Below are 57,671 nucleotides of genomic sequence, written 5' to 3'. Positions count from 1 at the left end.
AAGAATATTCTGCTCTGTAACTTTATCGGACCAGTCTCTAACTTGAATACCTATCGATGCAAAAAACTTTAATGAGTCCTCAGGCAAAGCCTCGCCTACCAGTAAAGGGACACGCGTGCGGCTAAAACCCATGACATCGCGCAATGGCCGGATCACTAGCCAATAAGCAATGGCTTTGCGTACAGGTGATGAATTGATATCGGTAGTCAGTGACCAGTTGACGAAAGTTCGCCGAGCCGTGCCCACTAAAGGCAACCTTGATTTAACAAGATTTTCTAACCGTTGATAGGTCTGACTTGTGCCGGCCACCAACGTCGGCCCCAGTTCACGCCGGTCGATGTCCCGCGTGTCGCTGTTTTCAGGAAAATTAAGTTTAAATCCAGCTAATAACCACGGAGCCAGTAAATACCTCATGTGTCCGCTAGCCGCAAAGTTTCTGGCGGCTAAAGCTTCTTCTTTATTAGTCAGTGTTTCCTGATTGATCAATTGGCGTCCATGACTTAACATTTCGGAATGCGTCAATTTTTGCACCTCGACCTGATCGTTTTCATCCAATCGGTAAAAAACAAACGCATCATGGCTAGGTTTTGCGCTTGACGGCGCATTCAGGCCGTCAAGCGTATTGCTTTTTAAATCCGAATAATTCCGCAAAATTTCATGGTCGTAACGGGATAAGCCACGGGCATCGGCATAAACCACTAATCTCTGCTTAGTATTGATTTTTAGCAGCAGGTCAATCTGCATTTGCCCTTCTGCAAAGACGAAAACAGGTTGCAGTTCGCGTAATAAACCCAGAATTTTTACGTCATCGCAGTGAGGATCTAACGGCGCCGATACACCGCCCAGCCAATGCGCGGCAATTGAAACCAGTAAGGCTTCAGGACGTGGATTAGTTAAGAGAAAAAGCGTATCGCCTTGGGTAAACCCTTTTTCCCCCAACAAGTGCACTAATCGTAAAACTTCACGGTACAGTTCGCCCCATTGTTTTTCTTGCCAGATACCCAACCGCTTATGGCGTATTGCTACATCAATATGACGTTCGGTTGCTTGAAAGCTTAACCAACTTGGCAATGTGTTCACGGTCATGATCCGGTTATTTTGCTTATCGATTATCAGGCCGCCGCCGCTACTTTTTTTTGCGCTTCAAGTTCCCGCACCAACGGCAACACTTTTTCGCCGAAGTAAGCGACTTCTTCCTGGAAATGCAAAAAGCCGGATAGAATAAGGTCTACGCCAACAGCCTTTAATTCAACAATGCGTTCGGCAATTTGTTGAGGCGTACCAATCAAGTTGGTTTTGAAGCCGTCGTTATATTGGACGAGGTCTTCAAAAGTTGATTTTGCCCAGTTCCCTTCAAGCTCAGGACTGGAAGCGCCCGCTTGTTTTGCTTCGTTCCCAAAAGCATGCACTGCTTCAACGTTAGCTTTAGCAATAATTTCATCCAATACCGCTTTGGCTTCCTCTTCAGTATCGCGGGCAATAATAAACGCATTCACCCCTATCTTTATCTTGTGGTTATTAGCCGCAGCTTTGGCCCTAATGTCATCAACCTGCGCCTTAATACCTTCCACCGTGTTGCCGTTAGTGAAATACCAATCGGAGACTTTAGACGCCATGTCCCTCGCAGCGCGCGAACTGCCGCCTTGAAATATTTCCGGATGAGGCTGCTGTACCGGCTTGGGTTTTAAAGAGTAATTGTGGAATTGGTAAAAATCACCTTGGTAAGTAAAATCGTCTGTTGTCCAGATGCCTTTCAGGGCTTCAATGAACTCCTGGGAGCGGCGATAGCGTTCATCATGCTCCAGCCATGGCTGCCCGATTGCTAAAAACTCCCCTTTAAACCAGCCGGAAACAATATTGATCGCAATACGGCCGCCAGTCAGGATATCAATTGTCGATAGCTGCTTCGCTGCCAAAATCGGATTCCATGGACCGGGTAAAATAGCGGCAATCACCTTGAGCTTGGTCGTTGCAGCCAGTAGAGCATGCGAAAAAGAGACCGACTCATGCTGGAATTCGGCACCATAGCCGGCAGTAAACCGAATTTGGCTCAGCGCATACTCAAAGCCGCTTTGTTCTGCAATTTGCGCCAGTTTACGATTGTAATCAATATCCCAGCTTGTACGCTGCTCTATATCACTGACGACTAGACCGCCGCTAACATTGGGTACCCAATAGGCGAATTTAATTTGTTTTGAACTCATGTTTTTCTCCTGAATGACTCAATTTAAAATTTAGGCAACTGCCAAGTCGCGATGCTTGATGAACGGCAACGCTCTCTCTACAGCCAAATCGAGGCGAGCTGTCAGCGCATCACTGGCTACTTTGTAATTAACAAACTCAGACTCAGTGGCATAAACGCCGATCGGCAGCGTCAATGCCTGGAAGAAACCGAATAAGGGGCGTAATTGATGTTCGATAATCAGGGCGTGACGGTCGCTGCCACCCGTTGCGGTCAATAACACCGGAACATTAATCAACGCTTCGTGATGAGCCAAATCAAACAAATGCTTGAATAATCCAGTATAAGAACCACGATAGACAGGCGTCCCAACTATCAGCAAATCAGCGGTTTCAATCGCCTCAATATCCTTTTGAATAGGCTCAGGCAACGCTTCGCGAGTACCTGCCGCCCCCAGCAGGCTACTTATTTGCCCTAACTCAATAAGATGGAGCTCAATGGGAATTTGTTCGGCGAGACGTCGGGTTATCTCTTCAATGATAGTTAATGTTCTTGACGGGCGGCCCGCGCCTCCAGAAACAGCAGTTATTTTTAGCTTGTGGCTCATATTGATCTCCAGTTGAATATTTTCTAACTCATCGATTTCACCAGAGTGAACGCGAATAAATTAAATGACATATTGATAAAAGCAGGAACTGTGCCATCGTTTTTACTAAATATAATCAATAAGTTATTAACATAAAGCTGTTTTTATTTGTTGATTATCATGCTGATTTGCTGATGCCGCGCTGCTATAGCAGCATTTTTCATACCCCCGTCTCCGCTATGTAATCAGCTGATATTTTTTAGCCATATCCCTTCTTTGCTGCTGCAGCATAAGCACCCGATCAGCAAAAAACCGGTGTTTCAGCAATCAACTTCAGCCGGAAAATCAATAAATACTTATAAATCAGTGTCCTGATTAGTGGCATATTAAGTGCTCAATAGATATCAAGCGTTCCTGCGATGTACAGACGCTCACTCGTTTTTAACCCAGCGACACTTTTTACAAGGAGCATTTATGCCATCTCTATCAACCGTTCTTACAGAAGCCCCTCTGGAAATCGTTCCCAGACCCAAGGCGCATATCATTAAATCGGATACAGAGGCGATTGAAATCGCTAAAAAATTAGCGGTAGAACTTGGCAAAGAAGCCGCCCTTCGTGACCGGGAACGAATCTTGCCCCGCAAAGAACTTGATCTTTTCTCGCAAAGCGGCTTGTGGGGGATTACGATCCCTAAAGAATACGGCGGAGCGTTCGTATCAAATAAAACCCTAGCCGAGGTGGTGACTATCATTTCCGAAGCGGATCCATGCATCGGCCAAATACCGCAAAATCATCTCTACATGATAGAAGCCATACGTCTTGATGGCACCGAGTTTCAAAAAAAGTATTTCTTCGATTTGGCACTTAAAGGTTTGCGATTCGGTAACGCTTTTTCCGAGATTGGAACCAAACAGGTCACGGATATACAAACCCGTCTCACACCTACCAAAGACGGTTATTTACTGTCGGGCAAGAAATTCTATTCTTCGGGAGCCTTGCTTGCTGACTGGGTTCCTGTCGTAGCAAAAGATGAAAATGACAACACCGTGGTTGCTTTCGTGAAGAAAGGTTCTGATGGCCTAACGGTTATCGACGACTGGTCAAGTTTCGGCCAGCGCACCACAGCCAGCGGCACGACTCTGCTGGAAAATATTTTCGTTCCCTCCGACTATGTATTGCCGCACTATCTTGCCTTTGAAAACCCGACAACCATGGGGCCCATCGCGCAAATTATCCAGGCCGCTGTCGACACGGGTATTGCTCGCGCCGCGCTGAAAGATACGCTGTATTTTGTACGCAACCATACTCGCCCCTGGATAGATACGGATCTGGAGCATGGCTATGAAGACCCGCTGACACTGAAAGATATCGGCAATCTTCAAATTCAGTTACATGCAACCGAGGCTTTGTTAAGCCGGGCCGGTGAATTAATCGATCATGCCCAACTAAAACCCAATGAGAATACAGTCGCGGCCGCATCAATTGCTGTGGCGGAAGCAAAAATATTGAGTACGGAAACCGCTTTGCTGGCGGGCAGCAAACTGTTTGAATTAGCCGGCACCCGCTCAACATTGGGAGAATATAATCTTGACCGTCATTGGCGCAATGCGCGGACTCACACGCTGCATGATCCGGTACGCTGGAAATACTATGCGGTAGGTAATTACGTATTAAACGGGATTAATCCACCTCGCCATCCCTGGTTTTAACTTACAGGGTTTATATCGAAAAAAAGCCCATAGACATGGGCTTTTTGTTGCGTGAGGGTTTAATCCGTCTCTAATGCCTGAATGGCACTTGCCTTCTAAACCTTAACCTTTAAAAGTTGCTCGGCATTCCGGTAAAAAACTTTATCCAGAATATTTTCGTTGAAACCAAGCCCGGCAAAATCGTCAACCGTTTGTTTCAGGTCACGAAACGGGTAAGAGGAACCGAACAGAAGTTGCTCACCTAAATAAGCATTGGCCGCTTCGACATAGAGTTTTGAACCCGGTTGAAAAATATACATGTCAGGGACAAGATAAATATTTGTATAGCGAAAGGCTGCGGCAATAATTTCATTTACAAAAGGATAATAGCCATGAAAACAAATAATATTGAGCAATGGGTATCTTCTAGCCAGCCTGGCTACTGCATTAGGATGGGCATAATCGAAATCAGGCGTTGTCGGGCCGCTCATCAGGCAAACAGGAACGCCAAGATGAATACACGTTTCATACACCGGAAACAGCGAAGGATCGTCAACAGACAAAGCGGGTACAGCAAATCCCGGCTCTATATTGATTGCCCTGAAGTCTAATTGCCTGACCGCTCTTTCAATCTCATCGACCGCATTTTGCTCGCCTCTGGTTTGTATATCCACAGAACCGAGCCCAACCAACTTTGGGCTTTGCGCAACTAACGCTGCAATCTCGTCGTTGCTTATTGTCAGGCTAGGCGTTTCTCTCCCTACCACTACCGCTTTATCCACGCCTGCATGATCAATTTCGGCAAGGTAACCTTCTAACGTATAAGAGCGCCTGAAATGTTCAGTATCTTTTGAGCCCACCCTTTGATTAAGCCATTTAGCCGTCTCAAAAGAGGGGGTATTAGGCGTAGCTCCAAAAAAGTCATGCAAGTAAGCAGGACGGTTTCGCATATCAATAATTTTTTGCATAATTTTTTTATGAGTAAAAGCTGTGGGAAGGATAAGTTCCGTTTAGCGCCCAATCACCCAGATCTTTTAACTTGTAGTCCACGGGGTCATGTAAGGTATAGACGCGCAAATTTCTCCAGAATCGATCCAGCTTGAGATTATTCGTTGTCGCCCTGGCGCCCGCTACTTCAAAGATGCGGGATGTTATATCCAGCCCGGCCTTGCTGATATTGACTTTCGCCGAGAAAACAGCAAGAGCGACTTGACCCCGCTCTTCCACAGTTAGGCTTAAATCTTTTTCCCAGGCATTATCTAAGAGTCTTGCTGCATGATCCGCCAATACCCTTGAACCTTCGAGGCTGGACCAAAACTCGCCATAATGCAAAAGAGTATAAGGATCTTGCTGGATACTTTGGGCTAGAGATCCTGACCAGACACGCGAATTTGTCCGAGTGTATTTCACAGCCTCGGACAATGCCCCTTCGGTAATCCCCAGATAAATATTTGTAAAAATCAATTGTGCAATCAAAGATCTCAGACTGGAAAACGGCGAACTAAAAGGCCCCGGGTTAATCAATAATTCATGTTCCTCTACCCTAAGCTCTTTGAATTCGACACTACCGCTATCGGTTTGACGCTGGCCCATATTATCCCAGTCATGCTTCAGATAAATGCCGGAACGTTGAGTCGGAACAGCGGCCACAATAAACTTTTCGGTCCCCTCTTCAATCGCGGAAATAATCAGGCGATCCGAATCGATTGCGCCGGTACAAAAGCTTTTTTGACCATTGAATACCAGATGATTACCTTGACGCGTTGCGATAGTTCTATTATCCAAGGGATTGAGTGCATTACCCCACCATAAGTTTTTTTCTGCGGTTTCTTTAAATAACTTTTGCCACTGATCTGTTGTTCCATAAAGTCGAATGGTGGCGAGCATAAGAAACTGGAAGGCAAACACTTGAGCCAGGGAGCTATCGGCTTTAGCGATAGTTCTGACAGTTTTATAAATATCCGGCCAATTAGCGCCCAATCCGCCCAATTCCTCTGAAATAAAGAGCTTAAGCAATCCGCTTTCGCGAATGGCTTTCCTTTGCTCCAATGGCGTTCCTCCTATAGCATCGCGTTCGGCAGCTGTTTCGTAAAAATACTGGCCGAGTTGTTCGGCTACTTCATGAATCTGCCCGGTAAATCTCGGACTCAAAAGATCGTCCTGATTGACTAATTTCATTATTTTTAACCTTATGATGTGGATACGAGTTCTTGATGTTGACTAAGGGCTTCACCGAAGGGCCCAGTGAGATTGGTTTTAATGCCAATTTCATGGCTTGGATTGAAATCGACCGGTAGCAATGGAAACAAAAGTTCTGCAACCCGGTATGATTCTTCCAAATGCGGATAGCCGGAAAAAATAAAGTAATCGATCCCCAAGGCGGCATATTCCTTAATCCGGCTGGCCACCTCTTCAGGATTGCCGACTAACGCAGTACCGGCTCCGCCCCTGACCAATCCGACACCCGCCCATAGATTCGGGGAAACGACGAGATTATCCCGACTGCCTTTATGTAAGTCGGTCATCTTTTTTTGTCCTACCGAGTCAAATTTAGCCACTGCGGCCTGTGCGCCGGCGATAGTCTCATCGGTAACATGCGACAGCAGCTCTTCCGCTGCTTTCCAGGCTTCACTGCTGGTTTCTCTGACAATGACATGCAGGCGGATGCCGAATTTTAGCGTTCTACCTAATTTGGCAGCCTCGTTACGCACTTTATTTATTTTTTCGGCGACGGCCTTGGGCGGCTCCCCCCATGTTAAAAACACATCAATGTGCTCTGCACTAAGATCTATAGCGGCATCGGATGAGCCACCGATGAATAAGGGGGGATACGGTTTCTGAATCGAACCGGAAGGAATGCTTGCGCCTTTGATTTTGATGTAATCCCCATCAAAACTCATTGTTTCACCTGAAAGCACAGCTTTCCAGATGGTTAAAAATTCGCCGGCCTCCAAATAGCGTTCATCATGTTTTAAAAAGCTGCCGTCAGCCTGCAACTCAACCGGGTCACCGCCGGCGACAACATTGATCAATAGCCTGCCCCCGGATATGCGGTCCAATGTTGAAGCCATGCGTGCCGATACTGTAGGCGAGGTAAATCCCGGACGGACTGCAACCAAAAATTTGAGATTTTTGGTTTTGTTGATCAATGACGAGGCAATCACCCAAGGGTCTTCGCATGCCCGTCCCGATGGCACCAGTACGCCTTCAAAACCCAAGTTATCAGCTGCTTGTGCGATTTGTTTCAGGTAAGAATAAGTGACGGGCCTGGCGCCGTATTCGGCGCCCAGATAACGGTTATCCCCATGTGTAGGAAGGAACCAGAATATTTTCATTTTAATTTTCCTTTAGAAAGAACTCCCAGTACTTATAGCGATTATCGTGCCATAAAAATTTCGACTCAAATTCATCAAGTTAGACATGGCGCAATATTTTTTGCTGCTTTTTTGCTGCTATAGAAGCAGTCCAGCATTACACGTGCTGATATAGCAGCATGTTTTTGGAAAAATAATGATTGTCCGTATTGTACTAAGCGCAGTTCATTGCATCTGCGCTTAACCTAAGCTATTGACGCTGCTGCTTAAACGGCAAATGCTGCCGGAACAGCAGTTTTATTTTTACAATTGGCACGGTCTCTGCTTCTAGTTTCACAACATCACGCCAATAAATTTAATGGATATGACTTTGAATACAAATACATTTAAGGCTAATAAAAACCGATTGAATGAAAATCTAGAGAGCCCGTTAGAGATTGCGCGACGATTATCTAAACAATTTGCTCTAACTGCGGCTGAGAGAGATTATCAGGGTGGAACGCCCAAGCTGGAAAGAGACCAAATCCGTGAAAGCGGATTGCTTTCTTTGATAATTCCCAAGGAGTATGGCGGACTAGGGGCCAGCTGGTCTGAAGCTATGCTGGTAATCAGGGAGATTGCCAAGGCCGATAGCTCCCTTGCCCATTTATTCGGATTTCAACATTTGATGTTGGCAACGATTTACCTGTTCTCAAAACCGGAACAATGGGAACGATGGTTTGAGCAAACGGCACAGCTCAACTGGTTCTGGGGTAATGCCCTTAATCCGCTCGATGAGCGATTAATTGCCAAGGTATTTCCCAGCTGGTATGAATTTTCGGGTAAAAAAAGCTTTTGCTCCGGTGCGATAGATTCTGAAATGCTCATTATTTCAGCTAAAGAAAAAGTAAATGGCACTCTACTTATTGCTGCAATTCCAACAGGCAGAAGCGGCGTCTCACTGATACAAGACTGGGACAACATAGGCCAACGCCAGACTGATAGCGGCAGTGTCACTTTCGAAAAAGTGCGTGTTGAAGAACATGAAGTTCTCAAAGATCCCGGCCCTTTATCGACACCGTTTTCATGCCTGCGGCCATTAGTCGCTCAATTGATATTAACCAATATTTATTTAGGTATCGCCGAGGGCGCTTTTGAAGACGCCAAGCAATACAGCCTTCATGAAGCAAGGCCATGGCATACCTCAAACATAGCCGCCGTTAATCATGACCCTTATATTCTTAACCATTACGGAGATTTTTGGGTTGGCATTGAAAGCACTAAAGCACTGACTGATCTCGCTGCCATAAGGTTAGATAATGCTTGGCAAAAAAAAACCAAGCTTTCTGAAGATGAACGCGGGGAATTAGCAATCCATGTTAGTTCAGCAAAAGTTTTAGCCACAAGAACGGGTCTGGATATTACGAGTAAGATGTTCGAAGTCATGGGGTCTCGATCCACGCATGCCGGATTAAGACTGGATCGTCACTGGCGAAATCTGAGAACGCACACCCTGCATGATCCATTAGACTATAAACTTAAGGAGCTTGGCGAGTGGGCACTGAACAACGTTTACCCCAAGCCAACGTTTTACTCATGAATACAGTGAATACTCAATTTTTTGATCCCGCTCTAAAAAAAATGTTTGAGATCACGGATATTGACAAGGAAACCCAACAAGCCAATTTGCTGGTTCTACCTAATTCACAAGAGCTGACAAAATCCATCAGAGCCACCGCACAGGTATTTGAAGACCCGAAATCTATTGCGCTACTGGCCCGCATCAAATTAATCGCACCCAGCGACGCCAATGTTCTGATTATAGGTGAAACCGGCACAGGCAAGGAATTGATTGCACGTCATGTCCACAAACTAAGCAACCGAAAAGATAAACCTTTTGTTGCGGTTAATTGCGGAGCTTTTTCAGATACTCTTGTGGAAAGCGAACTATTCGGCCACGAAAAAGGCGCTTTCACGGGCGCATTTACGGCCAAAGCCGGTTGGTTTGAAGCAGCGAATACCGGCACGCTTTTTCTTGATGAAATCGGCGACCTGCCGCTCAGCATTCAAGTAAAACTGCTGCGGGTTCTCCAAGAACGTGAAGTTGTCAGGCTGGGCTCAAGATCGCCCACCACTATTGACGTCAGACTGATAGCAGCGACCAATGTAAGACTGGAAGAAGCGGTTCTGGCCGGTCATTTTCGGGAAGATTTATATTATCGTCTGAGGGTTGCCCATATTGAACTGCCGACACTGCGAAACCGTCCGGGAGATATACTGCCGTTAGCTAAATATTTTATCTCTGAATATACGCGTCGACTGAAATACGGCGATATCAAACTGGACGAACAGGCCAAGAAAAAAATATTGCAACACCCTTGGCCCGGCAATATCAGAGAACTGGAGAATGTTATTCACCATGCCCTGCTTATTTGCAAGAATAATATTGTTAGCGGTGAGGACCTGCAACTTTCTTGCATTCAGCTTCACAAACGAAATGAAGATAGTAAGCCGAACCATGGTTTTGAACAAAACCGGTTAAATGAAGCGCTGCACCAATTATTCGAATCCAATACAGAAAATCTTTATGACCATCTTGAAGATACCATCGTTAGAGCGGCTTATAACTATTGCCACAACAACGCGGTTCAAACAGCAAAATTACTGGGGATTAGCCGAAATATCGTAAGAGCAAGATTGATTAAAATGGGTGCAATTAATGCCATCCGATAAAGGGTTCATTAAATTGATTACTAAAAACCCTTTAAAGGGATTCGTCCATGCTGGCGTTTTAAAACTGTCATTATGCTTAGCGCTCAAGAAAATCTTCACTATTGAATAGCGATATATCATGAAAAATCTGGTTAAAATTTCCTCATCCAATTTACCCACGGAATTTGGCGATTATGTGATTCATGCATACAAAGACATCAGGACTTCCGTTGAACATGTGGCATTGATCATGGGCATAGTGCATTTAAAAGAGAATGTGCTCACGAGAATTCATTCAGAATGCCTTACCGGAGATATTTTTTCTTCAAACCGTTGTGATTGCGGAAAACAATTAAAGCTGGCCCAGCAATTGATTGCGGAAGAAAATACCGGAATCATTATTTATCTTCGTGATCATGAAGGCAGAGGTATAGGTCTTGGCAATAAGATTCGCGCTTACGCGCTTCAAGATCGAGGCCTTGATACCGTCGAAGCCAATATTGCTTTAGGTCTTCCTGTAGATGGACGCTCCTTTGAAATTGCGTCGGAGATCCTTGAAAACATCAATGTCGGTTCGATTAGACTGATGAGCAATAACCCTGACAAATTCAATGCCATTAAAAAGCTTGGTATTTCTATTAATGGTTTAGTTCCGTTAGCAATTGCACCCAATAAAAGCAATTTTCACTACCTGCAAACTAAACGGTTGAAATTAGGGCATCTGTTAAAGAATGCGTATGAAGCAAGTTGAGTAGTTTGGCTGATCTCCTTAAACTGTCCAGGAATGGTAGTACCATGAATAGAGAAGTTTGTCCGAGTTGCGGTTTTGGTCGCCATAAAAAATGGTCATTTACGGAACGGCAAACAGAATGACTATTGTAAGGATTGTAATCGATAGTTTGTGGCCGACTGTGAGTTTAAGACTATTGGGAAGGAAACCCGGAAATTAATTAAAACAGCTCTGTTAGAGCGTAACTTGCTGCGGGGGATTCGCCAGATTCGGAGTCAGCCTGAGCTGGCTGCCGGGCTTCATTACGGCCCTGTGGTAGCTTGCCACCGACCCAGCAAACCGGCCTTCTCAAAAAAGATGGCTAATCATATCGGCTGCCACTATAACCAAACTGGAAAGTCTGTAGCATTACATGTATAGCACCACCGAATGCCAGTTCTCGCTGATGCTCGAACCGGCGTATTCCGGCCTAATTTCGTGGTAACTGAAGCAGCGAGCGAGCGCCTAATCTTCTAATTGCTGAATGCCATCCAGATACCATTTGGGCTGGATGCTGACTTTCGGTTTAATAAAATGCCAGACTTCCCGGACTTGAGCCGCTTGAGCATTGCTGTCTTCGCGCATGATGGAATCAAACAGCACCACGGCTTCAAGTTCCGAACCGACTTCCCTGACTTCCAGCAGTTCCGCTTCCAGTTTTAGTATCTCGGTGCGGTTTTCAGTATTGGATGCTCTAAGCTGATCCTGAATTTCGGCAAATACTTTATCTGTAGTTAAGCCCCTGATTTCGGCAAGATCGCGATCATCCCAGGCTTTTTGCAGGTTGGAAAAAGCTGTTTTAGCGCCGCTAAGGAAAGCCTGTTGATCGAAGTCTTTGGGAATAACCGCATTAACGAATCCGGCATCCTGTTGGACAGGTTGAGCATAAGCTCCGGCATTTTTATCTTTATCGAACAGGATGTCGGTATTAAAACCTGCCGGTTCATCATGAGCTGCCTGATGGGGATGATAGTTTGCAGCGCCATCCTGATAGCTTTGATCGGCAGTACGGTCGTAGGCAGGCCGTTGAGCAGTTCCCGCTTTTTTAGCAATAAACAATTTGTAAAGTAAAAAAGCAATCCCGCCGAAAACGAGTATGTCCATAAAATTAATGCCGTGAAAACCGCCGCCGGCAAACAGCGAGCCTAATAATCCACCCAATGCCAAACCGCCCAATATGCCCATTAAGCCACCACGGTTGGCCCAGCCCGGTTTGGGAGCCTGGTTCGGCGTAGCCGCTTGCTGTGGGTTTTGGTTAGCCGGGCGTGACGGTGGCGTTGCAGAGCGTTGATAGGGCGTGCTGTAGGAGGGTCTGCTGCCAAAAGAACTGCCGCCGCCGAAGCGTTTGGCATTGGCGTCCGACATCCCGCCTAAAGATAAGGAAAGAGCGATCAATACGGTAACAATAATTCCGGTATATTTGTTCATACACTCACAAAGATAAATTAAGTTAAGTTTCTACACATCATTGGGGCGAATACTTAAACAACAAGTTATTTCGTCTTTAATAGCATAGCATTGGGCGTATGCTTTCAGCACTACGCAAATTCTCTTGTTATCTTTTCACTGCAACAGCAATGGGTTGCTCCGTTGGTTTTAGACAGGCCGGAAAAACTGGCTTAGGAGCGGCGTATGATTTTAAACCTCATCCAATTCCAGCTCTTCCGCGCTGGGCGGTTCTATTTTGGGTTCAAATAATCGATAAAGAACCGGGATTAATAAAATTGTCATTACCGTCGCGCTAAATAAGCCCCAAACAATGACTGTCGCCAACGGACGCTGTACGTCCGAACCTAACCCGGTAGCCAGCGATGCAGGAACCAGGCCGAGAATAGCGACCAATGAAGCGATTAAAATGGGCCGTATACAGCGAACAGAACCCTGGATGATGGCGGGTTCCAACGCGGTTCCTGCCAGTCGTAATTCGGTGATGGTACGCACCATCAGCACACCGTTCATAATAGACACGCCGAAAACCGCGGCAAAGCCCACACCTGAAGAAACATTGAGGTTCATCTCGCGAAAATACAGGGCGGCCGCCCCGCCGACAAATGCAAAAGGAATGGCCAGCAGTAAAGTGAGTGAGGCGCGTAATGAACCGAAAGTAACCACTAACAGTAAGAAAATCACCCCAATACTGGCAGGCACCAATATTTTAAAATGTTGTCCGGCACGCTCCAGGTTTTCAAACATTCCCAGCCATGCAACACGGTAGCCGCCAGGCACCTCAATTTCCTGCTTAAAAAGGCGCTGCGCCTCTGCGACAAAACTGCCCTGGTCACGGCCGATAATGTCGGTGCGAACCGTCAACCGTCGCCGACCGTCATCCCGTGCAATCAACGTCTGGCCGTCGATAATGTCAATATGAGCCACCTGCGCCAACGGGATAGGAATACCTTCGGAATTATAGACAGGCAACCGGCCGATCGCGGCAGGTGAGCGTAAATATTCACGGGCAAAGCGTGCGGCAATGTCGATGCGGCGCTCGCCTTCGAACAGATTACCGATAGGCGAGCCCCCGATCGCAGTATCGATTAAGCGGGTGACGTCTTCTACGCTGACGTTGTAGCGCGCGCAAAGAGAGCGATCCGGTTTTATCACCAGTTGCGGTTGCGGCCCTTCCTGTTCAATGCTGACGTCCATTGAGCCGGGTACCTTTTTCAATAAATCCAGAGTCTTTCGCGCCAGGCTCAGCAAAACAGTGGAATCGGCGCCTGAAAACTCAACGGCAAGATTCGCAGAGGTACCGTTAGCGTCTTCAGTGACACTATCGATAATAGGCTGGGTGAAATTAAAACGGGTCGTAGGAAACTCCGTCCGGAAGCGAGTCCCCAACGCGGCGACTAATTCCTGCTTGCGGGTGAATTTCACCCATTGATCTTTCGGTTTAGGGCCAATCAGCATTTCTATCCGGCTGGGCGGATAAGGATCCGTACCGCTATCGCTTCGGCCTGCCTGGACGACAATAAAATCGACATCAGGAAATTCCAGCGCAATTTCACGTAAACGTTGGCCGAATTTGGAGGTTTGCTGTAACGCAGTCCCTTCGGGGAAGTTGGCGCGCACCCAAACAACGCCTTCGTCCATATAGGGTAAAAATTCCGTGCCCAACCGAGGTAAAATTATTGTCAGGCTGCCTGCCAGAATCGCCACGGCTAAAACGATAGTGCGCCAGCGGAAGCGTAACAGCGTTTCCAGCAATGCGGAATAACGAGGATAAAGCCACGTTAAAAGCGGATTTTCCCAGTCCCGATAGCCGTTCCGGAATAAAATACTGGCTAAAGCAGGCACCACAAAAATAGCGAATAACATCGCGCCAAACAACGCAAACAAAATCGTTAACGCCATCGGTCGAAACAGCAGGCCTTCAATATGGGTAAGCGTTAACAGCGGTAAGAACGCGCCGACAATCATCAGGATTGAAAAAAATACCGGGCGTTCCACTTCCAAAGAAGCGGTTAATACGGTTTTAGCAACGCCGCTATGGCTTTCTTTACGGCTTGCTTCATGTAAACGGTGGGCAATGTTTTCCGCCATGATCACGGAACCATCGACGATAATGCCGAAGTCGATAGCGCCAATGGATAAGAGCCCAATCGGAATGCCGAAAGCATTCATTAAAACTAATGCAAATAACAGCGAAAAAGGAATTGTTAATGCCACCAGCAAAGCCAGGGAAGGCCGGCCCAGGAAAAACAACAGTACTAGCGTGACCAGCGATATCCCCAGCAAGACGCTGTGGCCCACAGTATGCCGGGTACTCTCAACCAGTACCGAACGGTCGTAAAAAGGAACAATACTGACGCCTTGGGGCAAGTCGACCTGGTTTAATTCCCCGATAACGGTTTTAACATTACCGAGAACATCAGAGGTATTTTCCCCTCTTCGCATCAACACGATGCCTTCAATGGTTTCGTTGTTATGATCTTTGCTTAAGATGCCGGAAGGCACTTTAGCGTCAATTTCAACATCGGCGACATCATGGACATAGATCGGCGTTCCTCCGAAGGATTTGATAAAGATGTCGCCGATTTCCGAAACATCTTGTAGCGCGCCCCGGCCGCGAATCACAAAGGACATGCTGCCCCTTGACAGTACGCTGCCGCCGGCGCTTTCGTTATTGCTCTGAATGGCATCGACCACATCGGTCAGGGACAGCCCAAAGCGTTGCAATTGGGCCGGGTTCATCAGCACCGCGTACTGCTTTTCAAAACCGCCAAAGTTAGTGACATCGGCGACTCCTGAAGCACGTAATAAATGCGGAATCACTATCCAGTCATGGATTGAACGAAGTTCGGTTAGATCGTAACGACCGTCCGAGACTAATTCATAGCGTAAAATTTCACCATAAGCCGTTGCCAACGGGCCTAATTCCGCCGAGGCCCCCGAGGGCAAATCCAGGCCGGTTAATTTTTCCTGTATGCGTTGCCTGGCCCAGTAAGCGTCAACGCCTTCTTCGAAGATCAGTTGAACGACAGATAAGCCGAAAATGGTGCGCGAGCGAATGGTATCTACCTTTGGTACATTACGCATTTGAATTTCTATCGGTACTGTGACCTGGCGTTCGACCTCTTCGGGGGCTCGTCCCGGATAAACGGTGATCACTTGCACCATCTGCGCGGAAATATCAGGATAAGCGTCGATCTGCATCCGGGAAAAAGACCATAAGCCCAAAATAATAATCGCAACCGTAGCGCCTAAAACCGTCAGGCGATAATGCATCGCCTTTTTAAGCAATTGCGGAATCATGGTTTAACGCCTTCAGGTTGCATGGCTTTGTTGGCATCTTCATTGAGCAAAGCTTGAACCAGCATGGGTTTTAACAATATTGCGCCATTGCCGATAATTTTCTCTCCGCCCTGTAAGCCGCTAAGAATTTCAACCCGGTCGCCAATGCTTTCGCCTACCTGGACTTCGGTAATCCGCCATAAGCCGGGGCCATCGGCAATAAACACAAAATCCGCATTTTGACTGTGCAGAACGCCATCGGTAGGCACCAATATCGCCGCGCGCGGATCGGTTCCCAAGCCGATTTCCGCATACATGCCCGGTTTAAATTGATTGTTGGCATCCTGTAATTCAAAAAATACCCGTAAGGTATGGCGTTGAGCCGATAACGTCGGCGCCAGGCTTTTTACTTTACCGATAAAAGTCTGATCGGGCAGACCGTAAAACTTGGCGACACAAGCTTGTCCAACGGATACCCAGCTGATTCTTAACTCCGGCACATCGGCCATGATTAACGAAGTGCCTGGGGTGGCATTTTCCAATAACAGCGGATCGACGCCTTCCTGCAGTAATGTTCTTTCCAGCGCAGCGCGGCTGCGGGCTGCCATCGTTAACGCGGTTTCCGCCTCATATACCGACTTTTGGCCTTCCAGTTGCACTTGCAGCAAATTGGCTTCGGCGGCGGTTAAATCCCTGATGGCTTCGGTTCCGGTGGCCACGAGTTTTCGCAGCCGGTCAACCGCCAGTTTTTGCGAATTGTATTGCGCCGCTGTGAGTTCGCGAATTTTGACCAAGCGCTTGGTGTTGAATTCCTTTTCAGCCCGCGCCCGTTGCCAGTCTGCATAAACTCCGGAAAGTTCAATGCTGTTAAATTGCCAACGGTCTTCCATAGGACTGGAGCCGGCCGGTAAACGCGCGACTACGGCACCGGTAACCAGCAGTAACGGCGTGGTTATTTGGTCCTTTTGCACATCCGAAATATTAAATTTTTGTTCCAGCAAGCTTCCCGGTTGCACCGCAATGGTCCGAGGCCCGACAAGCTGTACAACCGCTGAATTATCAACAGGTTTTTGCTCGGCTTCAGTCTGTTGCCACAGTCCGGGCGTCAGCAGGGCAATGGATAATAAAGATATTAATAAGGCTGTTAAGTAGACTTTTGATCGAACAAAGCTGCGCGGCAGGTTGAATTTAACACGGAATGAAGAACTCATAATTTATCGCAATATTTCTTTACCGATAACGGCGTTGAGTTGATATAAAGAATGCCAGTAACTGGACCGACCGTTGATGTGCATACGATAGGTTTCAAGATATATTCGTTGTGCGTCCAGTACCTCTATCAGCGTTTTACCGCCCAGTGCATAGGCTTGGTTGATTTTATCGCGGACATTTTTAGCGGCTTCCAATTGACCGGGATCATCATTGATTAAAATCTGATAGGCTGAGGCAAAAGTGTTTACGGCCTGGTCGATTTCACTGCGTAAATTGACATACTGCAATTGCAGATTAAATTGCGACTGGGATAAAACGGATTTTGCTTTGGCAATATTGCCCTGATTCCGGTCGAAAAGAGGAACAATAACATCAACGCCTGCGCCCCAGGAATTTGCATCGGGAAAACCAATGGCCTGCTGCTGAAATTGCCGGGTAAGACCAATTTTGGGGGTAACTTGCGGGTAGGCTTTGCTTTCCTGCAAGGCGATATCGGCACCGGCTTTATCCAATTGCCTTTGCATGGAAACCAGGTCCGGGCGGTTTTCTTCGGCCAATTTAAAAGCCGTATCGATTGACAGCGGTTTTACCGGCGACTCAACTTCCAGGGTTCCTTTAACCGTAATTGGAATATCATCGGCAATGCCCAATAAAGAGCGCAATTGATTTAATGCCGCAATTAATTCAAGTTCCCGTGCATGAATGTCGCGGTGGCTGCTGAAAATGGACAGTCGTATACGGTCCGCCTCAATAGTGCCCACCCCGCCAAGCGATACCCGGTTAAGAATAATCTGCTCCATTTTAAGCAGGTTGTCCTGGTTTTCCTGCGCCAGTTCCAGCATTGCCTGCGCTTCAAGAACAGAATAAAACGCGGAAATCGTTCCGGCTATTCTAAGGCGAAGGGTATTGGCAAAATCGGCTGAAGCAATATCCACCCCAAGCCGCCCGGAGACTATCGCTGCGGTACGCTTGCCGAATAAAAACCAGTCGATAGGCATCGCAATCCCAATATCAATTTGCGGCGGGCCGCCTTGCCGATCAACGGTAAATCTTTTATCCAGGGGTATTAACGAGCCACCGGCGGAAAAGTCGGGATTCGGCAGCAATCCGGCGGTAATTAAATCCGCTTCCGCCTGATTAATGCTTTCAAAAGCGGCCAAAATAACCGGGTCGGCTTTTAGCGCGGTTTGAACGGCCTGATTTAAATTAAATTCCTGGGGTTGGATTTTTTTAGGGATCGGGTTTGGCTTTTGTTCCGGCAAAGCCTGTTTTTCTTCAGGAAAGGATTTAACGCCGGGTAGCTTGGCTTCCTGCGTATAAATGGGTAATGGGACGGGTTTATATTCTTGCATGCCGCATGCATTTAAAAACACCAGGCTGAATAAGCCTATCAAATTCCGTTTGGGTTTAATGATTCTATTCATTGTCTTAAGGCGGCATTGGCGACTGGTTGAGATTTCGGATTTAAATGCATCATGCCTAGCTTGAAAGCGCCAATAAATGAAGCGATGAGTCGTTGAACAAATTGCGCGATAGTATATCCCATAACGAGTCATCGACTATCCATGTAAGTTGTTCAAAATTAGGTGAAGAGGAAATATTATTGTTCGTGATATGCCGATTTGAAATGGTGCGGCTGTGGATAGTGTATAATTTTTCTTTTGCATCTTTATGACAGATAAAAATTAACAGCAACGCCTAAATTAGATGTTTTTTTTAATACCATAGTCCGAATGCTCATAACACTTCGCAAATTTACCGTCATTTTTCTCGCAGTACTGCAACTGATTGCACCGTTGGTGCATGCGCATGTCGGAGAAAAAGTCGGCTCATTGCCAAATCCCGGCTTGGGAGTATTACATGTTCCAGGCCTTGAAATGTATAGTGTTGATTATGATGAATCGGCTTCCCCGGTAAAAGCGTTTCACGGTAACGTTTTTACGCATGATTTCAGTGCCGACGGGATGCTTATCGGCATTGATACAGGCATTAAATTTAGGCCGTTCAATGCGGCTGCGGATTTGGACAATAGTTACTATCTGCATCAACAGACGACACTATTTAAAACGGCATTATCAGCCACGGATACTAATTTTTCCCCGCAACCGCAGCAATTCGTCTATCGCTTGCTTATCCCTTCGCTTTCCCCTCGCGCTCCTCCTGCTCAATAAATTTCCACTGATATTTTAGTTCTTGCACGACTTCAAAAGCAGAACTTGTTGATTTTATTTGTAAAGCGGCATTAGCTCCGCATTGAGCTTGATCTATGTTTTCCCTGAACCTTTTTAGCCGGTGTTTGCCTGTTTATTTACTGACAGCAGCGCTGAGTTTTGCCGATTCGGCGCCTGTTGTTGAGCATCATGACCCGATTGAAATCGATGCGGCTTTGAGTCTATCCAAAGTCGTCGATTTAACGCTGGAAAAATACCCCGATGTCACCTGGCTTAAATCGCTGGAAGAAGAAGCGGCGGCGATAGGTCGGCGCGGCGACAGCTGGACCGCCGGTGCGCTGCAAGCGGGGCTTCGTTATCAGGAAGCGACCAGCGGCACCTTGCATTATATCGACGGCGATGTGCAAGTGCCGTTATGGAATTTAGGCCAGCGCGATGCAGAACAGAGAGTCGCAAAGCTGTCGGAAAGCAATGCAATGTCGCAATCGGATGCGGTTAAATTACGGGTAGCCGGATTGGTCAGGGGTGCCTTATGGAATATTGCTCTGGCAAACTTAAGTTACGAACAGGCGAAAATCGAGCTTTCGATTACCGATCGGTTATTAGCTAAAGTGCAGCGGCGCGTTGAGTTGGGCGATTTGCCCAGAGCCGATTTCCTGTTAGCCCAAACAGAGCTGCTGCAAAAGCGCTCAATGGCGACTCAAGCTGAAGCGGAATTAATGCATGCCCGTAAACGGTATGCCAGCATCACGCAAATGACAAAAATCCCCAAGGATTATCAGGAGAAGCTGGTCGACATACTGAAAATCCAGCAAAGTCATCCGGTCTTAACAGCGATTAATAGCCAAATAGAACGCAAGCAGGCTGAAATCAATGCGATTAAGTTAATAGGGTCCGGTCAGACCAATGTGGCGGTCGGCATCAACAGCGATCAGTTCACTAATGACGAACGCAGTAACCATACTGCAAGTTTCAATATCGGCGTTGTCGTCCCGTTTGGCGGCAGTGCGCATCTGGCACCGCATGTTGCGGCTATTAATGTCGAATTGAATAGGCTGATTGCAGAACGCGAACAATTGTCCCGCGATTTGGAACAGGCGCATCACGAGGCTGAACATAATTTGGAAGTCAATCAGGTCGAACTGGGTATTGCCAATGAATTGAAACAGGTTGCTGAAGAACATTTAAAAATGACCGACTTAAGCTTTTCGGTAGGGGAAATTAATCTGATGGATTTGTTAAGAATCCAGTCCAGAACCCAGCAAGCGGTGTTAAATGCCAAACAACGCTCAATCATGCTACAGCGCGATATAGCACTTTATAACCAGGCTGTAGGAGTTATGCCATGAGAATGTTTTTTGCCCGTCCCGCCATGTTGGTGCTATTGAGTTTGGCCGGTTCCGGCAGCCATGCAGCTGAAAATATCATTCAAATTTCACAGCAGAATTTTGAAAACCTTGGTGTAAAACTGGGCAAGCCGGAAACGGTCAGCCAATTTCCGGTGTTATCCGCCCCGGCTAATGTGGTGATTCCTCCGGCGCAGGAATACATGGTCAGCGCAGCTCAGGCCGGAGTCATCCATAAACTGAATGTGGCGATAGGCGATAAAGTTGTAAAAGGACAGGTTTTAGCCCAGCTCAACAGCCCGGACTTGTTGACGCTACAGAAAGAATATCTTAAAGCCGACAACACACTGCAATTGGTATCGGCGATTTATCAACGGGACAAAAAACTGCTGGCGGAAGGCGTGATTCCGGACCGGCGCTGGCAGGAAACCGGCAGCCAGTATCATGTTGCCGTTTCCGAGACGGATGCGCAAAAGCAATTGTTGGAAATCGCAGGAATGACGGCCGGAGAGGTTGATCAACTGGGTAAAAATCACCGCTTAACGCGTCAACTCAATGTTCGTGCACCCATTGCCGGGGTTGTGATGGAGCGTTTAGCCGTTGCGGGAACACGTATCGATATGTTGGTGCCGATATACCGCATCGCCAATCTGGATGAGCTTTGGCTGGAAATCGCCATTCCGCAGGAACGCATGGGCGATATTAAAATCGGTGACCGGGTAGCGGTTGAAAACTCGGATGCCAGCGCAAAAATCACCTTGCTGGGGCAAAGTGTTACTCCGGAAAACCAGACCATTCTGGCGAGAGCGGTTTTAGACATTCCTCGATCTCAAACCAAGGTATCGCTACGCCCCGGACAAAGGCTCAATATCCAGGTGATTCAATCCAGCAACAAACCGGCGTTTAAAATCCCTAATACAGCCATTGCCCAGAGTGAGGGTAAAGCTTTTATTTTTATTCATAATCCGCAAGGATTTGCGGTTACTCCGATCACCGTAGTCGGTAAACAGGATGATGAATCGATTATTAACGGCGAACTCACCGGTAATGAAGAAATAGCGGTCAAAGGCGCTGCTGCATTGAAAGCAAATTGGCTGGGATTGGGAGAGGGCGAATAATGGCTAATTTGATTCGCTTTGCGCTGAGCCAGCGCTTACTGATGATGCTGCTGGTCGTGCTGCTGACCGGCGGAGGCTATTATGCGTTTAAAAATATTCCGATTGACGCTTTTCCCGAAGTATCGCCGACCCAGGTAAAGGTTATCGTTAAAGCCCCCGGCATGACTCCGGAAGAAGTTGAAGCGAGAATCACCGCGCCGGTCGAAGTCGAGCTGTTGGGAATTCCGCATCAAACCATGTTGCGATCCATCGCTAAATACGCACTGACCGATATTACCGTTGATTTTAAAGAAGGCACCGATATTTACTGGGCGCGCCAGCAGATCGCCGAACGCTTGAATACGATGTGGGGGAGTTTGCCTGCGGGTGTCGAGGGCGGTATTGCGCCGATGACCACGCCGTTAGGCGAAATGTTTATGTTTACCGTCGAAGGCGGCGGCTTAAGTTTAATGGAGCGGCGCAGTTTGTTGGATTGGGTGATACGTCCGGCCTTGCGCACGGTAGCGGGCGTTGCCGATGTCAACTCACTGGGCGGTCTGGTCAGGAGTTTTGAGGTCGTGCCCGATAACATCCGGCTATCGGCCAGGGGCATCAGCATCGATCAACTGTCAGCTGCATTGGAAAAAAATAACCGCAATGACGGCGCAGGCCGCATAACCGACGGTGAAGAAGCCCTCATCGTCCGTGCCGAAGGCCGCATTAAAACTTTGGATGATGTCAGCGTTATTGTCGTGGCTAACAAAGGCGGCATTCCGATCACCGTCGGCGATGTTGCCGACATCAAAATCGGCGCACTGACCCGTTATGGCGCAGTCAGCAAAAATGGCGAAGGAGAAGCCGTCACCGGGCTGGTGTTGAGTTTGCGCGGAGCTAACGCCAGACAGACCATTGCCGGGATCGAGAAAAAGCTGGCCGAAATCAGCCCCGGTTTTCCTAAAGGTGTTGAAGCCAATGTTTTTTACAATCGCGGCAATCTGGTGGATCATGCGGTAGACACGGTTTTACATGCGCTGCTTGAAGCCATCGCGCTGGTTATCGTCCTGCTGATTTTATTTCTCGGTAATTTGCGCGCCGCGTTGGTTGTCGCATTGGCCTTGCCGCTGGCAGCCCTGTTCACTTTTATTTTGATGAACTACATGGGCATGTCGGCCAACCTGATGAGCCTGGGCGGTCTTGCGATTGCGATCGGCATGCTGGTGGATGCCGCCGTGGTGGTGGTTGAAAATCTGATCACTCATCTGGCGCATGTCGAAAAAGCCCGGCGCCTGCCGCGTTTGCATGTGATTTACCGGGCCACCCGAGAAGTCGCAAGCCCGGTGGTATCCGGTATTTTGATTATTATTATCGTGTTTTTACCGCTACTGACCTTGCAAGGGCTGGAAGGCAAATTATTCACTCCGGTGGCCTTGACCATTGTATTTGCGCTCAGCGGTTCGCTGGTATTGTCGCTGACGGTGATTCCGGTAATCGCTTCCTATCTCTTGAAAGAGGTGTCGCATGAAGAACCCTGGCTGCCCAGGCAATTGCAAAAAATTTACCAACCGGCTCTAGTCTGGTGTCTTGCCAACAGCAAAAAGGTCTTTATTGCGACAGGCTCTCTATTAGCTTTAACCGTGCTGGTATTTACCCAAATCGGCAGCATCTTTATGCCGACCATGGACGAAGGCGACATCATTTTACAACTGGAGAAATTGCCGTCGATTACCTTGTCGCAATCTGTGGAACTGGATCTCCAGGTGCAAAAAAACCTGCGTAAAAACATTCCCGAAATCATCGAAATCGTCGCCCGCGTCGGCTCCGACGAGTTGGGACTTGATCCTATGAGCCTTAATGACACCGATACCTTTTTGATACTCAAGCCAAAAAAGCAATGGCGGATGGACAGCAAAGAGCAATTGCAGGATGAGATTCGCAAAGTCATGGCGCAAACGCCGGGCATTGCCTTTCAGTTTACCCAACCGATCGAAATGCGCGTCTCGGAAATGCTGACCGGGACGCGAGGCGATGTGGCCGTTAAATTATTCGGTACCGATCTGGTCGTGTTAAATGAAAAAGCGCAACAAATAGCCGAGGTGTTGAAGAGCATCAACGGCTCCAGCGATGTGTTCGCCAAACAAAATGCCGGCATGCAGTTTTTACAACTAACCATCGATAAATCGGCAGCCGGGCGTTTAGGTCTGGACAGCGACAGCATTGAAACTTTGCTGCGGGCGCAGATTGAAGGTTTGAAGCGGGGCGTGGTTCAGGAAGGCATTAAACGCACGCCGTTAATTTTGCGCGGCGACAGCAACATCGCTAATTTCGACAACCTGCAAATCGCCTTGCCGGATGGCGCGCATGTGCCGGTCACGGCAATTGCCAAAATAGAAAAAGTGGAAGGCGTGGTATCGGTGAGCCGGGAACACGGCCAGCGCTTTGTGGTCATTACCAGCAATGTTCTGAACCGGGACTTGGTCAGTTTTGTCGACGAAGCGCGTAGAACCGTTGCCGAAAAAGTCGACTTGCCGACAGGCTACACGGTTGAATTCGGCGGTCAATTCGAAAACCAGCAACGCGCTGCGGCGACCTTATCGCTGGTGGTTCCGGTGTCGCTCGGCTTGATTTTTTTGCTGCTGTTTTCAACGTTCGGTTCAGTACGGCAAGCCGTCTTGGTGCTATCCAATATTCCGCTGGCGATGGTCGGCGGTGTTTTCGCGTTGTGGTTATCCGGCGAATATTTATCGGTACCGGCATCGGTCGGCTTTATCGCGTTGCTGGGGATTGCGGTGCTTAACGGCGTGGTCATGGTCAGCTATTTTAATCAGCTGATCGCAACCGGCATGGATTTAGCTAAAGTAGTGCTGGTCGGCTCATCCAGGCGTTTGCGGCCGGTGCTGATGACAGCCAACATCGCGGCATTTGGTTTGATCCCGTTGCTGTTTGCAACCGGGCCGGGATCTGAAATTCAGCGTCCTCTGGCTATCGTGGTTATCGGCGGCTTGGTGTCATCGACCTTTTTGACCTTATTCTTATTGCCGATTTTATTTAAATTATTTGGCTTGCAGCCGGAGGCCAGGCAATGAACAGCAAGGAATATTTAGTCACACTCAACGTACCGCTTAGTATCGAAGAAGAAATTGTCGACTGTCTGTTGATGCTGGAATCGGAACACGGCTTTAGCAGTTTCCCGGTCAACTCCCACGACCATAGAAATGAAGGCTTGTCGCTGGCTGAGCAGGTTACCGGGCGGCAGAAAAAAATCCGTTTTCAAATGTATGTGCCGGAGCAGGAATTGGCCCAATTATTGGATCAACTGAGAGCGGATTTTTCCGGTTCGGGGATTAAATACTGGGTGCTGCCGGTGGTTGAGGACGGGGTTATTTGAGGACGTTTTTTCACCACGAAGGCACGAAGTTTTTTTATCGTTCCCAGGCCGGAAGCGTGGGAACGATGAGATTTACGAAAGCAGAGAGGCTAATAAAGGCCGCAGATTATGCTTTTGGCGCTGCCGGGTTAACCGGTTGGCGATAATGATGCTCTTTAATTCAGTCAGCGCCAGCGCAAAGTCATCATTAACCACCAGATAATCGAACTCGTCATGATGGCGAATTTCGGTAACCGCATCGCGCATTCGGCGGGCAATAATTTCTTCTCCATCTTGGCCCCGGTTTCTAAGGCGCTGCAACAGCACTTCGGTCGATGGCGGCAGGATAAAAATCGATAGGCTTTCGGGCAGTAGTTGTCTTATCTGTTCTGCGCCTTGCCAGTCGATCTCGAGAATGACATCCAGCCCTTTTTTTAAATTTTCTTCCACGGTCTGTTGTGCAGTGCCGTAAAAATTATCAAATACCTGGGCATGTTCAAGAAATGCCTGTTGTTCCTGCATGGCTTGAAAGTCTGCGACACTGACAAAGTAATAATCCCGGCCATGCGTCTCACCGGGCCGCATCTGGCGAGTGGTATGGGAGACCGATACGGTCAAGCCATCCAAATCGGCAACCAGTTGTTTAACCAGGCTGGTTTTACCGGCGCCGGACGGAGCTGAAATAATATAAAGTTTGCCGAGGTTCATAAAGTTTAAGATCAAAGCTCAAGATCGAAGCGGAATAGATAGGTTTTTTTTGATTTGTGTACACAATTCAAAAATCCGCATGATACAGGATGCTACAGCTAGGGCAAAGTAACGGATAGGGCTGAGGTATGTTTTGCCGGGTCCTGAATTTCAATCGTGGAGTTGTACTTGCCGTTTATATCGGCTTATCGTTAGCCGTAGGAGCGGGCCGCGCCCGCGAACGAATTGCGGCTGGGGATAAATCGCGGGCACGGCCCGCTCCTACGAAAAGGTATTTGCAATGTCATATTTGTCGGGTGTAATTAGCTCATGGTGGGAGAAGCAATGACTCAGGTAGGTGTAAACAAATTAATTGTAGGAGCGGGCCATGCCCGCGAATGGATTGGGGCCGGAAATAATCGCTGGCATGGCCCGCTCCTACGACCGAAAAATCGGCCAGGACATCAGGCTTTGCGTAAGGGACGCGTGTCGTTGCCTAATCACGCTTATTTGATAACCGCCACAACGCTAAATCGGCAATGTTTTTTTGCCGAATTTAACGCCGGTTGCGCCGCGTCTCGGTGTTTTGAAAACGACAAGATTTTGGGTGATGCCCGGATGCTTGCTTGGGTTCTGATGCCGGATCATGCGCACTGGCTGGTTAATCTAGGTGACCAAGATGGCTTGAGCATGGTTGTCAACCGGTTGAAATCATCCAGTTCAAGGTTGGCAAATCTCAAGCTTGATCGGCGCGGGATGCTCTGGGAACCGGGGTACCATGATCATGCCTTGCGCGCCGAGGAGGATTTACTCACTATTGCCCGGTACATTATTGCTAATCCTTTGCGGGCGGGGTTGGCTCAACGGAGAGGAGACTATCCGTTTTGGAATGCGATTTGGGTTTAATGTTTGGGTTGACGGTTTTCGCGGGCACGGCCCGTTCCTACACAAAATATGATTGTTACAACGTTCGGACTACTCGCCGTTTTCTGGCTTAAACGCATCGCTATCAATATAAATATCGATAGGATTCTCCGGTTTAATCATCGCAACCGGTAAATCCTCGCCGGAACGCCACAAATTAACCGCTTCCTGCTTGTTCGTGCCGGTGATCAAAAAGATTAGTTCACGCGTGTTGCTTAAAGCCTTGGCGCTGATCGAAACGCGCTCCGGCGGCGGCTTGGGCGAGTTGTAAACGGCATGCACCAGCTCATCCTGTTGATGTTGATGGCCCGGAAACAGGCTGGCGGTATGGCCATCTTCGCCCATGCCCAGCAATACCATATCAAACATACCGGCCTTGGTGACCGCAAGCTTATAGCGATCGGCCGCTACTTCCGGCCCCAGTTCGGCGGGCATGGTATATATCTGCTGCGCAGGAATAGCGACTTTATCCAGAAAAACCCGGCTAGCCATTAAGCTGTTTCTGTCCTGGTGATCGGCAGGCAGACAGCGTTCGTCGCCGTAATATATAAACCAGTTAGCCCAGTTAGCCCAGTTAGCATTCGATTCGGCCAGCAGTCGATAAACTTTTTCCGGAGTGCTGCCTCCGGCTAAAACCAGCTTGAATTTGCCGCGTTCCGAAATAGCCGATGTTGCGGCGTTAAGAATTTGCTGGCAGGCAGCATCTGCAACCTGTTCTGCGGTTTCCAGATAATGCCAGCGGCTGTTTTTTTGCATTTACGTACACTCCGGGGTTAATGAGCTGCGCCAGGATTGGCTTTCTTTGTCGAATAAGCGGCGGCTGTCTTCAGGGCCCCAGGAACCTGCGGGATAAGTGACAATATAATCACGCTCAATCGCCCAGGTTTGCAGGATAGGGTCGACAATACGCCATGCATATTCTACTTCATCAAAACGCAGAAATAACGAGCGATCGCCTTTTAATACATCCAGCAATAAGTCTTCATAGGCATCGATGGCTTTTTCGTTCTCCTGGCGGAAACTGGCGTCCAGGCTGCTGGAGCGGGTGCGCATTTCCAGGCCGGGTTCTTTGACAGTCATTTCTATACGGATGAACTCTTCAGGCTGTATGCCCAGCAATACCCAATTAGGGTTCATGCACTGCACTTCGGTGCCGCGAAAAAACTGTAACGGCGGATGGCGAAAACAAATCGAAATAACCGATTGCGCCTTGGCCATGCGTTTGCCGGTACGCAAGTAAAACGGCACGCCGCGCCAGCGCCAGTTGTCGATATACAGCTTTATTGCGGCATAGGTTTCGGTCATGCTGTCGGGGGGGATGCCGTCTTCCTGTAAATAGCTGTTGACCTGCTCACCGTTGATGCGGCCTTTGGCATATTGAGCGCGGAAGGCATGGCCATGTACCGCTTCTCTGGGGATAGGACGGATAGATTTTAGTACTTTGACTTTTTCGTCGCGCAGGGACTCGGCTTCCATCGAAACCGGCGGTTCCATCGTGACCAGCGTCAGCAATTGCAATAGATGGCTTTGCAACATATCGCGCATGGCTCCGGCTTTGTCATAGTAGTCGGCGCGGCTGCCGATGCCGATGTCTTCTGAATGGGTGATCTGGATATGGTCGATATAATTGCGGTTCCATAACGGCTCCAGCATCACATTGGCAAAGCGGAATACCAGTACGTTTTGCACCATGCCTTTACCCAGGTAATGGTCGATGCGGTAAATCTGCTCTTCGGTTAAATACCGGCTGATGCGTTTTTGTAATGCCTGGGCACTGTCCAGGTCATAGCCGAAAGGCTTTTCGATAATGACCCGTCGCCAACCGTATTCTTCATCGAAGAAGCGGTTATTGCTTAACATTTCCATGACTGTGCCAAAGTCCGAGGGACTGATAGAAAGATAGAACGCGGTGTTTTTAGGGAACTGGTTTTCCTGGTTCAGCGTATCGGCCAGCTCGGTATAACACTGAGCTTGTTCTATGTCGCCTCGATGATAATGCATTCGGGCGCTGAAACGCTGAAAAACAGTCTCGTCAAAGTCGCCTGGAATCTTGTCTTCAAGCATCTGCCTGACTTCCGCCAGCCATCTTGCCTGATCCCATGGCCGTCGGCCTATTGCCACAATACGGGTGCCTTCAGGCAGGCGATTTGCCGCATCAAGATGATACAGCGCGGGCATTAATTTAATCCGGGACAGATTTCCGGTGGCGCCAAAAATTGCGTATGTGCAGGGCTCGGCTTTCATCGGTTGTACCTCGCTGTTAGTAGGGGGAGATCAAACCATTGCTGGCAATATTTGAAGAGCATACCGGGAGTTTGGAAACCGGCGCAAGCAATTATATCGTCCAGTCTTCGAGCTCTAATTCAGCACTCTTGCCTGTCCCGATTAAAAGTATCGGTATGATCTTCCAAATCAAACGCCTTTGATTCAATACGTTGCACCATTTTCTCCCATCTGGAAGCGGCCTTTTGGGATTGTTGGGCTTCTTGTTTTAAGCGCTCTTCAAGTTATTTAATGCGCTGTTGAACAAGGGCTTTGGGTAAAGTATCGGGAACGTTGATTAGCATTTGCATGGTGTTTTAACCGCTGGGTAGGTGGTTATCGATTTTGTTGGCGTTGAATTCACTGGCGCGTAATTCTTTCTGTTAATCCGGCCTGTTTCTTGGTCGGCACTTGGCAATAACGCAAATAACATATTCCATTAAAGCGCTGTTGATTGACAGCAATACCCAATGTATATACAGTTTGTGCATACTATGAAATGAGGACACCATCATGACTTACGCTCGCGTGTTTCAGTCCGGCAACAGCCAGGCCATTAGACTGCCCAAGGAATTCCGTTTGGAAGTCGATAGGGTAGAAATTTTTCGGCGCGGAGACGAAATCGTGCTGCGTGAACATCCGGCGAACGCTGCCGCTATCTTTGATGCACTGGCCGGCTTTCCGGACGATTTTATGGCGGACGGCCGTGAGGATACTCTGCCTCAAGAAAGGGAAGCGCTTTGATGGCGGAGCGCTACCTGCTGGACACCAACATCTGCATCTATATTGCCAAGCATAATCCGCCGGCCGTGCGCGAACGCTTCGCTCGGCACGCGGCCTCCGAGCTGGCTATGTCAGTCATCACGTTGGGCGAGCTTCGTTTCGGCGCTGAAAAAAGCCAGTCCCGTGAGCGTGCGTTGGCTTCTATCAACCAACTTGAAGCGCTGATCCAGGTTGCTCCGCTCTCTGAGGCCGCCGGAGAACACTACGGCCAAATCCGCGCAGCCCTGCAAAGTAGCGGGCAGATCATCGGCAACAACGACCTTTGGCTGGCAGCTCATGCTCGCGCCGAAGGCTGGATTTTGGTTACTAACAACGAACGGGAATTTGTTCGTGTTGATGGGGTGCAGGTTGAAAATTGGGTAGAAGCAGACAGGCCATAGTCTTTCATATTGTCCAGTCTACCAATTCTAATTCAAGGTTAAGAAAGTGAATGTCTTTATAGACTTTGTCCGCGCTGACTAAAACGGCTTTATGATTTAATGCGCTGGCGGCAATCATTAAATCGATAGTATGTTTTTTCAGATTTTCCGGGTTTATTTTTCGTAACTCTTTAAACAGCTTTTTTAAATCGCCGAAAATTTCCGCCGCCGTTGGCGAGAGAGGTAAAACGATGAGGTCTTGTTGGATTTGTTGAATAGTGGCTTTTATTTCGGCTTTTTTATGCGCTGTGGAATTCGCAAACGCATACTCAAATTCGTAAAGCGTTAATACGGAAATAAAAATATCATCGCCTTCTTCCAGTGCCAGTAATTTTTCAATAACGCTGTTATGGTTACCGGATGAGGGATTATAAATATCGGAAACCGTATTGGAGTCGAGTAGATATTTCATTCCGGCTTGTCTTTGAAATTAAAAGATTCCCTGAACTCTAGCCTGTCCCGATTGAAAGTATCGGTGTGATCTTCCAAATCGAACGCCTTTGATTCAATGCGTTGCACCATTTTCTGCCATCTGGAAGCGGCCATTTGCGATTGCTGCGCTTCTTGTTCTAAGCGTTCTTCAAGTTCCTTGATGCGCTGTTGAACAAGGGCTTTGGGTAAAGTGTCGGGAACGTTGATTAGCATTTGCATGGTGTTTTAACCGCCGTGTGAGTGGTTTTCGGTTGGGGCAGGGTTAAATTCGCTGCCGCGTAATTGTTTCCACTTTTCATCGTCTTTCATTAAATCATCCAAGAAAGCGATGAATTCTTGATATTTTTGTCTGATTTGTTCTTCGGTTACTTTTTCGTCAGCGCGATTTTTATAGACAAAATCGACTAATTTATCTAAATCGCCGACTGTGATTTTTCCACTAATTTTTGCTAATGGAAATAACATACGCGGACTAATTCCATCTAATTTAAACGTTGATTTTTGTTTATAAGGCTCAACTTTTAAAGCTAATTTGTTGTAGTTAGATAAACATGGAATAGTTTCTCTTTTTCTCCATGAAAAAAGGCTAACTTCTTTTTTTAGAAATGTCTCTATACAGTACCATTGGATACTTTTGCTTGAAATAGATTGTTTCTCTTCTTTATTTAATAGTAGTGCTTCTATATTTTCCGATTCAAAGATAGAGTATTCAGAGGTAAATCCTTTACCTGCTAAGAATTTATTTACCAATGGAAAAACAGAATTTATTCTATTTATTTCTATTTTATATTTCGTAGTATTGTTAGATTCTGATTTAAACAATCTGGATAGTGTTTTTAAATAGTCACTTTGTGATTTTTTCTCAAAAAATGGCTTAATATTAGAATATAAAATTATTGCTTCGGCTTCTTCAAGCTGCTTTATACGCATGCCTACTTTTTGGCCATCTATTAAGGTCCATGATAAAAATTCATCCCAATTGATATTAAAGTAATCAGGAGTTTTCCAGTTCATAAGCTCGTATTCTGCCGCTACTATAGCCTGTTCAATACAATCTAGGTTGTCGTAATATAATTTACCTCTAGGAGTTTTAAAAAAGCTCTGAACCGCATTGCTGATACGCTCAAATAATATTTTTCGAGTATCTTTTTTAAACTTATTTCTATTAATTGTAACAATCTCATCAGCTTTTTCATCTAATAAATTAACAGCAACTTTTAGAAAATTAAAAGATAAGTCAGAATGTTCATCTAAGTGTTGTCCTCTATAATAATAGTTTAAATTACTATCATACGAGAAAGTTAGCTCTATTAATTCCAGCTTATCGGAGGCTGAGTAATAAATATCTTCTGCTTGTTCAGTTAACGTAGGAATAAATTTTTCGTTTATAGAATATTCAGAGAAATCAAGAGTTCCATTTAAAAAACTAATATAGAAAAAATCTTTTACTCCTTCACAAATATTTAGAATGTTAAAGTCTTGTTCTATATCTACTAACTCATCGTATCTCTTTAAGGCTTCACTTGAATAACCATCTGTCCATCTTACAGAGCCTGTGTTTTTATCACTTTTATAAATAAATTCTAGCTTGGTGCCATAATCGCTAAAATTCCATGTTTCGCTTGTTCTAAAATAAATGTTTCCTTTTTCTTTGCCTGTCGGGTTTGTGAGTTTTATTTCTAGAGTTTCTCCTGTGTCAATGCTGCGGGTATTAATAATAACTTCATCGGTTAATAAAAAAGCACTTTGTAGCCCGATGCCGAAGATTCCAGATGGACGCATCCAAACAGGCATTTTTTCAATAATTTCTCTTCGTGCAATATTTTTTACCGAGCCACCAATTTGAGATATATAAAATAAGTCCTTTCTTGAAATACCTGTGCCTTTATCAATGATGGTAATACGCCAATAATTAAACTCTTCCTCACAATGATCTTTTTCTATAGTTACTTCAATCGGAAACTTTTTAAAAATGTTTCGTACATTTTCAGAACGTGGTTCATCGGTTTCTTTTATAACAATAGAGCCTTTTTTATAAGTTTCGTTGTATTCTCTCCAAATTCTTATTAGAGTTGCATCTACGGCATTTTGTAACAACTCGCGCATAGCTTGTTCTTTACTTTCATATAATCCGGCTCCCTGTAATAACCCGATAACTTTTTCTCGATCAAGCTCAAAATGCGGACGCTGATTTTCGCTGAATACTTGCCAATCTTTTAAATGGGCTTTTAAATCGCCCACCGACGGCAATAGGCCGAAACTACGCTCCGGCACAATATCAAACCAGCGGCTCATTTGATTTTTTACCTCGTCGCGCAGCCAACCGAACCATTTTGTGGTCTCGATATAGCTTTCGTAGTCAGGGCATTCCGCTTCAATTTCGATATGGTCAGGGTCGGCGCGGAAATGGCGAATCGCTAAATGCTTTTGACGGTGGGATTCGCTCAATTCCGGCAATTTTCCGGCCACTTTCATCATGACCGGGCAGAAACGGTTATCGTCCAAATCCAATAAATCGCCTAAACGTAATGAACACGCGATAAAACGGGGATGGCAATCGTCCGTGCCAATGCCGACTTGCTGTTTAGGCAATTCCATAACCTTATCAAAGCTGTCGCCGTGATATGCACAGATTCTGCCTAATAAACTAAAGAAACGGGCCGGCAATAATTCGTTGCGCGGCGAATTCAAACCGATTTCGTCAAAAGGATTCGGAATGATTTTATCGGCTCGGTCCGGGTGTTGAGCGCGATAAAAATCGGCAATGATTTCCCGTAACAGTTTAATGGCTTGAAAAGGCGAAATATCGACGCTTGCGAAAATTGAACTGGCGGTTTTTTCTTTGCTGGCAAGCAGCGCATTCATAACAGTTAATACATCGCCGTTTGCGGAATATTTGGCTTTTTCAACGTGTTTTTTAATAGCGTCATAATCTTCCTTAAGCTGTTCGTCGGAAATAATCATGCCTATATCGTGCAAATAAACCGCTTCCAATAACAGCCAAGTATCGGTCGGGCTTAATTTCGCTATATTGTCCGGGCCTAGTAAGCGTTCAATGTGGACGAGTATTTGCCGTGAATGCGATTCATCATGACGGCTGTAATGCGGAAAATAAACGCCGACGTTTTGCAACGCTTTTGCAATTAAGCGCTCATCGAATGTCCATTGCGATTCCAGCGGTTTATAAATCGCATCCTTTTCGGCCCAGTCTTTTAGGTGTTTGATTAATTGAGTCGCCATGATTAATATAATTTTTTGGATTTGTTAAAAACTGAAAGAGAACCGTATTAATCAGTTCAATATCGCAATATTCAAAATCTCTTTCATTTTCTCGTTCTTACACGGTGCATCACTGCTATTAAGTTAAGCTCATCGATACTCCGTAGGAGCGGGCCGCGCCCGCGATATTTACACAGCCATTGCAGAGTTGTGCTGCCATTATCGCGGGCGCGACCCGCTCCTACAACGCTTAACTTAATGGTAGTGCGCGGTGCATGAGTATGAGAAAACTTGTGTGTAGTAGAGCAAGTGCTACTCCACGAAGGGATGGCTAATACTTAGCCGATCTTCGATGAACTGACCATTTTGCATGTCTTCACTGATTAGCTTTGTGCAGCCATGTTCCAGCGCGGAAGCAATGATCAAAGAGTCCCCGTAGCTGTACCGATAACGGTTTCTGATCAGATAGGAGTTTTTTTGATTTGGTATCGACGAAAACCTTATCGGTCATGCCATTCATCTCTGCTGAAAACGGTCAGGTTTTCTACTTTTTTGCTTTGTTTTAAAAACCGGTCAAAAGCAAGCTCATCTTTTTTATCGCCGACTTCATCGACCATAACGATGATTTTAGCTTTATTGCTGTTTTGTAATTCTTTATAGCGGACAGGGATATGGACGATGCCGTTGTGTCGATATGGGTTTCAAATTCTACTGCATACATGGCTTTCACCGTAGGGATTGGAGATGGCTGGATTCTAACACCGAATGTTGTAACTCGGTAAGACGGATCTGTAGGGCGGCAATAGCGTAGCGTATTGCGCCGTATGAAAGCATGATAAAGCCCAGCTCCTGAATGAAGCTTGGGAAATTCAGGTTTTTTAGCTTTGATAAAACCGTATTGCGTAAGCGACATACGGAATACAAAGTTGTGAATAACTGATATTACGCAGACACATGATAAAAAGCGTCGTCCACGAAAGGCACAAAAAGCACGAAAAGAAACGGTTCCGAGGACGCCCCGCCGGTTCAGAACATTGCCGGTTAGACCTTCCAGGTTTTAAAAACCTGGAAGGTCTGCCGATCAGCTTGTCTATGGATGGATGTAATCTGGAATAAATTTATTTCAACAACCTCGAAAGGGATGTAAAGAATGACGCTGTCAGCGACAAATCCAGGGCTGAACTTTTCGTGCCTTTCGTGTTTTTCGTGGACAGTGTGTAACATCATGAATAGTTAGAAGCTACAGAGATAAACCAAAAAAGATGGGTTAGGCTGCTTGCCTATGCGGACGACGCTCTGGTGAACCATGCAGAGGCGAAGTAGCGTAACTAAATGTTTTATTTAAGCAGTGTAAGATGTCGACGCAGTTTTACCGCCATGTCCGGTCCAATCGGTATGAAAAAACTGGCCTCTGGGTTGATCAACTCGTTCATAAGTATGCGCACCGAAATAATCCCTTTGCGCCTGCAATAAATTAGCCGGTAATTTTTCAGTGCGATAGCCGTCGTAATACGCCAGGGCGGAAGAGAATGCAGGTGTCGGAATGCTTAATTCAATACCTAATATCACCGATTTCCGCCAGCCTTCATCGGCTTCTTTCATCGCATCGGCAAAAAAATCGGCGAACAGCAGGTTTTCCAGATCAGGATCGACATCATAGGCTTGCTTGATGTCGTTTAAAAACCGGCTGCGGATAACGCAGCCGCCGCGCCACATCAGAGCGATATCGCCATAATTGAGCGACAGGTTATATTCTTTCGAGGCTTCACGCATCAAACGAAAACCTTGTGTGTAAGAAATAATTTTGGCCGCGTACAAGGCATCGCCAATAGCCGCAATCATGGCTTTCTTGTTGCCGATGAATTTCAGTGTCCGTCTGGGCAAGATGGATGCCGCCTTGAGCCGTTCCTCTTTTTGGGCGGACAAGCAGCGGGAAAATACCGACTCGCCGATCAAGGTTAAAGGAATGCCAAGGTTCAACGCATCAATGACGGTCCATTTACCGGTGCCTTTCTGCCCGGCTGTGTCGAGGATTTTTTTCAGCAGCAGCTGGCCGTCTTCATCTTTGTAGGCCAAAATGGCGGCGGTAATTTCAATCAGGTAAGAGTTTAACGGGCCTTGGTTCCATGCGGCAAATATCGAGCGGATTTCGTTAGCGCCTAGACTCAAGCCGTCGGACAGCAATTGATACGCTTCGCCGATCAACTGCATATCGCCGTATTCAATACCGTTATGCACCATCTTGACGTAGTGCCCGGCCCCGTTATCGCCAACCCATTCGCAACAAGGTTCGCCGTCAACCTGTGCGCTGATAGCCTGGAAGATGGGTTGAACGGTAGGCCATGCGTCTTTATTGCCGCCGGGCATAATGGACGGCCCGTGTCTTGCGCCTTCTTCGCCGCCGGAAACGCCTGCGCCTACATAAAGGATATTTTGTTCCTGCAGGGAGAGGGTGCGGCGCGTGGTGTCGGTAAATAACGAATTGCCGCCGTCAACAATAATATCGCCGTCCGATAACAGCGGCACCAGCTTGTCGATATATTGATCGACAACTTCTCCGGCTTTTACCATTAACATGATAATGCGTGGCGATTCCAGCTTATCTACCAGCTCTTCCAGCGAGTGCGCGCCGATAATTTGCGTGTTTTTAGCCGGGCCGTCCAGAAATTCATCTACTTTAGTTAGGGTGCGATTATGTACCGCTACTATAAAACCATGGTCGTTCATATTAAGAGCCAGGTTTTGACCCATGACTGCCAAGCCGATTAGTCCGATATTTGCTTTCATAGTTATTTCTTGTGTTTAAAAAAATGAGGATGAAATTTACTGCCATGCTTCACGTAGCGCAGCTAATTCCAAGTTTCGCTAATCATGAACGAAAGACAGTCCGGATTATCGGATATGATTATTTACAGCTGCTTAATTCATTTGGACGAACTGCTAAAAGTAAAAGATTAGAGTAAACGGATTGTTCAGACAATCCGTAAACTTACCTAATTTGATGTGCCTGATAAGGATAGAGAGGTGGATTTACTACGAAAGGCTTCCTGCCTTTGTAGCGAATAAAAAATGTTTAAGTGTCTGTTTAACGATATGCCGTGTTTAATCGGCCATTGTGGGTAATGGGGAATTACTATATAGCACGGGCGTTATTCGGAACTGGTTTTGCCCATCCGGATTCTGGCACGGACCAGTGCGGTAATGACTACTATCAGCAAAACTGCCAACGACAGCTCCAGCGTTACGAACGCGGCAATTTTAAAGTACGCAAATAGCGGGTCGACAAACCTGACCAGCCAACCGCCTGCTTCGTCAGCTAACGCCGCCGCATAGGTCAAGCCGCTCAGCCAGATTTTCAGCCGTACCGGAAACTCGGTCATCAGCATTAAATGGGTTAACGTCAGCACCAGCATGCCCATCGAGAACAGATGAAAATGCGAAACTTCCAGCATGCCTTGATAGCTGCGCGGTTGGGTAAATTGTTCTTCCGAACCCAAGTAATAGGCAATCACGGAATCGGGCGTTAAGCTCATGTGATGAAAATACATCATGCCGTTGCTGACCCATAACAACGCGATATAAACCAGAAACATCAATACCAGGGTGTTTATTAACGATTTACGATGCTGCTCGCCGGTAACAAAATAACGCATTACTGTTTACCCTGATCTTTTACCAGAACCTGATAAATCGCCATCACTTTGCGGACACTGCTGACAGCCGCTCTTGTGCTTAAGGTCGCGCCGCTGATGCCGTCGATACCTTTATTAAAATCCAATTCGGTTAACGGATGTTTATATAATTGTTCAAACCAGCGTTCCGGCGGCTGATACTCCGGCGGTTCATGGAAAGCGAGCGTAGTGACGTTGCGTAATTCGCCATCCGCTGTCAGCACTATCAGCAGTGTTTCCGGCTTGGTTCTGACGGTGACCGTTTCAATCGCGGCATAACCCAATATCTTGCCTTGATTTTTGCCGACATAGAAGGTGAACAAGCCGGAATCCAGTTTAACCTTGGCCAGTTCCTCAATTTTTGCAACTTGTTGCTCATCGGGGAATAACGATAACTGTTCGACTTGGTTGTCTTTGCCGAACGCCAATTCCAGCGCTTCATTCTTGCTGTAAAAGATTGTGGCGAAGCTTGGGGTCACTGCGATTAGCAGCAAAAAAAGCAAAACAATCAATCCCCCTTGTTTAATTATTTTCATTATAAGCCCTGTTGTTTATCGATAAAAAAATATGATCAGTTTAACAGGGCCGATAAATGATAGCAGAGGGATTTTTGACTTAGCCCCATTAACCGACCTTAGCAACAACCTGGAGCTACTATTTAATCTTGTAACCATCAGTCAGCGTCTGAAGAAAGGCAACAAGATCGTCTATTTCCGAATCGCTCAGCATAAGCTCGCCAAGCTCGCGATAATTGACGTTTTCCGCCACTTCAGGGCTTGGCCAGCAACGGCTGTTGAGGGCTAGAGCTTCGACCACAAACAGGTTGTTGCAAACAGGAAGTGTGTCTCGGGTGCTGTAAAACGCGACGACGCCTCTTAGTGTTTTAAAATAACCGTTGTGCATATAAGGTCCGGTTACGGCAATATTACGCAAACTGGGCACTTTAAATTTGCCGTTCTGGGGAGATTCGCCAACAAAGCCGCCTAATCCGATGTCGACAGCTGACCAACCTTCCGGATTGAACTCCACCAAGGTATAAAATGGATTTTCGGGATTTCTGGGAACGCCCAAGTTATCGTAGGTAAAATCGGTAAATAAAGGCGGTGTGCCGTCTTTTGCGGGTCTGCTGGGATGACAGGCCGCGCAGTTGCCTTTGTTCGAGTCTTCAAATAATTTTCGGCCGCGTTTTTCCTGTTCTGTGAATTTTGTTTTACCGGCCAGGAAGTAATCATATTTAGAGTCGAAACGCTTAAATACCGGCGATTGTTCAAATGTGGCAATAGCGTCGGCAATATTGTTATAAGTCTCGTCGGTATAGTTAAAAGCTTCCGCGCCATAAACGTATCTAAATAATTCCGCATAGTCGGACTCGCGAACTTTATTCACTACCGTAAATGCATCCGGGTTAGCCATTTCAATCGGATTGAGGAAAGGTCCTTTTGCTTGGTCGGCCAAAGTTGCAGCCCGGCCGTCAACAAAAAAACCGCCGGTAAATAAGCCGTGTTTACGATCGAGATAAAAGGCTGGACTAAATGCCGCATAAAGCAACGTAGGCGCATTGCGGGGACCCTTGAGTCCGGGTATTACACCTTTGGACGTCGGCAGACTATTATCGGGATCGACAAAAGCAGTATCAGGGCTATGACAACTTGCGCAAGCCTGGCCGGGCGGTGTGGATAGGTTGGTATCGAAAAAGAGCCGCTGGCCCAATTGCGCTTTAGGGCTAAGTTGCTCTGCACCCGGAAGAACCGGGACTCCGGCTTCAACCGCAACACAAAATATCGATATTGCCGAAGTTGCAATCAGCCTATGTCGGCGTGTCATAAGGTTTGTAAACGAAGAGGGCATAAAAGACATGATCCGGTTTCCTTCAGGTGATTAGTTGTATGGTTTTACTAAAGCGTTTCGGTCTAGAAAATAAAACCAAATCCTAAGTGGAAGTCATCGGCCAGAGAGCCTTGTTTGGCAACAAAGTTACGATAATCGGCTTTAAGTACGACATTTGGAATAGGTTTGTATTGCAAACCCACCTGATAGATTTTCCAATCTTTGGTTGGGTCATCGTCAAAGCCGTTAGGTGCTTTGGCAACGGTATCGAGGTGCTCGAAACGTAAAAACGGCGCAAGGTATTGCGTGGTATCCGGTAATACCAACGGTAAAATATCGTAGCCCGCTTCAGTGTACCAGCCGAAGTTTTGTGAACCGACGACTTCACCAACGGAAGCACTGACAAGATCGGCATTGTTGATATGACCCCAAGAGCCCAGCGTGCGAAATTCCAAGCCACGGTATTTCCATTGCACATGCGCTTCATAGAGCTGGGTGAAAACGTTTGATTTTTGTCCTGCAAAAGTCTGGTTTTGACCGGAATTACCGACATAAGCGGAACCGCCAACGGTCAATCCAGGAACCATGTTCGGGTCATAATCCACGCGCGCCACATAGCCGAAGTTTTCCGCATTTGCATTACTGCCGCCGCCGCGACCTTCCGCAATGCCATCAGAACTAAATCCTTTGGCATCCAGGCCGTTAACTACGTAGGCGGTATAAGTCAGGCTTGGTGTAATTGCACCAAATATACCCGCGCCCATTTCCCGCCAAGTGCTGGGGATGATGCGCTGTTCAACCAAGGGTCGCTGATTACCGAAGTAGAAAAGCGGTTCATGAATCCGGTTGACCAAGCCCATCGGCATCAAAACCAGACCTGCGCGAGCATTGACCTTTTGATTAATAAAGAAATCCAGCGACGCAAATTCGACTCCGACTTCTCCTTTTAATTCATCGCCTTCTCCACTGCTGGCATGTTCGAACTCAATTTCACTATTGAAGAGAATGCGGTCGGTAAATTTATAACCTACATAGAGAACCATTCGTTCAAGATCGGCTGTGTCTTTTTCGTCACCCTTATCTCCCACATTAGCCTTATAGCTACCTTCGCCATAGCCGCCAATGGACAAGCCCTTACCCGCTGAATAAATCTTGGATGCCGCTGGTCCCAAGCCATAAGCACTTTTGTATTTCGTTTCTTCCGGAATGGACAGATTGGTACGCAACTTTTCAACTTCCTGGCTCAGCACATCGGTTTTGCGCTCTAAAGTTTTTACGTCATTGCCGGCAGTTTTGGCTGGGGCGGCAGGAGCGGTAGCAACAGGAACAGGAGCGTTCATCGCCGCTTTCATTTCATCGATTTGCTTTTGCTGCGCTTGGATGATTTTCCACATATCTTCCATAGTCTGTGGTTTTTCCAGTGCGCTGACAGGCGCGCTCAAAGCGAGAAGCGCTGTCAATATTTCGCCTTTTAAGAATTGTTTATTTTTTTTCATTTATACAGCCCTCTCACAAATAATTAGTGAAAAGCAGTATAGATTAAATGGTTATAAAGACGCAAACGATTCCTATTTAAAAAATAGGGTTTTGCCTATTCTCTCAGATCCTCTACTTTAATTGGAACTTGTAATATGAATTCGCCTTTGTAAATTTGAAAGCAAAACGGTTTTAGGTTTTGCTAAAGGGACGAGAACTTTTATTGCTCGCATCATTAAGCTGATGCTCAAAAAATGGATACGCGAGCGTAGTTTTAGTAGGATTGATTTTGTTTCTGTAATTGCGAGATTAAACCCTGAATAGCCGGTTCCTGCGCCATAATGCTTTCACATAACCGGAATTGGCTGATTGCTCGTTGTAAGTTCTGCCCGTGCTCTGTTACTTTGAAATACCGGTTTCCTTCCAGGTAATCGGTATAAAACCGGATGCCTAATTCGAAAGGAATCAGCCGGATAGCGGGATATAAATAGTAATAATCGTGTTCGGTAAAAAACGCGCCTACCTCATTCAAGTAGCTTTTTAACAGGGCTGTGCAAATATCCAGATTAAACTCGACCGGTCCGGCGTTGTGACAGCAAGATCGCACACAATCGCCAATATCGTAATGGATCAGGCCCGGTTTGACGGTATCCAAATCGATAATGCTGACGATTTTTCTGCTGTGTTTATCAAACAGGAAATTGTTTAATTTGGGATCGCCGTGAATAACTCGCAGTGGCAACAAGCCCTGCTGTTTGGCAGCCTCCAGGTCATCGGCGATAGACTGGAACCGGGCGATAAATTCAGCGCAATAACGGTTTTCCCCGTTGGCCCGTTTCGGTAAGACTTGATAATAATGCTTTAAATATTCAGGTGTTATATGAAAGCCGGGCAGGGTGTCGTGCAAAAGCGAGGCATCAAGATCGCTAATTAAGCGATGAAAATGGCCTAGTGCAAATCCTGCCTGTTCCGCATCGCTGATACTGTGTATGGTTTCAATGCTTTCGGTATTGGCAATAAAACTCAGCGCCCGCCAGAAATCACCATTCGTATCCTGATAAAGCGATTTTTTATCTGTAGTCTGTAAGATTGCAGGGATTTGCAACTTGACCGATGCGCTGTTTTTTTTCGCTATATGCTGATTAAGCGTTGTCAGGTTGACCATGATTTGTTCAGGAACAGGAAAAACCGTGCGGTTTATCCGTTGCAGAACAAACGGTGATGAGGGTGTAGCGACCAGATAAGTATCATTGATCAGGCCATTGCCAAATGGGGTTATCTGGGCAACAGCGTCGGTGAACTGGCTGGCGACAGGAAGTACTGTGTTCATTCAATATTTCAAGGGCACGTGGGGCGGGTCCACCTTACCCTATCAGTTGGCTTCCTTGACCTTGATTAATTCAGTTAAAGTCTTCAGAGCTTGTCCTCTGTGACTCAGTGAGTTTTTTACGGCCGCCGGCAATTCTGCCGAGGCGCAGTTTTGTCCGGGCACCCAGAACACCGGATCATAGCCGAAACCGTTTTCGCCGACCGCATGGTCTAAAATCCTGCCTTCCCAAACGCCTTGGGCAATGGCAGGACAAGGATCATTCGCATGCGCCATAAATACCATCACACAGATAAAACGCGCTGTACGCAGTTCATCCGGGACGCCTTCAAGTTCCCGAAGCAGCTTATCCAGATTGTCCAGGTCGCTGGCGCCGACTCCGGCGAATCTGGCCGAAATTACGCCCGGCGCGCCATCCAATGCATCAACGACCAAGCCTGAATCATCGGCTATCGCCGGCAATTTGCAATGCAGCGCGGCATTTCTGGCTTTTAGAATGGCATTTTCTACAAATGTAGTGCCGGTTTCTTCCACGTCGACAACATTAAACGCGGATTGCGGAACGATAGGATGATCAGCCAGTATTGCCTGAATTTCCTTGATCTTGCCGAGGTTGCCGCTGGCCAGGACAATCTTAGATAATGTCGAAAAAGTCATTTATGATTTTCTAATGCTAATCTTTGTTTTTCCAGTAGTTTATGAATGCCTATACCTGCCAGCTCCAGCATTGCATCCAGCTCGTCTTTTCTGAACGCATGACCTTCAGCGGTACCCTGCACTTCAATAAACGCACCGGCATCGTTCATTACCACATTCATATCGGTTTCCGCATTGCTGTCCTCGTTATAATCCAGATCCAGCACCGGCACGCCGTTAAAAATGCCCACAGAAACCGATGCAACCTGTCCGTGTAACGGATTGGTCTTGATTTGCTTGCGTTTGAGCATTTTTTGTACCGCCAGCGACAGTGCGACAAAACCGCCGGTAATCGCCGCCGTACGTGTGCCGCCATCCGCCTGCAACACATCGCAATCGACAGTGATGGTGTGTTCGCCCAAGGCCTTTAAATCAACCGCCGCTCTTAGCGAACGGGCAATCAGGCGCTGAATCTCCAGCGTCCGCCCGCCCTGTTTACCGTGGCTGGCTTCGCGACCCATCCGGGTATGGGTCGAACGCGGCAACATACCGTATTCTGCGGTAATCCAGCCTTCGCCTTTGCCTTTAAGAAAGCGCGGGACGCTTCTGTCGACACTGGCAGTGCACAGCACTCGGGTATCGCCGAATTCAACCAGGACAGATCCTTCTGCATGTTTGGTAAAACCGCAGGTAAATTTTATGTCTCTTAGTTGATCCGGGTTACGTCCGCTTGGTCTCATGTATATTCCGATAAAATGAAAACCGCACAGTATACCTGAACGGCGTACTATCCGGCTTTGCAATTTAGAATAATCAATCGCCGGCAAGCGCCCGCTGCAACTCGGCAACCGATTGCGGACGATTTTCCGGCTGCAACGCCATGGCCCAGTCGACGGCTTTTAACAGATGTTCCGGGAATTTTCGTTTAAACGCCTTGACTGCGGGAACCAGCGTGTCCTGCTGCAGTCTGTCCTGTGCCGGAACCGGTATTTTATTCTCCAGGCAATTGCGCATACTCGCGCCCACCGCATAAATATCCGTCCACGGACCCAGTTGCGTACTCAGGTCATGCTGCTCTATCGGCGAAAAACCTTTAGTCAAAATCTTGCTTTGCTTGCCCATATGGGATTTCGGAAAACTCTGGATTGCGCCAAAATCCAGCAATAACGCATCATTGCCCGGCCGCACCAGAATGTTGGAGGGTTTAATATCCAGATGGATAAACTGCTGGCTATGAATGTGACCTAATCCTGCCAATAACGAATTGAACAAGGACAATAAAAAATCTTCGGAAACAGGCAGCGATTTATTGTGTAACAGTTTATCAAGCGTCACGCCGTAGTCATAAGTCATCACCATATAAACGGTGGAGTTGGCTTTAAAAAAACCGACAACCTCGACAATATTAGGATGTTTTAACGTCGATAAAACCTTCGCTTCTTCAAAAAATAATACCCGGCCGCGCTTGAACAAAGCTGCGGCCTCTTCACTGTTGGCGACAACCGCATTGTTCCAGGTTCGGTGGGCAAATTTTCGAGGCAGATATTCTTTAATCGCGACTTGAACCTGATCCGCTATTTGCCTGGCCAGATAAACCGAACTGAAACCGCCGTGCGCCAGTTCACGCTCAATCACATACTGGTCTATAATGGTGCCGGTTTGCAGATAATTCCACTCTTTGGGATAAGTATGCGGATCGTAATATTCAGCCATTGTGTTGTTTGTTTGTACGTGAGCAGCCCGTTAATTATAGGTGAAAAATGATTAGAAGCATGACCGCATTTGCCGGCAACGAAACAGAAATCGGCGACTTGACCATAAGCTGCGAATTGCGCTCAGTCAATCACCGATACTGCGATATTACCTTCAGGCTGCCGGACCGGCTGCGTTTTATTGAAGCCGATCTGCGCTCAGCTATCGCCGCAAAGATCAATCGGGGCAAAGTTGAATGCACGTTGAGCTACAAAAAACAGGTTAAAAACGGACAAAGCTTCATTATTAATACCGATGCGGTAACCACACTGCTTGCCGCAGCTTCCAGCATAGAGCAGCAAATGCTCGCCCCATTATCCTTTTCGGCTCTGGATGTGCTGGCATTTCCCGGTATCCAGCAGGAACCGGATATTGATAAAGAACAGCTTAATCTGGGTATTACAACTCTCGTCGATCAAACGTTAGCACAACTGTTGGAGGCGCGAGAAAGAGAAGGCGCCCAACTTAAATTCCTGATCGAAGAACGTTGCGCAAAAATGCTGGTTTTTGTCGTTTTAGCGGGCAAACGCATGCCGGAAGTATTGTTGCTGATTCGTAATAAACTGAAAGACCGGATTACCGAGCTGGTCGCACAGCCCGATTTTGATCGTCTGGAGCAGGAACTGGTTCTTCTGACTCAAAAACTGGATATCACGGAAGAACTCGATAGGCTGGAAACTCATATTACTGAAGTGTTGCGGGTGCTCAGCCAAAAAGAGCCAGTCGGCAGAAGGCTGGATTTTTTAATGCAGGAGTTGAACCGCGAAGCCAATACCTTAGGCTCTAAATCGACCGATAAGGAAATGACCAAAATAGCCATCGAGCTTAAAGTGCTGATCGAGCAAATGCGAGAACAGATACAAAATATAGAGTAGTGCTTCAAACTACTCTTAAACCCCTCTACAAGCTGCGGACCTCGCGGCTTGCCTTGATTTCCCTAAAGGTAAATTGCCGTAACCAGGCAGTGTGCCGACTGCGGCGTTGTTCATTATTACGCTGATGCGCAGTTCCCATGAACAACAGTGTCAGCAATTGCTTTCATGCTATACTCAAAATCGGTGATAAGTTTATTAACGCTGCGGCAGCCCTTACCATTACCTGCTTGCGGATTGACGCCTAAAAAGAACCCAACTTCATGGCACGCTTAAAAAAAACAAAGGTTATTTGGATAGCTGCCACTGCGTTGGTCTATTACTTTTTAGCCTACTTCGGGATGGCGTTATTTGCCCTTAAGCCAAGTAATATCACATTGCTTTGGCTGCCGTCCGGGATTGCCCTGGTCATGTGTATTCATTGGGGTTATCGAGCTGTCCCTTTCATTGTTCTGGCCAGTTTTGCGGCAAATTTTTCAGGCATGTCCGCACTTTCCGGGTCAGGTCCGTTTTTACATACGATAGTAGCAGCGGTCGCAGACGGCATGGTTGGGATTATAGCCATGCACTGTTTGAAGCATTTCTTACCCAATAGGCTTACACGCACTCATGATCTGGTTCCGTTTGGGTTTTGGGTTTGCATTGTCCCGACTTCAATAACAAGCATCATTCTGTCTATTAATTTGGCTGTCGGCGGTTATATCTCATGGGATGAAACCGAAAAGTTTTTCTTCATGCTGGTGTTGGCCGATAGCCTCGGCATTTTGCTGGTTTACCAAGTTTATCAAGGCTGGCATGATGATGAAAAAATAAGCCAAGCGGAATGGAAGTGGCTGATTGGAGTAACGCTGGCCATGGCCGTCTTATTAATGCTCGGCTTTACGCTATTACCGGGAGCGGTCTTTTTTATCGTGCCGGTATTGTTAGTACTTTCGTTCAATGCGAATTTATTTGGCGTCGCAACGATAAGCTCCTTATCTTTAATGAGCATCATCGTTGCCACCGCGCATAATACCGGTCCGTTCGAAGTAAGCGATCAGGCGGATTCAAATTTTCGACTGATGGCCTTCGTATTTTCGAGCGCGTTGACCATACTCGGAATCGCTTTGCAAAACAGACAGCTGACTTCAATTAAACGCTCCAGTGAGACATGGAAAGATGCTGCTGAACATGATCCTTTGACCGGGCTGATTAACAGGCGCGCTTTTCTACCGCGCTTGCAAAACGAGCATCAGCGTGCTTTACGTACCGGTAATACTTATACTTTTGCAATGCTTGACCTGGATCATTTCAAAGCGATCAATGATGTCTATGGACATCATTGCGGAGATGATGTGTTATGTGCGCTTGCAGCCGTTATGATCGAAAATTGCCGCTCTATCGATGCGGTAGTACGCATGGGGGGTGAAGAATTTGGTATCCTGTTTCCCGAGTGTACCAGCGATGAATCATTAATTGCGCTAGAGCGTATACGCCAGAGATTCGAAAGCAGCTCGGTGAAAGCCGGCGGAAAATTGATTTCCGTCACTGTTAGCATTGGAGTCTCATCGTTAGTAAATTTTCAGGAAAAAGATACTGAAGTGATTGAGCGGGCCGATAGAGCGCTCTACGAGGCCAAAGAGAAAGGACGCAACCAAATAGTGGTAAAGTTTTAAGCTGATAGTTTAAACAACCGGCAGGTATGTTTGAATTCATTGAAACAAGTATTGGATCTTAAAATGGCCGAATTTTGAAACAAGCGATAAGCACGGTGTGTTAGCGGCATGACGGTTTAAATTGCAATTAAATAGAGAATTCCTTATGACCATTCAAGAGGAACGAAAAAGGGAAAACATAATGAAGCCTCCCAACAACTTATATCGATTTTCTCGCAGCCTCTGGCTGACTTTGGCGATGTTTGTCGTTTTCGCCATTCTTTTTGCGATATACGTCCGATCGGAGAAACAGATTGATCGCGCCAATGAGTTGCGGCTTCAATCTTACTTGTTGGCTGACGAATTGCGCCAGTCGTCAGATGATCTTACCCGTATGGTGCGCAGCTATGTCATCACCGGCCGGCTCATTTATAAACAACATTACCAGGAAATCCTCGATATCCGCGACGGCAAGATACCCCGTCCAGTCGATTATCAGAATATTTATTGGGATTTGGTGCTGGCTGATGACCAACGGCCCCGGCCGGACAGCGGACAGAAGATTGCACTGCTGGACCTGATGCGGCAAACCGGTTTTACCGAGGAAGAATTTGCCAAACTGGCAAAAGCCAAGGCCAATTCGGATGAACTCTCCAACGTTGAATTCGCTGCAATGAAGCTGATCGAATCCACTGCCACACCGACCGACATCAATCGCCTCAAGGCAAGCCAAATGTTGCGTGATGCCGCTTATCTTCAAGCCAAGGCTGATATCATGCGGCCGATCAGCGAGCTTTACCAGCTGATGAATCAACGTACCCTGGATGCGGTCCATATTGCAGAGACGAACGCCATGTTTTTGCGCATGGCGTTCGTCTCATCCGGTTTGCTGCTGCTATTCATGCTATCGCGTGCATATCGGGTCTTGCATACCATACTGGGTGCATCGGTGGATGAGCTGTATGGTCGTATTAACTGCATAGGGCGAGGCGATTTTATATCCGTCATTCCTGTCGCACGAGGCATGGAAAACAGCGTGCTGGGCTGGCTGTCGGAAACGCAAACCAAGCTTGCCAGAAATGATGCTCAGCGCAAGGAGGCCGAACTGAGAAATGAGCGCATGACCCAGCTTTATGCCGCATTGAGCCAGTGCAACCAAGCTATTGTGCGCTGCAGTAATGAAGAAGAGCTGTTTGCGCAAATTTGCTGTGATGCGGTGACTTTCGGCGGAATGAAGATGTCATGGATAGGCCTGTTAGACGAGCAAAAACAGCTTAAACCGGTTGCGTCTTACGGCAGCGGCACAGAATACCTGGAAGGGCTTCAAATCTCGGTTGATGAAAATGAAGTGTCCGGGCGAGGCCCAACCGGAACATCTATGCGTGAAAATCGTCCTTTCTGGTGTCAGGACTTTCAGCATGATCCTGCAACGGCACACTGGCACGAGCGCGCTGAAAAGTTCGGTTGGGGAGCATCAGCCGCTCTGCCTTTACACAGAAACAGCGTAGTCGTTGGCGTTTTCACACTTTATTCCTCCGAGATCAATGCTTTTGATCAAGCCGCACGCAACCTGCTGGTTGAAATGGCGATGGATATCGACTATGCGCTGAACAGCTTTGAGCGCGAGGCGCAGCGGAAGCAGGCCGAAAGTTCACTGGCAGATTCACATCGCCTGCTTAAAATGATTATCGACACCGCGCCGATACGTGTTTTCTGGAAAGATACGGAATTACGTTATATGGGCTGTAATCCGGCTTTTGCCAAAGATGCCGGAGAAGTTTCAGCGCAGGATATCATCGGCAAAGATGACTATCAGTTGGCCTGGAAAGAGCAGGCCGAAGATTATCGAGCCGATGACCGGCGGGTCATGGATTCAAATATTCCTAAGCTTGGGTTTGAAGAGCAGCAGACCACATTGGACGGAAGCAACATCTGGCTACGTACATCCAAAGTGCCGCTTCAGAATGAGGCTAACGAAACTATCGGTATATTAGGTATATATGACGATATAACCGAGCAAAAACATATTGAGGAACGAATTCATTATCTGGCGAATTTCGATCCGCTGACCGGCTTGCCGAACCGCACCCAACTGAACGATCATCTTGAATATGCCCTCGGTTTGGCGAAGCGCAGCAACGGGCATTTGGCGCTCATGTTTCTCGATCTCGACCATTTCAAAGATATCAATGATTCGCTCGGTCATAGCATCGGCGATGCATTGTTGATTGAGCTGGCGAAGCGTTTGCGTCTGGTGCTGAGAACAGAGGACATGGTGACACGTTTGGGCGGTGACGAATTTATTTTGTTATTGCCGGGGATCGATGCCGTCGGTGCCGGGCGTGTGGCGCAAAAGTTACTGGATGCCATTGCGGAGTCTTATTGGATCGAACTCTATGATTTGGCTCTGACGGCGTCGATCGGTATTGCGCTCTACCCGGAAGACGGCGGCGATCTGGAAACTCTCTCCAAGTGCGCAGATGCAGCTATGTACCGCGCCAAACAGGAAGGCCGCCAATGCTATCGTTTCTTTACCCAGGAAATGCAAGGGCGTTCGGCACGCAACCTGCAATTGGTGAATGCGCTGCATCATGCACTGGAACGTAATCAATTATATATCCATTACCAGCCGCAAGTGGCCATGCAAGACCGCCATGTCATTGGGGCCGAGGCCTTACTACGCTGGCAACATCCTGAACTGGGCATGGTGTCTCCGGCAGAATTTATTCCAGTTGCGGAAAGCAGTGGGTTGATCCTGCCGATCGGCGAATGGGTATTAAGGTGCGCCGTGCGGCAGGCAAAAGCCTGGGTGGATGATGGTTTCGGTCCATTGATTATGGCAGTAAACCTGTCCGCGGTGCAGTTCCGTCATCCCGATTTGCCCGAGCTGGTGACTCGCATCCTTGATGAGGAAGGTTTGCCTCCCGAGTATCTGGAGCTGGAGCTGACCGAAAGCGTGGCGATGCACAACCCGCAAGATGCGATCGAGATAATGAACAATTTACATGAGCGCGGTATTCGTATGTCGATTGATGACTTCGGTACCGGCTATTCATCGCTGAGTTATCTGAAGAAATTCAAGGTGTATAAGCTCAAGATCGACCAGTCCTTTGTCCGCGATATCAGCACCGACCCGGAAGACAAGGCTATCGTCAGCGCCATTATTAATTTGGCGAAGAGCCTCGGCCTGCAAACCATTGCCGAAGGCGTGGAAACCTCAGGGCAGCTGGCGTTCCTGCGTGATCAGGAGTGTGACGAGATGCAGGGTTATCTGTTCAGCAAACCGGTACCGGCTAAGCAGTTTGAAGCATTATTGAAGCAGGGCTTTGTTGTCTGATCAGACAACAAAGTCTATTTGCCGGCCATGACGCATAAATCTTAAGGATAAAAGCGCATTCCGTATTGACGTTGAAAGGATACTGAAAGGTTACAATGGTAAACTGATGTGCCGAAACGATTTTGAAGCGGGCATGAACAGGCTTGGTTTGCAGGCGCTTACATTTTGCAGTCTGCCATGATCGGTAAAAACTATTTATAGTTTACAATTGCTAACCTTTGAAACGACCAGACAATAGAGCATAAGGAATACTATAACCATGGGGATACTCAGTATATTGCTCTGGACTCCGGCTGCCGGAGTTTTGCTTCTGGCCTTAACTCCGGGCCAGCACATTCAGCTAATCCGCTATATCGCAAATCTGTTTACCACTATCGCTTTTTTATTGGTCTGCTGGTTACTTAGCATTTATGACGCGCACGATGCGGAGTTGCAGTTTAATGAATATTTTCCGCTTAATCCGAAGTTAGGCAGTGCTTATGCGTTGGGCATAGACGGTTTATCGATGCCGATGCTGGTGCTGGCGACCTTACTGACGTCGATAGCCTTGCTGGCCTCATTTACCGTGTCCAGTAGCGTCAAGGGCTATCATATTTGCATACTGTTGCTTGAATTCGGGATGCTGGGTGTGTTTTTGGCTCAGGATTGGGCATTGTTCTATATCTTCTGGGAAGTCACTTTAATTCCCCTGTTTTTCCTGATTGGCCGCTGGGGCGGCAAACGGCGGCACACGGCCAGTTTAAATTTTGTACTGTACACGATGGGCGGCTCGATTTTTATGCTGATCAGCCTGTTGGCGATCAGTCAGTACGATCTTGAACACGGCGGCTCTTTAATGTCTTCGATGCATCAGGCGGCGCAAGACATGCCACGGGTTGAGCAGGTTTTAGTGCTGCTGGGTTTTGTGATCGGTTTCGGCGTAAAAATGCCGATTTTTCCGTTGCACGGCTGGTTACCGCTGGCTCATGTCGAAGCGCCCAGTCCGGTCAGTATTTTGCTGTCCGGCATTTTGCTGAAAATGGGTGCTTACGGTTTGATCAGGGCGGTGGTAATGCTGCCTGAGGCTGCAAAACTACTGCAACCGTTCCTGATTTTCCTGGGATTGTTCGGCATGCTTTATGGAGGCCTGTTGGCCTGGCGGCAAAGCGATCTTAAAGCCATGGTTGCCTATTCTTCAATCAGCCATATGGGTGTTGTCTTGCTGGGCATCGCAACCTTGAACCAGATCGGCATTACCGGCGCAGTTCTGCAAATGACCGCACACGGCCTGATTGCCGGGGCGCTGTTTCTGCTGGTCGGTCTGTTGTATGAGCGCACCCACACCCGCAACATCCAGGATTACAGTTCGTTGATTCAGGTGATGCCGCGTTTTGCGCTGTTCATGACCTTAACCTTGTTGGCGGCGATGGGACTGCCGGGCTCGGTCGGTTTTATTGCCGAACTGCATACGCTGATTGGCGGCTATAGTTCATTAACCGGCGTCGGGCTCGGCATGGGCCTGATGGTGTTTTTCAGCATCAGCATTTTAATCGGAGCCGCCTACGCGCTGCGTACGATCAACTTGTTATTTACCGGGCCGGTAAAGCCGCAGATGCGGCAGATTGAAGACTTGAGAGCGCCGGAATTACTGGCTGCCGGAATACTGGTTGGGGGTGTTGTGCTGTTCGGCCTGTTGCCCGGCCCGCTGCTTGATTTATCCGCAGCCACGATCAGCCAGATGAACGGCGTGATCAGTCAACGGATTTTGTAGGAATTAGCCATGCAAGAGTCGTCTTTAGCATTACGCGAGCAAATCATCTCAGCGCTGAACCATCTGGATCACGTCCTGCCCGGGCAGGCGCCGATCCTCGATTTCGTACATCATAATACCTTGCATGGCTTCCAGCATCTGCCGTTTGACGAGGCTCTGGCGGCATTCGAGGCATTAACAGGCATTTGCTGTTATCTTCCCGAAGCGCAAAACCGGAGCTTTTATCGACAGGGCCGGATTAACGACAGCGATTTGTCCGCCGCATTTGCACAATGCCCGGACTTGCAGGCCGAGCAAATCGTTTGTAGCTTAAAAGGCAGAAGCCTCACTAGGCAGGATATTTACCGCATTGCACTGTTATTCGATCTGTCGGCGGTTAGCGTTAGTCAACTGAATTGGCAAATAGAAGAATTGGCGGCATTGGAGGCAGTGCAAGCCGATGTGCCCGAGCAGCTCCGGCAGCGATTCCAGGCAAATGGCGCTAATGTAATCCGGCCGTTATGGGAAAGTATTTTAACCAAGCTCGGTCTGGAGCAGGCGGCTTTGCATCCGGAAAACATGCTGGATCTATCGCAGGAACAGGCGGAAGACTGGTTGGCGCAAGCTCAGCAAAATGTCAATGTGGGAGCGGCTTCAGTCGCGACTGAAGTCGCTCCCACAACACATCAGCAAATGCGGCAACAGGCAGGCGTGGCACTGGATGAATTGCATGGACAAGTGGGCGGCAGCATCAGCTTGCGCGGTTTCATCCTGGCACTGACCGGCACAGACATACTCGATTTCATCCGGCCGCAGCTGATACGCTTTTGCGCATCAGGGCTGGATGAAGGCGTAGCGGCATGGCAGTTACCTGAGCGCAGCCGGTTAGGTCTTTATGCCGCCTGGCGGACAACGGTGCAGTATGACGCCAATCCTTTTTTACATGAATTGCGCGACTGGCAACAGATTATTGCCGAGTTATCCGAAGACCCGGTCGATACCATCATCCTGCAACTCGGTCACCTGGAAATACCGCAAACGCAGTGGGAAGACTATCTTCGCCGACTGGCTCTGGAAATACCCGGTTGGTCGGGGCTGATCAACTGGCGGCAGCATCACCTCAACTACCATACCGCCAATGACGCGAAGCCGACGCTGGCCGATTATCTAGCTATCCGCCTGACTTTGGACCGACTCTGGCTGAACCAGATTTGCCGCGATACCTGGAAAATCGAAGCCAAGCTCAGCTCAATCCACGGTTATTTTCGCAAAAACCTGTCGGAATTTATGGTGCGCAGTCGCCTGTATCAGGGCGATTTGCCGGAATATCTGGCTCACCGGGCGGAATCGCTGACCTTACATGCCGGTTCCGAGCGCTATGCCCGTAGCGACTGGCAGCAACTGGCCGACCTGATTTGTACTTGGCTGTGCAGTCCACTGGCGGACAAACAATCCGCCCACTCGCCGCAGAACAGCGGTTGGCGCTTGTTTCGGCTATGTCAGCATTTGGGGCTTAATGCCGCAGAACTGCAACAACTGGATGCCGATGATTTGCAAGCCATGTTGACTGTGCTGGATGAATTCAGCCTGACCGAGCGCAGCAAAGTCTGGCTGATCGCTTACGAGCATCATTATCGGGAGAGTTTTTTTCAGGCAATACGCGCCAACCATGAGCGCGGTCGCTGGGCTAAACGGCCGCAACGTCCCGACTCGCAAATCATCTTCTGTATGGATGACCGTGAAGAAGGTTTTCGCCGCCATCTTGAAGAACTGAATCCCGCTATTGAAACGCTGGGCGCAGCCGGTTTCTTCGGTGTTGCGATGTATTACAAGGGTCTGGACGACAGCAAAGTAACGCCGCTGTGTCCGGTAGTGGTGACGCCTGCGCACGAAGTCCGGGAAGCTCCCGTTGACGCTCTTCGCCAGCCTCCAGCAGCAGGGCTGGCATTGCTCAAGCATAACCGTGGCCTTAAGTTGACCCGCTGGTTTGCCAACCAGCTGCATCAAGGCTTACGCCGCAACCTGCTGTTGTCGCATCCGATTATCGATGCGATTGCGCCGGTCGCCCTGGCCGGATTACTGGCTAAATCGCTGTTTCCAAAATCCCAGCAAAGCCTGGTTTCCGGCATAGCAAGGTTAGTTAAACCGGAGGTTAAAACGCAATTGCAATTTACGTCGACGGATACTTCGACGCTTGCAACGCCCGAGCGTCCCAAGCTGGGCTTTACCGATAGCGAACAGGCAGACCGGGTTGCAGGGTTTTTGCGTAATACCGGCCTGACCTACGGCTTTTCGGAACTGATCGTGTTGATGGGACACGGTTCGATCAGCCAGAATAATCCGCATTTGGCGGCTTACGACTGCGGCGCTTGTAGCGGTCGGCACGGCGGACCCAATGCGAGAGTGTTTGCGGCGATGGCCAATCGCCCTGAAATACGCGGATTGTTAGCGGAACGCGGCATTAATATCCCGTCCGATACCTGGTTTATCGGCGCTGAGCATAACACCTGCAATGAACAAATCAGCTGGTACGACCTGGATCAGGTTCCGGGCGTACGGCTGGACAGGCTAAAAAAATTACAGCAGGAATTGCAGCATGCCCGGCAGATGTCGGCGCACGAGCGTTGCCGCCGATTGGCTTCGGCGCCGCGTAACCCGATGCCTGAACAGGCGCTGGCGCATATTGAACAGCGCGCCGCGGATTTCTCACAAGCACGGCCTGAACTCGGCCACGCTACCAATGCCGCTGCTGTTATAGGCCGTCGTTCTTTAACACAAGGTGCGTTTTTTGACCGCAGGGCGTTTTTGATTTCCTACGATCCGACCCAGGATCCGGAAGGTAACGTGCTGGAAGGTATTTTGCTGAATGTCGCCCCGGTCGGCGCGGGCATTAACCTGGAATATTATTTTTCCACCGTCAATAACGAGCGTTTTGGCTGCGGTTCAAAAGTGCCGCATAACGTCACCGGTTTTTTTGGCGTCATGGAAGGCGCGAGCAGCGATTTACGCACCGGATTGCCGAAACAAATGATTGAAATCCATGAGCCGATGCGCTTGCAGATTCTGGTCGAAGCCAAAACATCGGTGTTGGAGCAAATTTATCATCGTCAGGAATCTATACGGGAGCTGGTAGCTGGCGGTTGGGTGCATCTGGGAGCTAAAGACCCGGATAGTGGCGAAATTTACCTGTTCCAGGCAGCCCCTTCGACAGATTCAGGACAAGTGCAAGGATTCGTGCGTTGGCAATCTAAATCAAAAGACCTGCCGGTTCGCGATAACTCACCGGATTGTTACCGGGATCAAACCCTGCCGGTAGCGCCGGTATTGATCAAACAAGTCCAGGACAGGCCTGAACAGTTTGGAGTCGTTTAATGGATGCCTTAGTCGTTTTAATCCCGTTAATGCCGCTGATCTCTGCTTTGGTTATCGGCATCGGCCATCTGTTTGGCGCAATAAGTGGCGAACAAAGCGAAACCGTGACCGCCGACATTGCAAGCTGGACCGTTTTTATGTCCAGCCTGCTGGCCCTGACTTTGCTGGGTGCCGACTTGCTGGGCAAGAATACCGGCTCATACAATGTAGGGCATTGGCTGGACAGCGAGATGCTGAATATCCAGATGAACTTTATCACCACCGGTTTTAATGTCCGTCTGGCGGCGCTGTTTTCAGTGCTGTTAGCTATCGTCGTCCATTTTTCGATTAACTATATGCACCGGGAAGCCGGTTATCACCGGTTCTTTTTTATCCTGAGCCTGTTTGCTTCGGCAATACTGCTGCTGGTGCTGGCGGGTAACGTGGTCGGCACTTTTATAGGCTGGGAAATTGCCGGATTATGTTCCTATTTTTTAATAGCCTACGCTTATGACCGGCCTGTTGCCGCCGCAAATGCGACGCGGGTTTTTGTTACCAATCGTATCGGCGATGCCGGATTTATTTTGGGCGTGGGTTTGAGCTATGCCTGGGTTGATAGCGTTAACTGGGGCGCTATCAATGCAGCCTCTGCACAGCTGACTCCAGGCGAAGCCGCCGCGATTGCGCTGTGCTTTGCGGTAGCCGCTTTTGCCAAGTCTGCTCAGCTGCCGTTCACTCCCTGGCTGGCGCGGGCAATGGAAGGACCTACGCCGTCCAGTGCGGTATTTTACGGTGCCGTTATGGTACATGCCGGTGTCTATCTGGTTATTTTGCTAAGACCGGTTTTCGAACAAGCGCCATTGGCCATGGCGGTTGTCGCTGTCGTGGGCCTGATGACGGCCGTTTATAGTTATGTGGTCGGGCTGACCCAGACCGATGTTAAAAGCTCGTTGATTTTTGCGACATCCGGCCAATTGGGTTTGATGTTTCTGGAATGCGGCCTGGGATTTTGGCAATTGGCCGGCTGGCATCTTTGCGCTCATGCTGTGGTGAGGGGCTATCAATTCCTGACTGCGCCGTCGCTGATGCATAATATGCAGGGTAATTATAGAGAGACTTCGCGGCGTAAAGCTTCCGCTCATGCTCAAGCCTACCACCTACGTCGTGTAGGGGACGTCCCAGCTTGGGTTTATGTCGCTTCTTTGCAGCGTTTCTGGCTGGACCAGATTACCGATTGGGCGCTGGTCAAACCGGTACGCGGCCTGGCGCATGACCTCAGCTATTTTGACGATCATATCGTCGACCGGGTCATGGGGATTCCGGCTCCGGCAATCCGGGCAATATCGTCGCTGGCGCAACTGGAAGAGCGGATGATTGGCGCGCAATTGGATAATGACTCCGATAAATTTGCCCAAGGCAGCGGTTTGGCAGGAAAGCTCACCGAATGGATGGCGGCCGTGCTGCACTGGTTCGAGGATCGTTTTGTATTGCGCGGCATCGGCAAAAATGCAATCAATTACGGCCGGGAGCTTGGACATATTGCCAACAAGTTTGAACAATCAGTACTCAGACCCCGCTATCTGGTATTGTTTGTGTTTATAACATTGCTAGTCGCATTTTGAGGTGCTGATGGATATTACTGTGACCTCCTGGTCGGAATCGGCGGCTTTCCCATTACTCACTGCCCTGACGCTGGTGCCTCTGGCGGCGATGATCGCTATTATTTTTTCCCGGACAGCGAAAATTGCGCTGGGTTTCGGCTTTGCCGGAGCGTCGCTGACGCTATTACTTAGCATCTATCTGCTGACTGTTTTCGATTCCGCCACGCCCGGCATTCATCTGGTTGAACAGGTGCATTTTGCAGGTCTTAGTTACCGTGTCGGCGTTGATGGCACCAATGTTTTATTTATCCCGCTGACCGCTGTCTTAACCTTGCTGGCGTTAATTTATACCTTGATCACCCGGCATGTGACCGACCGGCTGTTTATTGCCTGCCTGCTGGGTTATGAAACCGTATTGATCGGCGCATTTGCCGCGCTGAATGTGATGCAGTTCTGGCTATGGTGCGTGCTGGAACTGATTCCTGTGGCGCTGTTGACGATTCACGCCGGCACCGGGCAAAACCGGCGCTGGGTCGTCGTGCAATTGTTGCAATACTGGGTCAGCGGTTTGCTGATGACGCTG

Annotated in this window: 44 protein-coding genes (2 of these 44 cut by a window edge); 19 read left to right on the top strand and 25 right to left on the bottom strand. The window is 47.9% G+C overall.

Annotated features, from left to right (window positions below; genetic code table 11):
* The 3 genes in view from V7051_RS03340 to msuE are tightly spaced (at most 32 nt apart) and all read right to left on the bottom strand, a layout consistent with a single transcriptional unit that may run on beyond the window.
* Positions 1 to 1,080: the 5' portion of an AMP-binding protein gene (locus V7051_RS03340; RefSeq protein ID WP_333873475.1), read on the bottom strand. It extends 66 nt beyond the left edge of the window; the window shows 1,080 of its 1,146 coding nt (coding positions 1-1,080); it begins with the start codon at positions 1,078 to 1,080; its stop codon lies off the left edge, out of view.
* Between the two features lie 32 nt (positions 1,081 to 1,112).
* Positions 1,113 to 2,204 (bottom strand): dimethylsulfone monooxygenase SfnG, encoded by a 1,092-nt coding sequence (gene sfnG / locus V7051_RS03335; RefSeq protein ID WP_333873474.1) that lies wholly within the window; start codon positions 2,202 to 2,204, stop codon positions 1,113 to 1,115.
* Between the two features lie 30 nt (positions 2,205 to 2,234).
* Positions 2,235 to 2,789 (bottom strand): FMN reductase, encoded by a 555-nt coding sequence (gene msuE / locus V7051_RS03330; RefSeq protein WP_333873473.1) that lies wholly within the window; start codon positions 2,787 to 2,789, stop codon positions 2,235 to 2,237.
* Positions 2,790 to 3,242: 453 nt separating this feature from the next.
* Here msuE and V7051_RS03325 point away from each other — a divergent pair, with 453 nt between their 5' ends.
* Positions 3,243 to 4,478, top strand: a complete 1,236-nt coding sequence (locus V7051_RS03325; RefSeq protein ID WP_333873472.1) for an SfnB family sulfur acquisition oxidoreductase — start codon at positions 3,243 to 3,245, stop codon at positions 4,476 to 4,478.
* Between the two features lie 95 nt (positions 4,479 to 4,573).
* Here V7051_RS03325 and V7051_RS03320 read toward each other — a convergent pair whose 3' ends face one another.
* From V7051_RS03320 to ssuD, 3 genes are read right to left on the bottom strand one after another with little or no spacing between them, the layout of a single operon-like run.
* Complete coding sequence (locus V7051_RS03320) at positions 4,574 to 5,425, bottom strand: amidohydrolase family protein (protein WP_333873471.1); 852 nt, start codon at positions 5,423 to 5,425, stop codon at positions 4,574 to 4,576.
* Positions 5,426 to 5,432: 7 nt separating this feature from the next.
* Positions 5,433 to 6,635, bottom strand: a complete 1,203-nt coding sequence (locus V7051_RS03315) for an acyl-CoA dehydrogenase family protein (protein ID WP_333873470.1) — start codon at positions 6,633 to 6,635, stop codon at positions 5,433 to 5,435.
* A gap of 11 nt (positions 6,636 to 6,646) precedes the next feature.
* Positions 6,647 to 7,792, bottom strand: coding sequence for an FMNH2-dependent alkanesulfonate monooxygenase (gene ssuD, locus V7051_RS03310; RefSeq protein WP_333873469.1), 1,146 nt, complete (start codon positions 7,790 to 7,792; stop codon positions 6,647 to 6,649).
* Between the two features lie 349 nt (positions 7,793 to 8,141).
* Here ssuD and V7051_RS03305 point away from each other — a divergent pair, with 349 nt between their 5' ends.
* From V7051_RS03305 to ribA, 3 genes are all read left to right on the top strand, one after another.
* Positions 8,142 to 9,350: an acyl-CoA dehydrogenase family protein gene (locus tag V7051_RS03305; RefSeq protein WP_333873468.1), complete on the top strand. Its 1,209-nt coding sequence runs from the start codon at positions 8,142 to 8,144 to the stop codon at positions 9,348 to 9,350.
* Positions 9,347 to 10,483, top strand: a complete 1,137-nt coding sequence (locus tag V7051_RS03300) for a sigma-54 interaction domain-containing protein (RefSeq protein WP_333873467.1) — start codon at positions 9,347 to 9,349, stop codon at positions 10,481 to 10,483. Before V7051_RS03305 ends, V7051_RS03300 begins: the two co-directional genes overlap by 4 nt.
* Positions 10,484 to 10,601: 118 nt before the next feature.
* Positions 10,602 to 11,213: a GTP cyclohydrolase II gene (gene ribA, locus V7051_RS03295; protein WP_333873466.1), complete on the top strand. Its 612-nt coding sequence runs from the start codon at positions 10,602 to 10,604 to the stop codon at positions 11,211 to 11,213.
* Positions 11,214 to 11,696: 483 nt separating this feature from the next.
* Here ribA and V7051_RS03290 read toward each other — a convergent pair whose 3' ends face one another.
* The 4 genes from V7051_RS03290 to V7051_RS03275 form a co-directional block, all read right to left on the bottom strand.
* Positions 11,697 to 12,659: a Tim44 domain-containing protein gene (locus tag V7051_RS03290; protein ID WP_333873465.1), complete on the bottom strand. Its 963-nt coding sequence runs from the start codon at positions 12,657 to 12,659 to the stop codon at positions 11,697 to 11,699.
* Between the two features lie 210 nt (positions 12,660 to 12,869).
* The gene (locus V7051_RS03285; protein ID WP_333873464.1) at positions 12,870 to 15,980 is read right to left on the bottom strand and encodes an efflux RND transporter permease subunit; all 3,111 of its coding nucleotides are present in this window, start codon (positions 15,978 to 15,980) and stop codon (positions 12,870 to 12,872) included.
* Positions 15,977 to 17,170, bottom strand: coding sequence for an efflux RND transporter periplasmic adaptor subunit (locus V7051_RS03280; protein ID WP_333873463.1), 1,194 nt, complete (start codon positions 17,168 to 17,170; stop codon positions 15,977 to 15,979). The genes V7051_RS03285 and V7051_RS03280 overlap by 4 nt, the downstream gene beginning before the upstream one ends.
* Positions 17,171 to 17,173: 3 nt before the next feature.
* On the bottom strand, positions 17,174 to 18,523 hold the full coding sequence (locus V7051_RS03275) for a TolC family protein (protein ID WP_334181120.1): 1,350 nt from the start codon (positions 18,521 to 18,523) through the stop codon (positions 17,174 to 17,176).
* 381 nt (positions 18,524 to 18,904) lie between these two features.
* Between V7051_RS03275 and V7051_RS03270 the strand changes: the two genes are divergently transcribed.
* The 5 genes from V7051_RS03270 (at position 18,905) to V7051_RS03250 (ending at position 25,170) form a co-directional block, all read left to right on the top strand.
* On the top strand, positions 18,905 to 19,342 hold the full coding sequence (locus V7051_RS03270; protein ID WP_333873461.1) for a hypothetical protein: 438 nt from the start codon (positions 18,905 to 18,907) through the stop codon (positions 19,340 to 19,342).
* Positions 19,343 to 19,437: 95 nt separating this feature from the next.
* Positions 19,438 to 20,691 carry a TolC family protein gene (locus tag V7051_RS03265; RefSeq protein ID WP_333873460.1) on the top strand — a complete coding sequence of 418 codons (1,254 nt, stop codon included), beginning with the start codon at positions 19,438 to 19,440 and terminating at the stop codon, positions 20,689 to 20,691.
* Complete coding sequence (locus tag V7051_RS03260; RefSeq protein WP_333873459.1) at positions 20,688 to 21,806, top strand: efflux RND transporter periplasmic adaptor subunit; 1,119 nt, start codon at positions 20,688 to 20,690, stop codon at positions 21,804 to 21,806. Before V7051_RS03265 ends, V7051_RS03260 begins: the two co-directional genes overlap by 4 nt.
* A complete protein-coding gene (locus V7051_RS03255) occupies positions 21,806 to 24,868 on the top strand; it encodes an efflux RND transporter permease subunit (protein ID WP_333873458.1) in 3,063 nt (1,020 codons plus the stop codon). Before V7051_RS03260 ends, V7051_RS03255 begins: the two co-directional genes overlap by 1 nt.
* On the top strand, positions 24,865 to 25,170 hold the full coding sequence (locus tag V7051_RS03250; protein ID WP_333873457.1) for a DUF3240 family protein: 306 nt from the start codon (positions 24,865 to 24,867) through the stop codon (positions 25,168 to 25,170). Before V7051_RS03255 ends, V7051_RS03250 begins: the two co-directional genes overlap by 4 nt.
* Positions 25,171 to 25,242: 72 nt before the next feature.
* On the opposite strand, the gene gmk is transcribed toward V7051_RS03250, so the two are convergent.
* A complete protein-coding gene (gmk, locus tag V7051_RS03245; RefSeq protein WP_333873456.1) occupies positions 25,243 to 25,857 on the bottom strand; it encodes a guanylate kinase in 615 nt (204 codons plus the stop codon).
* Between the two features lie 324 nt (positions 25,858 to 26,181).
* On the opposite strand from gmk, the gene V7051_RS03240 reads away from it, so the two are divergent.
* Positions 26,182 to 26,742: an REP-associated tyrosine transposase gene (locus V7051_RS03240; protein ID WP_333873455.1), complete on the top strand. Its 561-nt coding sequence runs from the start codon at positions 26,182 to 26,184 to the stop codon at positions 26,740 to 26,742.
* A 69-nt stretch (positions 26,743 to 26,811) separates the two neighbouring features.
* On the opposite strand, the gene pgl is transcribed toward V7051_RS03240, so the two are convergent.
* Both pgl and zwf read right to left on the bottom strand, forming a co-directional pair.
* On the bottom strand, positions 26,812 to 27,516 hold the full coding sequence (gene pgl / locus V7051_RS03235) for a 6-phosphogluconolactonase (RefSeq protein ID WP_333873454.1): 705 nt from the start codon (positions 27,514 to 27,516) through the stop codon (positions 26,812 to 26,814).
* Complete coding sequence (zwf, locus tag V7051_RS03230; protein WP_333873453.1) at positions 27,517 to 29,004, bottom strand: glucose-6-phosphate dehydrogenase; 1,488 nt, start codon at positions 29,002 to 29,004, stop codon at positions 27,517 to 27,519.
* 531 nt (positions 29,005 to 29,535) lie between these two features.
* On the opposite strand from zwf, the gene V7051_RS03225 reads away from it, so the two are divergent.
* Positions 29,536 to 29,766, top strand: a complete 231-nt coding sequence (locus V7051_RS03225) for an antitoxin (RefSeq protein WP_333873452.1) — start codon at positions 29,536 to 29,538, stop codon at positions 29,764 to 29,766.
* Positions 29,766 to 30,185 (top strand): type II toxin-antitoxin system tRNA(fMet)-specific endonuclease VapC, encoded by a 420-nt coding sequence (gene vapC, locus V7051_RS03220; protein WP_333873451.1) that lies wholly within the window; start codon positions 29,766 to 29,768, stop codon positions 30,183 to 30,185. The genes V7051_RS03225 and vapC overlap by 1 nt, the downstream gene beginning before the upstream one ends.
* Before the next feature lie 4 nt (positions 30,186 to 30,189).
* Here the strand turns inward: vapC and V7051_RS03215 are convergent, their stop codons facing one another.
* The 12 genes from V7051_RS03215 to V7051_RS03160 all read right to left on the bottom strand — a co-directional run bounded on the left by V7051_RS03215 (position 30,190) and on the right by V7051_RS03160 (position 44,525).
* Positions 30,190 to 30,636 (bottom strand): type II toxin-antitoxin system VapC family toxin, encoded by a 447-nt coding sequence (locus tag V7051_RS03215; protein WP_333873450.1) that lies wholly within the window; start codon positions 30,634 to 30,636, stop codon positions 30,190 to 30,192.
* Positions 30,633 to 30,875 carry a hypothetical protein gene (locus tag V7051_RS03210; RefSeq protein ID WP_333873449.1) on the bottom strand — a complete coding sequence of 81 codons (243 nt, stop codon included), beginning with the start codon at positions 30,873 to 30,875 and terminating at the stop codon, positions 30,633 to 30,635. The genes V7051_RS03215 and V7051_RS03210 overlap by 4 nt, the downstream gene beginning before the upstream one ends.
* Positions 30,876 to 30,881: 6 nt before the next feature.
* Complete coding sequence (locus V7051_RS03205; protein WP_333873448.1) at positions 30,882 to 33,896, bottom strand: HD domain-containing protein; 3,015 nt, start codon at positions 33,894 to 33,896, stop codon at positions 30,882 to 30,884.
* Between the two features lie 1,320 nt (positions 33,897 to 35,216).
* Positions 35,217 to 36,662, bottom strand: coding sequence for a decarboxylating NADP(+)-dependent phosphogluconate dehydrogenase (gene gnd, locus V7051_RS03200; protein WP_333873447.1), 1,446 nt, complete (start codon positions 36,660 to 36,662; stop codon positions 35,217 to 35,219).
* 362 nt (positions 36,663 to 37,024) lie between these two features.
* Positions 37,025 to 37,528, bottom strand: coding sequence for a hypothetical protein (locus V7051_RS03195; RefSeq protein WP_333873446.1), 504 nt, complete (start codon positions 37,526 to 37,528; stop codon positions 37,025 to 37,027).
* On the bottom strand, positions 37,528 to 38,082 hold the full coding sequence (locus V7051_RS03190) for an FMN-binding protein (RefSeq protein ID WP_333873445.1): 555 nt from the start codon (positions 38,080 to 38,082) through the stop codon (positions 37,528 to 37,530). The genes V7051_RS03195 and V7051_RS03190 overlap by 1 nt, the downstream gene beginning before the upstream one ends.
* 118 nt (positions 38,083 to 38,200) lie before the next feature.
* A complete protein-coding gene (locus V7051_RS03185) occupies positions 38,201 to 39,403 on the bottom strand; it encodes a cytochrome-c peroxidase (RefSeq protein WP_333873444.1) in 1,203 nt (400 codons plus the stop codon).
* A gap of 53 nt (positions 39,404 to 39,456) precedes the next feature.
* Positions 39,457 to 40,869 carry a hypothetical protein gene (locus V7051_RS03180; protein WP_333873443.1) on the bottom strand — a complete coding sequence of 471 codons (1,413 nt, stop codon included), beginning with the start codon at positions 40,867 to 40,869 and terminating at the stop codon, positions 39,457 to 39,459.
* 254 nt (positions 40,870 to 41,123) lie between these two features.
* The gene (locus V7051_RS03175) at positions 41,124 to 42,179 is read right to left on the bottom strand and encodes a phosphotransferase enzyme family protein (RefSeq protein ID WP_333873442.1); all 1,056 of its coding nucleotides are present in this window, start codon (positions 42,177 to 42,179) and stop codon (positions 41,124 to 41,126) included.
* A gap of 42 nt (positions 42,180 to 42,221) precedes the next feature.
* Positions 42,222 to 42,833 (bottom strand): RdgB/HAM1 family non-canonical purine NTP pyrophosphatase, encoded by a 612-nt coding sequence (gene rdgB / locus V7051_RS03170; protein ID WP_333873441.1) that lies wholly within the window; start codon positions 42,831 to 42,833, stop codon positions 42,222 to 42,224.
* Entirely contained in the window at positions 42,830 to 43,552 is a 723-nt protein-coding gene (gene rph / locus V7051_RS03165; protein ID WP_333873440.1) for a ribonuclease PH, read from the bottom strand. The genes rdgB and rph overlap by 4 nt, the downstream gene beginning before the upstream one ends.
* Positions 43,553 to 43,625: 73 nt before the next feature.
* Positions 43,626 to 44,525 (bottom strand): serine/threonine protein kinase, encoded by a 900-nt coding sequence (locus V7051_RS03160; RefSeq protein ID WP_333873439.1) that lies wholly within the window; start codon positions 44,523 to 44,525, stop codon positions 43,626 to 43,628.
* A gap of 47 nt (positions 44,526 to 44,572) precedes the next feature.
* On the opposite strand from V7051_RS03160, the gene V7051_RS03155 reads away from it, so the two are divergent.
* The 7 genes from V7051_RS03155 to V7051_RS03125 form a co-directional block, all read left to right on the top strand.
* A complete protein-coding gene (locus tag V7051_RS03155; RefSeq protein WP_333873438.1) occupies positions 44,573 to 45,439 on the top strand; it encodes a YicC/YloC family endoribonuclease in 867 nt (288 codons plus the stop codon).
* Between the two features lie 260 nt (positions 45,440 to 45,699).
* Entirely contained in the window at positions 45,700 to 47,091 is a 1,392-nt protein-coding gene (locus V7051_RS03150) for a sensor domain-containing diguanylate cyclase (RefSeq protein WP_333873437.1), read from the top strand.
* Positions 47,092 to 47,272: 181 nt separating this feature from the next.
* A complete protein-coding gene (locus V7051_RS03145) occupies positions 47,273 to 50,407 on the top strand; it encodes an EAL domain-containing protein (RefSeq protein WP_333873436.1) in 3,135 nt (1,044 codons plus the stop codon).
* 259 nt (positions 50,408 to 50,666) lie between these two features.
* Positions 50,667 to 52,157 carry a complex I subunit 4 family protein gene (locus tag V7051_RS03140; protein ID WP_333873435.1) on the top strand — a complete coding sequence of 497 codons (1,491 nt, stop codon included), beginning with the start codon at positions 50,667 to 50,669 and terminating at the stop codon, positions 52,155 to 52,157.
* 9 nt (positions 52,158 to 52,166) lie between these two features.
* Positions 52,167 to 55,508, top strand: a complete 3,342-nt coding sequence (locus V7051_RS03135) for a DUF2309 domain-containing protein (RefSeq protein WP_333873434.1) — start codon at positions 52,167 to 52,169, stop codon at positions 55,506 to 55,508.
* Positions 55,508 to 57,109 carry an NADH-quinone oxidoreductase subunit 5 family protein gene (locus V7051_RS03130; RefSeq protein ID WP_333873433.1) on the top strand — a complete coding sequence of 534 codons (1,602 nt, stop codon included), beginning with the start codon at positions 55,508 to 55,510 and terminating at the stop codon, positions 57,107 to 57,109. The genes V7051_RS03135 and V7051_RS03130 overlap by 1 nt, the downstream gene beginning before the upstream one ends.
* A gap of 7 nt (positions 57,110 to 57,116) precedes the next feature.
* A protein-coding gene (locus tag V7051_RS03125; protein WP_333873432.1) for a complex I subunit 4 family protein crosses the window boundary here: on the top strand, positions 57,117 to 57,671 show its 5' portion. 1,047 nt of this gene lie beyond the right edge of the window; the window shows 555 of its 1,602 coding nt (coding positions 1-555); it begins with the start codon at positions 57,117 to 57,119; its stop codon lies off the right edge, out of view.

It is taken from the genome of Methylobacter sp. (assembly GCF_036845245.1).
GTDB lineage: Bacteria > Pseudomonadota > Gammaproteobacteria > Methylococcales > Methylomonadaceae > Methylobacter_A.
Note: the sequence above shows the minus strand (reverse complement) of the source record. Positions and strands in the feature narration are given on the sequence as shown.

Excerpts from the sequence above, each read along its gene's own strand:
- V7051_RS03135 (WP_333873434.1), top strand. The coding sequence starts at position 52,167 with ATGCAAGAGTCGTCTTTAGCATTACGCGAGCAAATCATCTCAGCGCTG.
- V7051_RS03195 (WP_333873446.1), bottom strand. The coding sequence starts at position 37,528 with ATGCGTTATTTTGTTACCGGCGAGCAGCATCGTAAATCGTTAATAAAC.
- V7051_RS03280 (WP_333873463.1), bottom strand. The coding sequence starts at position 17,170 with ATGAGTTCTTCATTCCGTGTTAAATTCAACCTGCCGCGCAGCTTTGTT.
- V7051_RS03225 (WP_333873452.1), top strand. The coding sequence starts at position 29,536 with ATGACTTACGCTCGCGTGTTTCAGTCCGGCAACAGCCAGGCCATTAGA.
- sfnG (WP_333873474.1), bottom strand. The coding sequence starts at position 2,204 with ATGAGTTCAAAACAAATTAAATTCGCCTATTGGGTACCCAATGTTAGC.
- V7051_RS03260 (WP_333873459.1), top strand. The coding sequence starts at position 20,688 with ATGAGAATGTTTTTTGCCCGTCCCGCCATGTTGGTGCTATTGAGTTTG.
- ssuD (WP_333873469.1), bottom strand. The coding sequence starts at position 7,792 with ATGAAAATATTCTGGTTCCTTCCTACACATGGGGATAACCGTTATCTG.
- V7051_RS03190 (WP_333873445.1), bottom strand. The coding sequence starts at position 38,082 with ATGAAAATAATTAAACAAGGGGGATTGATTGTTTTGCTTTTTTTGCTG.
- V7051_RS03205 (WP_333873448.1), bottom strand. The coding sequence starts at position 33,896 with ATGGCGACTCAATTAATCAAACACCTAAAAGACTGGGCCGAAAAGGAT.
- V7051_RS03255 (WP_333873458.1), top strand. The coding sequence starts at position 21,806 with ATGGCTAATTTGATTCGCTTTGCGCTGAGCCAGCGCTTACTGATGATG.
- V7051_RS03300 (WP_333873467.1), top strand. The coding sequence starts at position 9,347 with ATGAATACAGTGAATACTCAATTTTTTGATCCCGCTCTAAAAAAAATG.
- V7051_RS03210 (WP_333873449.1), bottom strand. The coding sequence starts at position 30,875 with ATGCAAATGCTAATCAACGTTCCCGACACTTTACCCAAAGCCCTTGTT.
- rph (WP_333873440.1), bottom strand. The coding sequence starts at position 43,552 with ATGAGACCAAGCGGACGTAACCCGGATCAACTAAGAGACATAAAATTT.
- pgl (WP_333873454.1), bottom strand. The coding sequence starts at position 27,516 with ATGCAAAAAAACAGCCGCTGGCATTATCTGGAAACCGCAGAACAGGTT.
- V7051_RS03180 (WP_333873443.1), bottom strand. The coding sequence starts at position 40,869 with ATGAAAAAAAATAAACAATTCTTAAAAGGCGAAATATTGACAGCGCTT.
- V7051_RS03130 (WP_333873433.1), top strand. The coding sequence starts at position 55,508 with ATGGATGCCTTAGTCGTTTTAATCCCGTTAATGCCGCTGATCTCTGCT.
- rdgB (WP_333873441.1), bottom strand. The coding sequence starts at position 42,833 with ATGACTTTTTCGACATTATCTAAGATTGTCCTGGCCAGCGGCAACCTC.
- V7051_RS03275 (WP_334181120.1), bottom strand. The coding sequence starts at position 18,523 with ATGCAAGAATATAAACCCGTCCCATTACCCATTTATACGCAGGAAGCC.
- V7051_RS03185 (WP_333873444.1), bottom strand. The coding sequence starts at position 39,403 with ATGTCTTTTATGCCCTCTTCGTTTACAAACCTTATGACACGCCGACAT.
- V7051_RS03160 (WP_333873439.1), bottom strand. The coding sequence starts at position 44,525 with ATGGCTGAATATTACGATCCGCATACTTATCCCAAAGAGTGGAATTAT.
- vapC (WP_333873451.1), top strand. The coding sequence starts at position 29,766 with ATGGCGGAGCGCTACCTGCTGGACACCAACATCTGCATCTATATTGCC.
- V7051_RS03150 (WP_333873437.1), top strand. The coding sequence starts at position 45,700 with ATGGCACGCTTAAAAAAAACAAAGGTTATTTGGATAGCTGCCACTGCG.
- V7051_RS03140 (WP_333873435.1), top strand. The coding sequence starts at position 50,667 with ATGGGGATACTCAGTATATTGCTCTGGACTCCGGCTGCCGGAGTTTTG.
- V7051_RS03320 (WP_333873471.1), bottom strand. The coding sequence starts at position 5,425 with ATGCAAAAAATTATTGATATGCGAAACCGTCCTGCTTACTTGCATGAC.
- ribA (WP_333873466.1), top strand. The coding sequence starts at position 10,602 with ATGAAAAATCTGGTTAAAATTTCCTCATCCAATTTACCCACGGAATTT.
- V7051_RS03240 (WP_333873455.1), top strand. The coding sequence starts at position 26,182 with ATGACTCAGGTAGGTGTAAACAAATTAATTGTAGGAGCGGGCCATGCC.
- V7051_RS03155 (WP_333873438.1), top strand. The coding sequence starts at position 44,573 with ATGATTAGAAGCATGACCGCATTTGCCGGCAACGAAACAGAAATCGGC.
- zwf (WP_333873453.1), bottom strand. The coding sequence starts at position 29,004 with ATGAAAGCCGAGCCCTGCACATACGCAATTTTTGGCGCCACCGGAAAT.
- gmk (WP_333873456.1), bottom strand. The coding sequence starts at position 25,857 with ATGAACCTCGGCAAACTTTATATTATTTCAGCTCCGTCCGGCGCCGGT.
- gnd (WP_333873447.1), bottom strand. The coding sequence starts at position 36,662 with ATGAAAGCAAATATCGGACTAATCGGCTTGGCAGTCATGGGTCAAAAC.
- V7051_RS03175 (WP_333873442.1), bottom strand. The coding sequence starts at position 42,179 with ATGAACACAGTACTTCCTGTCGCCAGCCAGTTCACCGACGCTGTTGCC.
- V7051_RS03265 (WP_333873460.1), top strand. The coding sequence starts at position 19,438 with ATGTTTTCCCTGAACCTTTTTAGCCGGTGTTTGCCTGTTTATTTACTG.
- V7051_RS03315 (WP_333873470.1), bottom strand. The coding sequence starts at position 6,635 with ATGAAATTAGTCAATCAGGACGATCTTTTGAGTCCGAGATTTACCGGG.
- V7051_RS03250 (WP_333873457.1), top strand. The coding sequence starts at position 24,865 with ATGAACAGCAAGGAATATTTAGTCACACTCAACGTACCGCTTAGTATC.
- V7051_RS03325 (WP_333873472.1), top strand. The coding sequence starts at position 3,243 with ATGCCATCTCTATCAACCGTTCTTACAGAAGCCCCTCTGGAAATCGTT.
- V7051_RS03145 (WP_333873436.1), top strand. The coding sequence starts at position 47,273 with ATGAAGCCTCCCAACAACTTATATCGATTTTCTCGCAGCCTCTGGCTG.
- V7051_RS03270 (WP_333873461.1), top strand. The coding sequence starts at position 18,905 with ATGCTCATAACACTTCGCAAATTTACCGTCATTTTTCTCGCAGTACTG.
- V7051_RS03215 (WP_333873450.1), bottom strand. The coding sequence starts at position 30,636 with ATGAAATATCTACTCGACTCCAATACGGTTTCCGATATTTATAATCCC.
- V7051_RS03290 (WP_333873465.1), bottom strand. The coding sequence starts at position 12,659 with ATGAACAAATATACCGGAATTATTGTTACCGTATTGATCGCTCTTTCC.
- msuE (WP_333873473.1), bottom strand. The coding sequence starts at position 2,789 with ATGAGCCACAAGCTAAAAATAACTGCTGTTTCTGGAGGCGCGGGCCGC.
- V7051_RS03285 (WP_333873464.1), bottom strand. The coding sequence starts at position 15,980 with ATGATTCCGCAATTGCTTAAAAAGGCGATGCATTATCGCCTGACGGTT.